Source organism: Ruegeria sp. CK3 (assembly GCF_056536565.1).
This window is the reverse complement of record NZ_JBQFPV010000001.1, coordinates 1-54,255: the sequence shown is the minus strand read 5'-3', so window position 1 is coordinate 54,255 and position 54,255 is coordinate 1. Positions and strand designations below refer to the sequence as shown.

Sequence of the window (54,255 nt, the reverse complement as noted above, 5' to 3'; positions counted from 1 at the left end):
CATGTCCAACTTGCCCGGCCCCTGTTTCTGGTTGCCATGGTCCTGATCGGAGCGGCCTTCACCATGCGTCATGTGCGCTTTGGTGGAACCGGTGTAGCGGTGCTGACGGCTGTTCTGTTGGGCTTTGCGATCTATTTCGTGCGCAACTTCGCGCAGATTCTTGGCGAAAACGGTCAGCTTCCGATCTACGTCGCCGCCTGGGCACCACCCTTTGCAGCGATCCTACTCTCGCTTGGCCTGTTGCTGCACGCGGAGGACGGCTGATGCGGCGTATTCTACCGTTTGCAGCGACCAGCCTGCTGGCCCTGACCCTGCCCCATGGCCTGGCCGCGCAGAATCTGTCCGATCCGACCGTCACCCAAAGTCCGGCCCAAGAGGAAGAACCGGCGCTGCTTGTGGCCGACAAGATCTTTATCACGCCCGAACGCAAACTTGTGGCCGAAGGCAATGTCGAGGCGTTTCAGGGCAACGTCAAACTCAGCGCTAATCGCATCGTCTATGACCGCGAAACCGGAGAGCTAACGCTGGATGGCCCCGTCCGCATTGATCAGGGTGGGCAAACGACCGTACTGGCGGAGTCGGCGCAGCTGGACAACGGGCTTCAGAATGGCCTGCTGGTAGGCGCGCGGATGGTGTTCGAGCAGCAGGTACAAATTGCATCCGTTCAGGCCCGCCGCGCCGGAGGGCGCTACACGCAATTCAGCAAGATCGCCGCAACCTCGTGCCATGTCTGCACCGATGGGCGTCCGCCTCTGTGGCAGATCCGGGCGCGTAAGGTTACGCATGACTCGGTAGAGCGGCAGCTTTACTTTGAAGGAGCGCAGCTGCGGGTGCTGGACGTTCCCGTTTTCTACTTCCCCTATCTGCGCCTGCCCGACCCGACGCTGGAGCGTGCGACCGGTTTTCTGGTGCCGTCCATTCGCACCACCTCGCAGCTCGGAACCGGGGTGCAGGTGCCTTATTTCTTTAAAATTGGCGACCACAAGGACCTGACCCTGACGCCTTATCTATCGTCCAAAACCACGACGCTTGGCTATCGCTATCGACAGGCTTTCGTGAATGGTCGGATCGAGATCAACGGCGCGCAGACCCGGGACGACATACAACCGGATCAGGATCGCGGTTATCTGTTCGCCGAAGGCTGGTTCGACTTTAAAAACGACTATCGCTTTACTTTCGATCTGCAGACGACCTCGGATGATTCCTATCTGGCCGACTACGGCTTGCCCGATTTGGACCGCCTCCGCAGCGAAGTCGCGCTGGAACGGATCAAGCGCGACACGGCGTTCCGGACCAGCTTCATCCACTACAAGACCCTGCGTGACAGCGAAGATCAGGATGAAATCCCCTCGCGCATTTTCGATCTGAACTTCCAAAAGCGCTATTTCCCAACCTCCGTCGGCGGAGAGGTTCGGATAAACGTCATCGCCCACGCGCATGAGCGCACCAGCGATGAGGACGTGGTCGGACGCGACGTGGCGCGCACAACATTTGATGCCGAATGGCTTCGAAGTTGGACCTTTGCCACCGGATTGCGGGCTGATGCGTTGTTCGGTGCCTCCATTGACGCGTTCAACATCCGCCACGACAGCAATTTCCCCACGCAGGCCACCCGGACAACCCCTCGCGCGGCTCTGACTTTGCGCTATCCGATGACACGCCGCGAAAAATCCGGGGCGACGCAGTTTCTGGAACCCATCGTTCAGTTCGGCTGGACCAATGTTTCCGACAATGACGTGCCGATCGACGAAAGCACGTTTCAGGAATTCGACGAGGGCAACCTACTGTCTCTGTCGCGCTTTCCGGCAGAGGATCGCCGCGAGGATGGCGCAACCGCCGCTGTCGGCGTCAACTGGGCGCGCTATGGTCGCGGAGGCTGGCAGGCGCTTGCCACGGTGGGCCAAGTCTTTCGTACGGATGCCGATCCGGATTTCACTCTGACTTCGGGACTGCAGGGCACATCGTCCGATATCCTGCTGGCCGGTCAGCTCAAAACCGCCAATGGCTGGTCTTTGGCCGGGCGCGGAATTCTCAACGGTGACCTGAGCTTTGCCAAGGCCGAGCTGCGTGGAGAGTGGGCGAAAGAAGGTTCAGCCTTCACCGGCAGCTATATCTGGCTGGAACCCGACCCGGCTGAAAACATCGAAGAGGAGGTCTCTGAGATCTGGCTGCGCGGGCGCTATCAGGTCGACCAGAACTGGCTGACACGGGCCGAGGCCCGCTACGACCTGAACGAATCCGAACCCATTCGCCTAGGCCTCGGTGTGACCTACCAGAATGAATGCGTTCGGGTTAACATGTCCGTAAGGCGGCGCTTTACTTCAACATCAACTATTGAGCCTTCGACCGAATTCGGCTTTACCGTATCGTTGACAGGATACGCCCTCGAAGGCGCTGGTAACACTTACAAGAGAACATGCAGTTGATATCAACTTTCTCACGGTTTCTTCGTTCCGCTTCGATCCGGCTGGTGCTACCGGCCCTGGCCGCTACGATTCTGACCTTCACCGCGCCCCATACGTTTGCGCAAAGCCTGTTTTCGCCGGCGATCCGGGTCAATCAGGACGTGGTCACTTGGTATGAGTTGGAGCAACGTCAGCAATTCATCAACGCACTGGGTATCTCTGGCGGATCCGAGGCCGAAGTCCGGCAAGCACTGATTGATGACCGCTTGCGCAAACAAGCCGTGCGCGAAGCCGGGATCGAGGTCCCGCCCGAGGCGATTCAGGCCGGCGTCGATGAATTTGCGGCCCGAGGGCGCCTCAGCACCGAACAGTTCCTGCAACTGCTGGCCAACGAAGGCGTCGATCCGGAAACAGTCCGCGATTTCGTCGCCGATCAGCTAACATGGCGCAATTATATCAGCGCGCGTTTTCTGTCTCAGGCCAACCCCTCCGAGGAAGAGATCAACCGCGCTCTGGGTCAGGGCGGCGGTGGCGGACTTCAGGTCTTGTTGTCTGAAATCATCATTCCTGTAAACCAGCAGACCCTCGCCCAGACCGAGCTTCTCGCTGAAGAAATCGCCAATCTCGAAGGCTTTGACGCGTTTTCGGCTGCGGCTGCGCAATACTCGGCTGCAGAAACCCGCAGCAATGGCGGCCGGCTCGACTGGCTGAACCTGGCCGGTCTACCCCCAGCACTGCAGCCCGTGGTTCTTGGCTTGAAGAATGGTGAGATCACTAGTCCGATCGCCCTACCCAACGCCATCGCTCTGTTCCAGATGCGCGGCCTGCGTGAGGTTGCAACCGGCACGCCCTCTTACTCCAAAATCGACTACGCCATCTATTACATGGCCGGCGGCCGTAGCGCCGAAACACTGGCCGCCGCCGCGAAACTTCGCGAAGAGATCGACACCTGTGATGACCTATACGGCATCGCGCAGGAGCAACCGGCCGAAGTGCTGGAGCGTGTCGACGCCGCTCCCTCAGAGATCCCGCGCGACATTGCGGTCGAGCTGGCCAAGCTGGACCCGAACGACGTCTCGACCACGCTGACACGCAACAACGGCCAAACGCTGATGTTCCTGATGCTGTGCAACCGCACCCGCAATCTGGGCGAAAATACCTCTCGCGCGGATGTCGCGAATGCGCTGACGCAACAGCGCCTTCAAGCCTTTGCGGACAGCCTGCTGGAACAATTGCGCGCCGACGCCAGCATCATCGAGCAATGAGCGCGCCCATCGCGCTCAGCTGCGGCGATCCGGCGGGAATAGGACCCGAGATCGCCGCCAAAGCATGGGTGGAATTGCACGACACCTGCCCCTTTTTCTACATCGGCGACGTCGCGCACCTGCCATCAGACACACAGGCCCAGCTGATCAGCGATCCGGTCGAGGCCATCTCGGTTTCCCAAACCGCGCTACCGGTTTTGCAGCTGAACTTCCCAGCCCCCAACACGCCCGGCCAACCCGACCCGGCCAATGCGCCATCGGTCATTGATGCCATCGAACAGGGCGTTTCCCTTGTGCAATCCGGCGCGGCGTCGGCCCTGTGTACGGCCCCGATCCACAAAAAGGCGCTCATCGACGGAGCAGGTTTTTCTTACCCCGGCCATACCGAATTTCTGGCAGCGCTAGCGGGCCGTGAACGGGTGGTGATGATGCTGGCCAGCGATCAACTGCGCGTCGTGCCCGCGACCATTCACATCCCCCTCTCCCGTGTCCCGCAAGAGCTGACCCCGGCCCTGCTGCACGACACGATCGAGATCACCGCCACCGGCCTGCACTCTCAGTTCGGCATTGAGGTCCCGCGCATCGCCGTGGCTGGCCTGAACCCTCATGCCGGCGAAGGCGGCAAAATGGGAACCGAGGAACTGGACTGGATCGCCCCGATGCTGGCAAACCTGCAGCCCGAGGGCTACAGCGTCACCGGCCCGCATCCCGCCGACACCATGTTCCACGCCGCCGCGCGCAGCCGCTATGATGCGGCCATCGCGATGTATCACGATCAAGCCCTGATCCCGATCAAAACGCTGGATTTCGACCGGGGCGTGAATGTCACCCTCGGCCTGCCCTTCATCCGCACCTCGCCAGATCACGGCACCGCGCTGGATATCGCAGGGCAAGGCATCGCCAACCCAACCAGCCTGATCGAAGCGCTGAAACTCGCGCAGAAGATGACACAAAGCGCTTGATCCTTCACCTGGCTGGAAATATCCCCGCCGGAGGCAAAAAATCTCTGGCGCTAACCACCCCAAACGCGTCACGGTAACCGGATCATGAGCGCTATCGACACCCTCCCTCCGCTGCGCGAAGTCATCGCGACCCACCAGCTGTCCGCCCGCAAATCGCTGGGCCAGAACTTTCTGCTGGACCTGAACCTGACCGCCAAGATCGCGCGTCAGGCCGGAGACCTCAGCGCCTGTGACGTTCTGGAAATCGGCCCCGGCCCCGGAGGGCTGACCCGTGGGCTGCTATCTGAGGGCGCGCGCAAGGTCGTGGCGGTGGAAAAAGACACCCGCTGCATCGCCGCTTTGAACGACATCGCTGCCGCCTATCCGGGCCAGTTGGAGGTCATCAACGGCGACGCGCTTGAGATCAACCCGCTGGAACACCTGACCCCGCCCATCCGCGTCGCTGCCAACCTGCCCTACAACGTCGGCACCGAGCTATTGGTGCGTTGGCTGACCCCGCCGGAATGGCCACCCTTCTGGCAAAGCCTGACGCTCATGTTCCAGCGCGAGGTGGCCGAACGCATCGTCGCCCAACCAGGAAGCAAAGCCTATGGTCGCCTTGCGATTCTGGCTCAATGGCGGGCCGAAGCGCGCATCGCCATGTCCCTGCCCCCCGGTGCGTTCACCCCACCACCGAAAGTCTCCAGCGCAGTGGTTCACCTGACCGCCCTGCCCGAGCCGCGCTATCCAGCCGACGCCAGCAACCTATCCCGCGTCGTCGCCGCCGCCTTCAATCAACGCCGCAAAATGCTGCGTGCCTCATTGAAAGGCGTTGCGCCTGATATCGAAGATCGCCTAATCGCAGCCGGCATCAAGCCCACCGAGCGGGCCGAGCAGGTCCCGCTTGAGGCCTTCTGCGCCCTCGCGCGCGAAGTCAACAAAACCTAGGCGCAACAAAAAAGCCCCGGATCAATCCGGGGCTTTCTTTATATTGGCGTTGGACTTACTCGGCCGCTTCGGGCGCGTCCCCATCGGTTTTTGGTGCTTCCTCAGTCGCAGGTGCAGCTTTGGGCTTGCGCGGCGCACGCGGTTTACGCGGCGGCTTTTCCTTTTTCTCAGGGGCCTGAGCAGCTTTTTCTTTGCTCTCAGGGGTCTCGACCAACCCGCTTTCCGGCGCAGGTTCAGGCGCGCTGAAATCCATCACATCGGGCTGCGGCGCCTCGGCCGGATCGGCCTGACGGGCGGCTTCGCGTTCCTGACGCTCGGCGCGTTCACGGTCGCGTTCGGCCTGGCGTTCTCGGTTCTGGCGCTCCTGCTCTTCGCGGCGCGCTTCGATCTCGCGCTGTGCCTCGCTCAGCATCCGCAGATAGTGCTCAGCATGCTGCTGAAAGTTTTCAGCCGCCACACGGTCGTTGGACAGCTGTGCGTCGCGCGCAAGCTGGTTGTATTTGTCAATGATCTGCTGCGGCGTGCCACGCACCTTGCCCTCGGGGCCCGAGCTGTCAAAAACCCGGTTTACGACGTTGCCGCCGGAAGGACGATTTCGGTTGTTCTTGGCCCGCGAGCGGGATTTGGAAGATCTCATCTTACTTTACGTCAGCCTTATCAATTCGCTGCCGATCAACCCGTACCTTACGCTGCTCAGAGGCCTGTCCCGTAACGTGTCATCGGCTTTTTTGGGCTTGGCGTCAGGGGCGCGCTGAAGCAGCGTCAACCTCTCCGACTTTTCCTGAGTAAACATGTCCTGCCGCCTCAGACAAGAGGTTTCTGGGATATTTCGCAGCTTTTTTACAAAGAGCGGCGCTTTTCGGCCTCTAACGCTGCGTTCAACCCGGGATTCTGCCCAAAACAACACGGTCGCGCCCATCCAGATCAGGGATGACCCGGATATCCGACAAGCCAGCGGCGTCGAACAAGGCCGACACGTCCTTGGCCTGTGTCGGCCCGATTTCAACCAGCAAGCGCCCGCCCGCCATCAGGAAATCAGGTGCACCCGCCGCGATCCTGCGATAGGCGTCCAGCCCGTCCCCTTCATCGGTCAAAGCCATGCGCGGTTCATGCTCGCGCACTTCGGGCGACAGATCCTGCATCTCGGAAAGCGCGATATAGGGCGGGTTCGAGACGATGAGGTCAAACTGCCCCTCAATCCGCTCGAACCAATCCGAGCGCACAATCTCGGCCCGGTCTTGTACATTGTGCTGAACCGCGTTGGCGCTGGCCTGTAAACAGGCCGCTTCGCTCAGATCTGCACCCAGGCCCGTGGCACTGGCGCGTTCGGCCAGCAGCGTCACCAGGATGCAGCCTGAGCCGACCCCGAGATCGAGAACATGGTCAAATGGCTCGCTCAACGCGGCTTCGATCAGCGTTTCGGTTTCCGGGCGCGGGTCCAGTACATCGCGGCTGACGCGGAAGTTGCGACCGTAGAACTCACGTTCTCCTAGAAGATGCGACACAGGCACCCGGATCGCGCGCAGGGACACTAGTTGTTCATAGCGTTCGGCGATGTCGGGCGACAGCTCCTCGGGTGCGATCAGAGTGACGCGGCTGGCCTCGATTCGGGCCGCATGGGCCAGCAAAACCCGCGCGTCGCGGGCCGGGTCATTGACACCGGCAGCGCGCAGGCGGGCTGTTGCGGCAGCCATTGCCTTGGCGGCGGTCAGGGCCGCGATCATTGTGCCATCTCGGCCAGCAGCCGGGCCTGATCATCCGCGGTCAGAGCGTCGATCACCTCATCCAGATCGCCCTGCATGACATGATCCAGCTTGTAGAGCGTCAGGTTAATGCGGTGATCCGTCATCCGGCCTTGCGGGAAGTTATAAGTCCGGATTCGCTCGGACCGATCGCCCGAGCCGACCTGACTGGCCCGATCCGCCGAGCGTTCGCTGTCGATCCGCTGACGCTCCAGATCATAGAGGCGTGTTTTCAGCACCTGCATCGCGATCTCGCGGTTGCGGTGCTGCGATTTCTCGGAGCTGGTCACCACGAGACCGGTCGGCAAGTGGGTAATCCGCACGGCCGAGTCGGTGGTGTTCACGTGCTGCCCCCCGGCGCCGGAGGACCGCATCGTATCAATGCGGATGTCATTGGCGTCGATCTGGATGTCCACATCCTCAGCCTCGGGCAGAACCGCGACCGTCGCCGCCGAGGTATGAATTCGCCCGCCGCTTTCGGTTTCGGGCACGCGTTGCACCCGATGCACGCCGGATTCGTACTTCATCCGCGCAAAGACGTTGTCGCCCTTGATATGGGCAACGACCTCCTTGATGCCGCCAAGGTCCGAGGCCTGTTCTTCGATGATCTCGAACCGCCATCCCCGCGCCTCGGCATAGCGCTGGTACATGCGCAGCAGGTCCCCGGCGAACAACGCTGCCTCATCCCCGCCGGTGCCAGGACGGATTTCAAGCATGGCCGGGCGCGCATCCGCTGCGTCCTTGGGCAGCAGCGCCAGTTGTAACGCATGTTCGGCCTCGGGGATACGGGACTGAAGCTGGGGGATTTCCTCCTCCGCCAGTTCCTTCATATCCGGGTCGGCCAGCATCGCCTCGGCCTCAGCCAGATCCGAGACCAACTGACGCCAGGACAGGATCTGATCGACCACCGGTTTGAGGTCGGAGTACTCTTTGGCCAGGGTCGCAATATCCCCGCCCGAGGCGCCATCAGCCATGGCGGCTTCGAGGTATTGGAATCGCTGGGTTATCTGCTCAAGGCGTTCTTCGGGGATCATCCGGCGGGTGTCTCTTAATCTGGGGCTTTGGTCAAGGGCCAGCCTTGTGCTAAGGTTCCCGGCATGAAGGGGTTGGTTTTCATTTTATCGCTGTTCGCACTACCTGCCATGGCCGACTATGTTGGGCCGGATGGCAAGGTTCGCGATTGCTACTGCACCGACAAGTCAGGCTCGCGGATCGAGTTGGGGCAAATGATCTGCCTGCAGGTTGATGGCCGGATTTTCACCGCGCAATGCCAGATGTCATTAAATGTGCCGATGTGGCGCGAGGTGCAGGAAGGATGCCTGTCCTCGGATTTGGATTGGCCCGATCTGGATCAGACCCTCAAGACATCCGCGTCCTAAACGCCTACATCTGCGCCAGCCAGTCATCAACGCGGGCCTTGTTCACCCCGAAATCTTTGCGACCAAAGCGCAAGCGGCCATGGATTCGCAACACGTCTCCGTCCTGCTGGACTGTGGTGTAGTCGGGAAAGCCGATAATCTTGGTGCGGGTGATATAGGTGATCCGCCCTTCACCCACCGACCCAGCAAGAACTGTTGTACGCGGCGCGTTGCGGGCAATGGCATCCAGCGCCGCAAGCCCCTCTGGCCCGGTTTCGACCACGCGCAGCACGCCGCCTTGCAGATCCTGGTTGGTCCTAGCCTGAGGGTCAGTGTGCCAGTCCGCCGGATCGGAGGGCGCAAGTCGGATATAGGCCCCTAGGGCGATCACCAGACCAACAACACCCAAAATCAGCATGCGTTTCATTCCGTCCCTGTCCTTTTGCTGAACCCTATGCGGAACAGATGCAGTTTCAAGGCGAACCCGGCCAGCTACCGTGACGTCACACCGGGCAGGATGCACAGAAGCTCGAACAGAAGGTTGGCCGCCGTCAGCGCCGTATTCCCCGACGGGTCGTAGGGCGGGGACACCTCCACCAGATCGCAGCCCACCACGTTCACCCCTTGCAGCGCGTGGATCAGCTGCAGGGCTTGCGGGGTTGTCAGCCCTCCGATCTCGGGCGTGCCGGTGCCGGGGGCGTAGGCCGGATCCAGACTGTCGATGTCATAGGTGAAATAGACCGGGTGATCGCCGACCGTCTTGCGGATTTGCGAGCCGATCTGTGTGAGGTTCTGCTGCCACAACTCCCACGCGGGGAATTGCTGGAAGCCCCAGCCCTGCGCCTCGGTAAAGTCGGTGGAGGCATAGCCCGAGCCGCGAATGCCGATTTGAAAGGTCTTGTCGGGGACAATCAGCTTTTCCTCATAGGCGCGGCGGAAGACGGTGCCATGGGTCTCACGCTCGCCGAACATCTCGTCGTTTACGTCCGCATGGGCATCCACATGCACAAGGGCGACCGGCCCGTGTTTGGCGGCAATCGCGCGCAGGATCGGCAGGGTGATGGAGTGATCTCCGCCCATCGCCACAGGGATCACATTCTGCGCAAGGATACCGTCATAGCTGTCTTTGATGATCTTGAGGCTTTCCGACAGCGAGAACGTATTGATCGCCAGATCGCCGATATCCGCAATCTGCAACGTATCGAACGGGGCCGCGGATGTGGCCATATTATAGGGCCGGATCATCGCGCTTTCACTGCGGATTTGCTTGGGTCCGAACCGCGTGCCCGACCGCCACGACGTGCCGATATCCATCGGTATCCCCAACAGCGCCACATCCAGCCCAGTCAGCGAGGTCGCCTGCGGCAGCCGCATGAACGTGTTCGGCCCGGAGAACCGCGCCAGATCATTGCCGCTGATTGGTTGATTATACTCAGTCATTTGGTTCCTCGAACTGCCCAAGCGCTTTGCTTACGACCCTTTAAGAAGGTCCTTCAGATTTTCTGAAACATCATCATTTATTGGATAAGAAAAGCTTAACGACATCTGTGCGTCTTCATCAAAATCCCACCTTGCATAGACCACAGCACGGCGTCCTTTGTCACCTCGGGGGTGGCTCTGCCAAACCATAAATGCCGGCCATGCCTCTAAAACACCTTCTGGGTCGCGGGCCAGATGTGGAAACTCTCTCTCGACAAAATCGGAGGCTCGCTCATCCATCTCCTTTGCAGACCGTGGATCTAACGCGCGTAGCGAATCCGATACCATACATTCTCGTCGAGTATAGTGTAGCAACATCACAGATTGAGGATCGGCCCAAGCATAGCCGCCTACCGGTTTCAACAAAACAAGTGCTTCTTCTGGCGCAATGAAACGCCCCTCTGCGAATGGCACACAGTACGTTTCAAAGAGATCAAACGCTGACTGAACACGATCGATGGGTTGGTGAAAATAACCACGTCCGAAATAGCCTATAGGCGCGCCAATCATGACTATACAGCACCAGGTAAGTGCCTTTTGGAGCTTCATACCAACCGGTTCCACCCCAGCAGACAGATGATCTGCGTGGCCACATGAGCGCCTGCAATCGCCGTCGCCCCTGAAGTGTCATAGGGCGGAGAGACCTCGACCACATCTCCGCCCTTGATGTTGATCCCGGCGATGTCGCGCAGAATGATCTGCGCCTGAATCGAGGATAACCCGCCCCAAACGGGCGTGCCGGTCCCCGGCGCAAAGGCCGGGTCCAACCCGTCGATATCGAAACTCAGATAGACGGGGCGGTCGCCGAGAATGGATTTGATCTTCTGCGCCACAGCAGCGGGGCCGGATTCGTAGACCTCGCGCGCGTCGATGATGTTGACGCCCAACGTGTCCTCGTTGCTGGTGCGAATACCCACCTGAACCGAGCGCTTCGGGTCCACGATCCCCGATTTCACCGCTTTGTAGAACATGGTCCCGTGATCGACGCGGGACATATCATCGTCCGCCCAGGTATCCGTATGCGCATCGAACTGCAGCAAGGACATCGGGCCGTATTTCTCCGCATAGGCTTTCAGGATCGGAAAGCTGATATAGTGATCGCCGCCCAAGGTGACCGAGGCCACATCAGCCGCCAGAATCGTGCGGATATGATCGGTCAGCGTGTCGGGAAAGGCCGGAATATTGGCGTAGTCATATGCCATATCGCCATAGTCGACGATGGCCAGCTCACTCAGCGCGTCGAAGGGCCAGCCATAGGGGGCGTCGGGCGATTGCAGCGCACTCGCCTCGCGGATTGCGCGGGGGCCCAGCCTTGTGCCGGGGCGGTTCGTTACCGCTTGGTCAAAGGGCACGCCGGTGACGGCAATATCCACGCCCTTCAGATCCTTTGTATAGAGTCGCCGCAGAAACGAGGTCGCGCCGCCAAAGGTGTTCTCATAGGACAGGCCCTTGAGGTCGGGGTTGGTAAAGGCCTCATCAACCTGATGTTTTGCGTCTTCCAGTGCCATGTCTTGCCCCCTCAGCCCAGCGGCTGCGCCTTTTCCACGATCCGGGCAAAGAACGAGGCCCCGACCGGTGCGATATCATCGTTGAAGTTGTATTTCGGGTGGTGCAGCCCGGCGCCCTCACCCTGACCCAGAAACAGATAGGCCCCTGGACGCGCCTGTAGCATGTATGAGAAATCCTCGGCCCCCATATCGCGGCCCATATTGTCGACAACGCGGTCGTCCCCCGAAACCTCGCGCGCCACATCCGCGGCAAAGGCCGTTTTCTCGGCGTCATTGATCGTCGCCGGATAGCCGATCTGATAGTCCAACTTCGCCTCAACCCCGTATGAGGCCGCCTGCCCCGCCACGATCTGCTCCATCCGCTCGATCACCATCTTCTGAACAGTTGGATCAAACGTGCGCACGGTGCCGTTCAGGTAAGCCGTGTCCGGGATAACATTGTTCACCGTTCCGGCGTGAATCTGCGTGACGGAAATCACCAGATCCTGCACCGCATAATGGTTCCGGCTGACAATCGTCTGGATCGCCTGCGCTATCCCGCAGGCCGCCATCACTGGATCCTTTGTCTGGTGCGGCAACGCTCCGTGGCCGCCCTGCCCTTGCACGTGAATCTCGAACGTATCCACAGCCGCCATCAGAGGCCCGGCGGTCGTGTAGAAGGCGCCCTCGGTGTTTCCCGGATCGTTGTGAATGCCATAGACCTGAGAGATATCGAACCGGTCCATGATGCCTTCCTGCACCATCACATCCGCGCCACCGCCTTCTTCTTCGGCCGGTTGAAAGATCAGCGCCACGCGGCCCGCGAAATTCCGCGTCTCGGCCAGATAGCGCGCAGCCCCTAAAAGCATCGTGGTGTGCCCGTCATGCCCGCAGGCATGCATCTTGCCGGGGTTCTTCGAGGCGTATTCAACGCCCGTCTCCTCGGGGATCGGCAGCGCGTCCATATCGGCCCGCAACCCGATGGTCGGGCCGTCGCCCTCTCCGTTGATGATCGCCACCATCCCGGTCTTGGCGATCCCTTCGTGCAGCTCATCCACCCCGAACTCGCGCAGACGCTCGGCCACGAAAGCGGCAGTCTCGTAGCATTCGAACTCCAGTTCAGGGATCGTGTGCAAGTGCTGGCGCCACTTGGCCATATCGGCGGCAAAATCGGCAATTCGGTTGACGACGGGCATCTGGGGTGGACTCCTGATCGGGACTGCGGAATGGATGCATCTGACACCGGAACGAAAGGGTTCGCAATGGCTGAAAATCCTCTGATCCATGACAGCGATGCGGGTATCGAGCGCCTGCTGGAAATCATGCGCCGCCTGCGCGACCCGCAAAGCGGTTGTCCGTGGGACATCGAACAGGATTTTGCCACCATCGCCCCCTACACGATCGAGGAAGCCTATGAGGTCGCCGACGCCATCGAACGGCAGGCCTATGATGAGCTGAAGGGAGAACTTGGCGACCTTCTCTTCCAATCCGTATTCCACGCGCAAATGGCTGAGGAAGCCGGGCATTTCACCTTTCAGGACGTGGTCCGCACCATGTCAGACAAGATGGTCAGCCGGCACCCGCATGTGTTCGGTGACGAATCGCGTGAAAAGTCCGCCGACCAGCAAACCAAGGATTGGGAGACCATCAAGGCTGCTGAACGCGCGGGCAAGGAACAGAAAGGCGCGTTGGACGGTGTGGCCACCAACCTGCCCGCACTGCTGCGCGCACATAAGCTGCAGAAACGGGCCGCGCGTGTGGGATTCGACTGGCCCGATGCCAGTCACGTCCTCGCCAAGATCACCGAAGAAGCCGCTGAGTTGGAGGAAGCGCGTAACGCCAAGGACGCCGACGCGCTCGAAGATGAATTCGGCGATCTGCTGTTCGTGATGGTCAACCTCGGACGGCATCTGGGGATCGAACCCGAGGCTGCCCTTCGCCGCACCAACGCCAAGTTCACCCGCCGCTTTGAACAGGTCGAGGCTCGTCTGGCCGCGCGTGGCAAAACCCCTGCACAAAGCGATCTGGCCGAGATGGACGCGCTATGGGATGAGGTGAAGACCGAGGAACATCGCGCCAATGGCAAACTCCCGCCAGTTGGGACCTGAATCAGGTGGACAAGTCGCGTGACACTTGCGACTGTCCGACCTTCACGCCCCCCGGAGACTCCAATGCCCCGCAAGATCATCATCGACACCGACCCCGGTCAGGACGACGCCGTCGCCATTCTTCTAGCGCTCGCCAGCCCCGAAGAGATCGAGGTGCTGGGCATCACTGCCGTCGCCGGAAATGTGCCGCTTGAACTGACCGCCAAGAACGCGCGTATCGTCTGTGAACTGGCCGGTCATACCGAGGTGCCGGTCTATGCCGGATGCGACCGTCCGCTGAACCGCCCTCTTATCACGGCTGAACATGTGCACGGCAAAACCGGGCTGGACGGTCCCGTTCTGCCGGATCCACAGATGCCTTTGACCGAGGGCCACGCAGTCGATTTCATCATCGAAACCCTGCGCACGCAGGACCCGGGAACGGTCACGCTCTGCCCGCTGGGGCCGCTGACGAACATCGCGACGGCCTTCCGGAAGGCACCCGATATCGTCGACCGGGTGCTGGAAATTGTGCTGATGGGCGGTGCCTATTTCGAGGTCGGGAACATCACGCCAGCCGCAGAGTTCAACATCTATGTCGACCCTGAAGCTGCTGATATCGTGTTTAAATCTGGCGCTCATATTGTCGTCATGCCTCTTGATGTGACCCATGACGCTTTGGTTACACCGCATCGCAATGACGCATTCAGATCGCTGGATAGTAAGGTCGGTCATGCCGTCGCTGAAATGACCGATTTCTTCGAGCGCTTTGACAAGGAAAAGTACGGCTCGGAAGGCGCACCATTGCACGATCCCTGCGTTACCGCCTATTTGATTCAGCCGGAACTCTTCTCGGGTCGCCACATTAATGTTGAGATCGAAACCAAGTCAGAATTGACGCTGGGTATGACAGTCGCTGACTGGTGGCGTGTAACAGACCGAAAACCGAATGCTATGTTCATGGGCGGCGTGGACGCCCAAGGATTCTTCACCCTCCTCACGGAAAGGCTAGCCCGCCTATGACCGCCGTTTTAAGACTGGCTCGCCCCGAAGATCTTGACCGCCTGATGGGGCTTGTCTCTGCGTTCCACGCCGAACAAGGGATCGCACAGGACCCCGACCAACGGCGCGAGGCGCTTATGCCTTTGCTTGAGGGCATCCCCCATGGCTGCATCTACCTGATTGGCCCGGGTCGCGCGCCTTTGGGCTATATCATCCTGACCTTCGGTTGGTCGGTAGAGTTCGGTGGCATGGATGGGTTCGTGGACGAAATCTACATCCGCCCCGCCGTTCGTGGACGGGGCATCGCGACCGAGGTCCTGCTGGAACTGCCCAAGGCCCTGGCCGAAGCCGGGCTGACCGCCCTGCACCTTGAAGTCGACCGCACGCATGAGGCGACGCAGAAACTATATCTGCGCACCGGCTTCAAACCACGCGAGCGCTACATGCTGATGAGCAAAGCGCTCTAACGCGACTCGCCCCGGAAAACCACATTCGGGTTATAGTACATCTCCTGTACTGGATCGTCGGAGGAGACCTTTTGCCCTGTGATCGGATAGGTCCCGGGCCCTGCACAGGCCGCCAGAAATACAGTGCTGAGAACTGTCGCTACGAGAAGGAATTTCGAACCAGTCATGGTGTGCTCCTTTCTGTAATGACTTCAGTATAGAACACGAAACCGTGAGCGCTGTGTGATTAAGTTCACACATAACATCCGTTAACCCGCTAAATACCTGCAAATAAGGCGAATTCTCCTAGCCAGAAGAATTCAAAGTCGCAATCGTCTTTTTGCTATCAAAAAGGCCCTCTTTCCGGGGAAAGAGGGCCTCTAACAGAGTTCAGAACCGGGTTTCAGATCACCGTTTCAGGATCGACGCTCCGGCATACTCCGCAACTTCACCCAGCGATTCCTCGATACGGATCAGTTGGTTATACTTGGCCAACCGGTCCGAACGCGCCAGCGATCCGGTCTTGATCTGACCGCAATTGGTCGCCACGGCCAGGTCGGCGATGGTGGCATCCTCGGTCTCGCCCGAGCGGTGCGACATCACGTTGGTATAGCGCGCGCGGTGGGCCATATCGACGGCGCGTAGGGTCTCGGTCAGCGATCCGATCTGGTTCACCTTGACCAGCATCGAGTTGGCGCAACCACGCTCGATCCCTTCGGCCAGACGTTCCGGGTTGGTCACGAATAGGTCGTCGCCGACCAGTTGCACCTTGTCACCGATCGCGTTGGTCAGCGCTTTCCAGCCATCCCAGTCGTCTTCGGACATACCGTCTTCAATCGAGATGATCGGATAGTCATTGACCAAGGTCGCCAGATACTCGGCGTTTTCCTCTGAGGTCAGCGAGATATTCTCACCCGCCAGCACATATTTGCCGTCCTTGAAGTATTCGGTCGCGGCGCAATCCAGCGCGAGGTGAATTTCCTCACCCGGCTTGTAGCCCGCTTTTTCGACCGCCTGCAGGATGAAATCCAATGCCTCACGGGTCGACGCGATGTTGGGGGCAAAGCCACCTTCGTCGCCCACTCCGGTGGCCAGACCGGCAGCCGACAGCTCACGCTTGAGTGTGTGGAACACCTCGGAGCCCATGCGGACCGCCTCGCGGATATTCGCGGCCGAGGTCGGCATGATCATGAATTCCTGAATGTCGATCGGGTTGTCGGCGTGCTCGCCCCCGTTGATGATGTTCATCATCGGAACCGGCAGGACGCGGGCCGAGGTACCACCGACATAGCGATACAAGGGTTGCGTGGTGAAATCCGCCGCCGCCTTGGCCGTCGCAAGCGAAACACCCAGAATAGCGTTTGCGCCCAAACGACCCTTGTTCTCGGTCCCGTCCAACTCGATCATCGCCTGGTCGATGGCGACCTGTTCGGTCGCGTCAAAGCCTACCAGCTCCTCGGCGATCTCGCCGTTGACGGCGGCAACGGCCTCGAGCACGCCTTTGCCCATGTAACGCGCCTTGTCACCGTCGCGTTTTTCAACCGCCTCATAGGCGCCGGTGGAGGCACCCGAGGGCACAGCCGCGCGGCCCATTGTGCCGTCTTCCAGAATCACGTCGACCTCGACCGTCGGGTTGCCCCGGCTGTCCAGGATTTCGCGTGCGTGAATGTCGATGATGGTACTCATGAGGGCGGTCCCTGTGGCTGCATTCCGTTGCACGCGTCATAGCAGCACGGAACCAAAAGTAAACCATTTCCGTTATCGCTAACACTTATATTCTCGGCCCTTTAGGGCTAACAGCGTCATGTTTGCGCCAACAGGGTTACGCCGCGGCCAAGGCCATTTCGCGCGCCAATTTGCGTTCGCGTAGAAAGGTATACAGGCCCGAGCCGATGATAAGGGACGCCCCGGCCAGTGTCATCAGGTCCGGACGTTCGCCAAAGACCAGGACACCCGCAAGGATCGAAAACAGAAGCCGTGTATAGCGAAACGGCGTGACAGCCGAGGCTTCGCCGACGCGCATTGCAATCACGATCGCATAGTAGCCCAGAACACCGAACAAGGCCGCTCCGGCGAAAGGCCAGATCTCAGCGCTTTGCATGGCTTCCAGTGGATGGCCGCTCATGATCATTAAGGCGGCGCCGCCGACAGCCAAAGCCAGATAGGCCTGCAAGGACACCACCGCCGACGAGACCTTGCTGTCCAACCGCCGTGTTATCAGATCGCGCGCCGCCACGCCGATGACCGCAGCCACGACATAGAGGGATTCCGGGCGGAACCCTTCAAGCCCGGGACGGATGATCATTAGTACCCCGACAAAGCCAACGCCAATCGCGCTCCAGCGTCGCCAACCGACCTGTTCACCCAGAAACAGCGCTGCCCCCATGGTGACCGCTAGAGGCATTGCCTGAAACACGGCCGCCACGGTCGAAAGGTCCACAAGGGCCAGCGCCGTCACAAAGGCTACCGCAGCGACGGCTTCGGACATAGCGCGGATCATTGGTAAAAGCTGCCACGCCTCGGGTACAAAAATCCGTTTGCGGGTCGCGATGGCCATGACCAGAAATACTAAAGAACAGACCAGCCCCAGCATGACCAGAATCTGGCCCGGCGAGATGGAAGACGTCAGCTGCTTGATGAACACATCTTCAAGCGTGAATGCCGCCATAGACGCAATGACCAGCAAAATGCCGTTGACGTTGTTCATGGGTCTGTCCGTAAAGAAATGGGCGGCACCAATTGCCACCTTCTCGCTTCAGCAAAACCGTATGTATTGCGCTAAATCAAGACCTATCACATCGCGAGCGATGAATTGTCTTGTTGCCACCCATCGCGTTTGGTGATGGATCACTCAGGCTTGATGGGAACGCCATACAGCTCCAACCGGTGCCCCTTCAGGCGATAGCCCAATTTTTCCGCGATCTTTTCCTGCAGAGCTTCGATCTCGGGGTCGACGAATTCGATCACTTCACCCGATTGCATGTCGATCAGGTGATCATGGTGATCCCTCTCGGCATCTTCATAACGGGCGCGGCCATCGCCGAATTCCAGACGCTCCAGAATCCCGGCCTCTTCGAACAGTTTCACCGTGCGGTAGACCGTTGCGATCGAGATACCCGAATCCAAAGCGGACGCGCGGGCATAGAGTTCTTCGACATCCGGGTGATCCGCGCTCTCCTCGAGAACCTGCGCAATAGTGCGCCGTTGGCCGGTCATGCGAAGGCCTTTGGCCTCACAGCGCGAAATGATCGTATCCGGCATGATGCCCCTCAGAAACTACTCGGGTATCTGTCTTAGTATGTCCGCACGCGACGCGCCACAAGAATTCGACATGCCTGCGCAGATCATCCGTCACGGCGCAGATCGGCCCAGATCGGCAGATGGTCCGAGGCGATATGGGCCGGGCGATCCTCATGCACCCCATGCGCATGCACCTCGACCCCCTGCCCAAGGGCGATCCGGTCCAATGCGCCCAAGGGCTGGGCGGCGGGAAAGCTGGGGATTGGAGGCAAAAACCGCATTTCAGGCACAAGGTTATCGAGTACAGGTGAGCGCGACCATTCGTTGAAATCCCCGGCCCAGACCGTGGGCATATCCTCCAGATCCGCACCGAACTGGCGTATATGGGTGATCTGCCGTCGACGCGAGGCGGACAGCAACCCAAGATGCATGCCCATCACCCTAAGCGGCCCAATGGGGGTATCGAACTCAACCCGTACCGCGCCGCGCGGCTCGAACCCCGGCAATTCGTGATGGCCGGTTTGACGGACCGAGATCGCATCACCGCGCCAGATCACCGCATTTCCATGCCATCCCAAACTGCCAGCCCCGCCCAGATCGACGATCTGCCATCCGGCCTCATCCAACATGAACTGAGGCAGCGCGGCAGGCCGTGGCGGCAACCGTTTGTCAGCCTCCTGCAACACGACGATATCGGCGCGCATCCCTTCGAGAACCTGAAGGATGCGCTGTGGCTGACGCCGGAGATCAAGGCCGACACATTTCTGGATATTGTAGCTGCCAAGCCGCAGAACTGAGGGTATTTTCATATCGCTTTTCAGGGTCAACGGCACCGATTTGGAACCTTTGGAATGGGCGCGGTGTTGCAATTCTCAGCGCGTTCCCTCAAAGGTTTATGAGCATTACATTAAATAAGTTTACACGAAATCAAGCGGGGTTAAACTGCCGCAAAAAGGAAACTCGCCCTTGGACGTTGAATCCACATTCGCCACGATGATCATTGCCGATATCGTGGGCAGTACGCCGCTCTACAAGGCGGTGGGCGATGACGAAGCCCAGCGCCTGATCCAACTTGAGATTGACCGGTTGCGTTCCGTCCTGCAGGAGTTCGGCGGCATTCCGGTCGGACAAAAGGGCGACGATGTTCTCAGCTATTTCGAGAACCCAAGCTCGGCCTACAATGCAGCCCTGAAGCTGATCGAGCCTTCAACCCATACGCCGCTATCCGTCCACGTCGGCGTACATTGCGGCCCCATCGTGATCGGCAAGCGCGGCATCTATGGCGAGGCCGTCAACGTGACCGCCCGTTTTGCAACCGCAGCCAATCCGGGCGAGGCTTGTTTCAGCCAAGGGATCGCTGTCTTGCTGCCCGCCGAACTACGAACCACGCTTACACCGCTGGGCCAGCTTAGCCTCAAGGGGCTTACCGAGGCTCAGACAGCCTATTCGCTAATCCACCCCGAGTCTGACTCGATCATGCAGACTAGGCTGCCGCAGAATTTCGGCCGCACCGAGGAGAACTGGCAGCCCCGCGAAGGCCTGACCCTGATCCTGCGCCACGAGGACCGCGTCTGGCGCTGTCTCGGAAACGGAGAGTTCAAGATTGGCCGCGCGCCTGACTGCGATGTGGTGCTACCGCAGCCCTGGATCTCGCGCCTGCATGCGGTCCTTGCCATGAAAGCGGGTAAGCTGATCCTGACAGACCGCAGCACCTCGGGGACCTACGTGAAGTCAGAATCCGGACGCGAAATCCAACTGAAACGGGAATCGGTCATGCTGGCCGATAGTGGCCTGATCTCACCGACCCTGCCCATCGACATGTCCGAGACCTGCCTGCAATTCGAGCTGCTGGGCCGCAATCAGGTTCCGCAAAACGTGGCGTGAACTACCTCATTTGCACTGGGGGGCCGTGTTAGGTCGGGATTCTCGGGCTGATCCACAAAGGGGCGTGACAACACATCGTTCAAACGATGGAACGGGGCATAGTCCCCCGTCACCGCAGCTTCGATCATCTGCTCAACACGGTGGTTGCGCGGGATGAAGGCCGGGTTTGTCGCTGACATCACCCCGTGCGGGTCCGCCTCGCGTGACATGCGGGCCTGCCAACCCTCAGCCCAGCTATCAAACGCCTCAGGGTTCGTGAATTGGTCCCGCGCGCGCTCACCGCCCAGCGCCCTGAACGTATTGGTGAAATCCGCATGCTCCTCCGCCATACGCTTCAACAGGTCGGTGATCAGCCCAAGATCGCCCTCCTCCTCGCGCGTCAAACCCAGTTTGGCACGGAAGCGGCTCAACCACTCCTGCTGGAGCAAATCGGGCGTGGCGTGTACGATCTCTGTCGCTTCTTCGACACCGTCCCGAGGATCATCGTATTGCTGGATCAAGGCCGTCGCCAGTTGCGCCAGATTCCACACTGCGATTTCGGGCTGGTTGGAAAAGGCATAACGCCCCATCCGGTCGATCGAGCTGTAGACAGTATTCGGATGGTAGCTGTCCATGAAGGCGCAAGGACCATAGTCGATGGTCTCCCCCGCGATCGAGGAATTGTCCGTATTCATCACACCGTGGATGAACCCAACGCTCATCCACGCCGCGATCAGCTTTGCCTGCGCATCGCGAACGGCCCGCAACAGACCCATTGGCCCCTCGGCCTTTGGGTAGTGGCGCTGGATGGCATAGTCGGTCAGTTGTTTCAAACTTTCGACCTGCCTGCGCCCAGCAAAGACCTGAAATGTGCCTACGCGCAGATGGCTCTGCGCCACACGGGTCAGAACCGCCCCGGGCATCGGCCCTTCGCGGTAAACCGCTTCACCCGTTTCTACAGCGGCCAAAGCCCGCGTGGTCGGAATGCCCAGCGCATGCATCGCTTCTGAAACAACGTATTCCCGCAACACCGGCCCCAGCCATGCCCGCCCATCGCCTTGCCGCGAATAAGGCGTCCGGCCCGAGCCCTTTAGCTGAATGTCACGGCGAATCCCGTCTTCGCCCACAGTCTCACCCAGCAAAACCGCGCGCCCATCACCGAGCTGAGGATTATAGGTCCCGAACTGGTGACCCGAATAAAGTTGTGCCAAAGGCTCTGCCCCATCGGGTACCGTATTCCCTGCAAAAGCCTGCGCCATCTCCGTGACATCTCCGGGTGAGATGCGCAAAATCCTCGCCAACCCCTCGTTGAACGCAATCAACTGAGGCTCTTTCACAGGGACCGGAGACTGCCGCGTGTAAAAGGCATCCGGCAAACGGGCGTAGGAGTTATCAAAGGGGATCGTAAGGGGCATTGTGCAAACATATGACCTTAGGCGATGATTGCCATAGCGGATCGTGTGAACCCATGCATAATCGCGCAAACCCAAAGGGCCAAACATGACCGCGCAAGAGATCATCGACCACCTGAACCTGCAAAAACACCCCGAAGGCGGCTGGTACCGCGAGACATGGCGCGCGCAAAACGAAGGCCGTGCCACGGGCACTTGCATCTATTTCCTGCTAGAGGCCAAGGAATCCAGCCACTGGCACCGCGTCGATGCCACCGAGATCTGGCTCTACCACGCAGGCGCCCCTTTGATCTTGTCGATCAGCGAAACCGACCAAGGCCCCGCCACCGACCACCTTCTCAGCCCAGACCTGTCCAAAGGCGCGCCGCAACTGATTGTTCCTGAAGACCACTGGCAAGCGGCCCGAACGACCGGAGGCTATACTCTGGTCAGTTGCACCGTCTCTCCCGGCTTCGAATTCGAAGGCTTCGACCTCGCCGTCCCCGGTTTCGACATCCCTCGCAACCGATAGCAATTGTGGATCCAAACTTCATCTGGCTAAGAATACCTCGGGGGGAGTCGCGCAAAGCGCGGCGGGGGCAGAGCCCCCAACCCCGCACCCACCTATTTCTCGGCCCGGTTCTTCAAAAGCGCTGTCAACAAGGGCACCAGCAACGCTGGTAAAGATCCCAGCGGATTTGCCCCGATACTCTTGACCGCCTGAACCACCTCGCGCGCCTCAGTGGCCATCTCTTCCATCTCGTCTTCAACGTCTGCAATCGCCATGTCGCGAACTTCTACCGCCGGGGCGATTTCATCCTCGACACTGGTCCGCCGCGCAAACAGAACCAGTAGCGCTGCTAAAACCAGGTTTCCTGCCGCCAGCACCGCTGCTGCGCCGGCGGAAGACATCAACGTTTCCAGCGCGAAAAAGATGGCAACATTCAGGGCAACCAGACCGGCCAGTGCAGCGATACCCGCCAGCACCATCAGGATCGTCTGTTGCTGCATGACCGCAAGACGACGACGCGCGATCAGGCGTTCCGTGCGATAGATCGTTACAAGATTTCTGCTAAGTCTGCTCATCTCACCCTCTCTATCTGCTGGCTCGGCCGACCACATACCCAAGCGAGAATGCAATCAGCAGAACTGTAATCGGATAGTCCTTCTGCAAACGGCCAAACTCGGCAACGACATCCTCACCCATGGCCTCGGCCCCGGATAGATCAACGCCATGCTCTTTCAGCAATCGCCGAATCTCATCGCTGGTCTTGGTCGAGGCCTTTTCTTCGGCGCCCACCTCCGCGCTCTCCTCCAACTTCGCGTTGCGAGCCCGCAGCGCCTCAAGTTCGGCTTCCAGTTCCGCTTTTGTCGCCATGAAACAAGACCTTTGTTGAAACAAGTTTACACAAGCGTTGCATATTTATGCCCGCTTTTGAACCACTTGGTCCGAGTTTCCAGCTTAGCTGGCCTGATCCACCGAGACACGGCTGACAATGCCTCCGCCCACCAGGGCCTGCACCCCCGTCGTTCCAGGGCATGAGGTCGGCAAGCCCCGCGCCACGCGGACCGCTAGATAGGCGAAGGCCTGCGCTTCTAGCATATCGCCATCCAGACCCACGGCCTCGACCGGCTCAACCGGGCAATCCAAGGAGACACGCAGCATCTCCATCAGAACGGGGTTATGCCGCCCGCCGCCGGTCACTAGCACGCGCGCCGGAGGTTTCGGGCAATGCTGCATCCCCTGCGCCACACCCGCCGCACACATCGCGGTCAGGGTCGCAACGGCGTCCGCATCGCTCAACTCCCGCACCAGTCGTACCATCTCGGCAAAGTCGTTTCGGTCCAGGGACTTGGGTGGCATGCGCGCAAAGAACGGCTCAGCCAGAAACAGCTCAAGCGCACCGGTTTCCACGGTGCCGCCTCGGGCCACTGCACCGTCGCGGTCCATTGGCTGGCCCAGACGGGCCTGCATCAGATCATCCACAGGCGCATTTGCCGGACCGGTGTCAAAAGCCAGCAACGCCCCCGGTGCCTCAGGGCCATCAAAGGACGGGTCTACATAGGTCAAGTTGCCGACACCGCCGAGGTTCAGGAAACACAGCGGCTCCTGCGCATCGATCCATTTGGCACAGGCGAAATGAAAAAACGGGGCCAGAGGCGCGCCTTCGCCCCCCAAAGCCACATCGTCACTGCGGAAATCCCAGACAACCGGCAAACCCAGCGCCTGCGCCAGACCGACGCCATCGCCCACTTGCAAGGTGCCGCGCCGACGCGGCTCATGCGCAAGGGTCTGGCCGTGAAAGCCGATCAAATCCACCTCTTCGAATTCCGACAGGGCCTCAGCGTGGGCCACTGTAACCAACTCGCCCGCGACCTCAACATCCGCGCCTTGCCATTGTCCCAAGGCGGCCCGAATCACCGCGCGTTCGGCCTCGGAATAGGCGCGATAGCCGGTTTCACCAAAGCTGAAGATCCGATGACCATCGGTTTCGACCACGGCGGCATCCACGCCATCCATCGACGTTCCGGACATCGCCCCAAGCGCACGGATCGGCCCTTGTATCTTGTTGGACTGCCGCACGGCTGCCTCCTGCCTGTATCAGACGTTGCACCTGCCTTCTGAACAATCAGAGCGTGCAACGGCGCCAACCTGCCCCGCCTATGGCAGACAAGGCAAGCGCCTTGCGCCCAAGCCGCAAAGAATTCTGCCCCAAGCGCCATGTATGCGACGCTGACCCAGGGTGTTTTTTCAGCGCAAAAGGCACCTTCCCCTTCCCCACGCCGCCGCCTATACAGTGCCCCGCAACAGTAACCCCGAGGGCACGATATGACCTACCACCCCAAATCGGATTTCATCGCCACGATGATCGAGCGCGGCTTTCTCGCCGACTGCACCGATTATCAAGGCCTTGACGACGCGCTGATCGACGGGGTTCAGACGGCTTATATCGGCTATGACGCCACTGCGCAGTCATTGCATGTGGGGCACCTGATGAACATCATGGTGTTGCGTTGGTTGCAAAAGACCGGCCACAAGCCGATTACCCTGATGGGCGGCGGCACCACCAAGGTAGGCGACCCCTCGTTCCGCTCGGACGAGCGCCCCCTGCTTGGGCCCGAACAGATCGACGCCAACATCGCCGGGATGCAGAAGGTCTTCGCCAAGTACCTGTCCTATGACGACAGCAACACCGGCGCGTTGATGCTGAACAATGCGGAATGGCTCGACAGCCTGAACTACCTCGATTTCCTGCGCGATATCGGGCGGCATTTCTCGGTCAACCGAATGCTGTCCTTCGAGTCCGTGAAATCCCGGCTGGACCGCGAACAATCGCTGAGCTTCCTGGAATTCAACTACATGATCCTGCAGGCCTATGACTTCCTTGAGCTAAACCGCCGCTATGGCTGCGTTCTGCAAATGGGCGGGTCGGACCAGTGGGGCAATATCGTCAACGGTATCGACCTGACCCGCCGCGTATTGGATCAGGAAATCTATGGCCTGACGACGCCTTTGTTGACCACCAGCGACGGCCGCAAGATGGGCAAATCGCAAGGCGGCGCGATCTGGCTGAACGGCGATATGCTGTCGCCTTATGAGTTCTGGCAGTTCTGGCGCAACACAACCGACGCTGACGTAGGTCGTTTCCTGAAGATTTTCACCGAGCTTCCGGTCGATGAGTGCGACCGCATGGGCGCGTTGCAGGGTTCCGAGATCAACGAAGCCAAAATCCGCCTCGCCAATGAGGTCACGACCCTTCTGCATGGTGCCGAAGCCGCTGCCACAGCCGAGGCCACCGCGCGCGAGGTGTTCGAAAAAGGCGGAGTTGGCGGAGACCTTCCGACCCTCACGCTCAGCGCGGATGAGCTGGGCGATGGCATGTCGATCGTGCAGTTGATCGTGAAATCCGGTCTCGCCAAGTCCGGCAAAGAAGCCAAGCGCCTGATCTCGGAAAACGGCGCCAAGCTGGACGACGCGCCGCTGACGGACGCAGGCCTGATGATTGACGCAGGCGCGCTTTCCTCTCCGATCAAACTGAGCGCGGGAAAGAAGCGCCACGCGCTGGTTCAGCTGGGCTGATCTTTCTCGTTTCCGGGCGCAAACACCTGCGCCCGGAGCGCCTTATTTCGTCGAAGCCCAAATCTATGCTAAACTGCTGACTATTGAAGCGTTTTAGTATGATTTGAACATGGTAGTTGCGAACAAATTCACATCTTCCCGCCGCGCGGACGTTGTCTTTGAAGGCGAAAAATTCTCAACTGGCGCGGATGAGGTCACCTGCATCCTGACAACCGACAGCTTGAAGCAAAAGGGAAGCTCTCCGGCTACTGGCCGTTGCGCGATTGTCGAGCGGTTCAACTCGCGCTGGGATGTAAAAGACCTGATTGATCTGGCCGCGGTGCAAAAGGCCCTGTCCAGCAAGTCGACCCTACAAAAGCTTGCAAAGGCAAATTCGGTCGACAAAATTTTGGAGCTTCTGGCGCTGACAGAAATTCAGATGCTGTCCGACTACTCGGAACTGCAGGCACAGACATGCATCAAAGGTCACATCCTGAGCGAAAAACTTGGCGGGCCCGGCACCAATGTTAATCTGACGCCCATGTCGGCCAGCTCGAACTCGACCTACTACAGTGCCTTTGAATCCATGCTGATCAAGAGCTTGCAGGACTTCAAAAAAGAAGAGAAAGCCTCGGGTTATCGGGTCCGCGTCCGGTTTCATGCAAATTGCAGCGGCGGCATGAAACCCTGGTGGAGCAGTGCGTCAAAGGAAACCTCGCGCATGTTGAGCAAACTGCCGAGAACCCTGAAAGCAAGCTGGCGGGTCGACAGTTTTTTCAAAGACGGCAAACCAGGCGAGCGGATCGCAAAGTCGAAATTACCGGCATCGGCAGCAAAGAAGATGCCTAAAGCGACTGGCGCTAAACCGGTGACCTACGCGCTGGCGCTGTAAATCTGCCGAGATGGCGCTTGTTGCAACCGGAGTTGAGTATGCTTGTGTAGGTCGCCGGATTTGGCGACCCACCCAAAGTTTAGGGACTACGTCGCGACGGGCTACTTCTTGCCCTTGCCGCCACCCTTACCGTCGCCGCCCTTGCCGCCACTTCCTTTACCATCGCCACCTTTGCCGCCACCGCCTTTGCCGTCGCCGCCCTTGCTGCCTCCGCTGCTTCCGCCATTTCCGGAGCCACCACCACCGTTTCCGGAGCCGCCGCCCTGTCCATTGTTGCCGCCACCGTTACCGGTGCCCGGCCCTGAACCTCCGTTGTTGCCGCCACCGTTTCCGGGGTTTCCGCCATTTCCATTGCCGTTGCCGGGACCGCCGTTGTTGCCGCCATTGCCTCCGTTTCCAGGGCCGTCACCGCCACCACCATTGCCGGGGCCATCGCCACCGTTACCCGGACCATCGCCCCCATCACCGGGGCCGTCATTGCCGCCTGCGCCACCGTCACCCGCCGGACCGCTTCCGCCGCCGTTGATTGGACCGTCAGACGATCTGTCCTCGCCTTGGTTCGAAGCGGCCTGCACGCTCGCCGTGGGCAAATCGGTCAGTAAAGTGGCCAATCCCGGGCATTGCGCACCTGTAACGCTTAGAGTGGTTTCGAAATCGGCCCGCCTCTGCAGACGCTCCAGAAAGCTGGGCGTAACCTGCGCGCAATCGCACAAACCTGCGTAGTCTCCGGCATTGGCGAGATCACGCGCTATTTTCCAGTTGCAGGTTTCCGGCGCGGCTGCTGCGCTTCCGACCATGAACACCCCGACAAACGGCGCAATCGCAAGCGCGCCAAGTTTTTGCTTTGTACTCTTTAACATTTCAGCACCTCCTGACGAAAAAACACCCGACCGCGTCAGGTTGTTCATTCACGAGTTGGCGATCTTCCGTGAAGCCGATCTGAAAGGTTTCTGAGGATTTCTTCAGAACCCAACGCGGGGTCCAAAGCCAAACCTATAGACAGGACGCGGCTAAACTGTTTATTGAACATATGTTCATTAACCCGCGAGGAGGCCCATCATGAACCTGTCCGACACCGCAGCCATCATCACCGGCGGCGCGTCCGGTTTGGGCGAAGCCACCGCCCGGTACTTTGCCGCACAAGGCGCTCAGGTCACGCTGCTGGATCGCGATGCCGACCGAGGCGCGAAGGTCGCCGCCGAGATCGGAGGGCATTTCAATGAGACCGATGTAACCCAAGAAGCCTCGGTCGCAGCAGCGGTCGGGCTGGCCACGGATAAAATGGGCAAGATCACCGCTGCCGTGAATTGCGCCGGTATTGCGGACGGTATCAAGACCGTCGGGCGCGACGGCCCGCACCCTTTGGACGCGTTCCAGCGCACCATCGACATCAATCTGGTGGGCAGTTTCAATGTCGCCCGTTTGGCTGCGGCTCAAATGGCCTTGAATGAACCCGATGCAGACGGGGCCCGTGGAGTCATCATCAACACCGCATCTATCGCGGCGTTCGACGGGCAAAAGGGTCAGGCGGCCTATGCGGCCTCAAAAGGCGGCGTTGTCGGCATGACCCTACCCATGGCGCGCGACCTAGCCTCAACCGGTATCCGCGTGATGACCATCGCGCCCGGCATTTTCATGACGCCGATGCTGGCCGGTCTGCCGGAAGAGGTGCAAGCCCAATTGGCCGCCGACGTCCCGAACCCACCCCGCTTGGGGGACCCGAAGGAATACGGACGCCTCGCCGCCTTCATCGTCGAGATGGGATATCTGAACGGAGAGGTCATCCGCATCGACGGCGCTCTAAGGATGCGCTAACCCTAAAAACATGAGCGAGCGACAGAAAATGGCGGCAGGTGCGTGGTACACCTGCCTCGATCCGGAACTGGAAGACTTACGCCAGGCCGCCCGTCGCGCCGTTTACGCCCACAACACATGCCAACCCGATGATCGCGGCCCCATCGCGCCCGAGCTGCGTACGCTTTTCGCCGAAACCGGGCATATGTGTTTCATCGAAGCCCCGTTTCATTGCGCCTATGGATTCAACCTCTCTCTGGGCGATCGTGTCTATTTTAATGCGGGCTGCACCGTATTGGATACCGCGCTGGTAAAGATCGGTAACGACACCATGCTGGGCCCTAACGTCCAGATTTACTGCGCCGAACACGCCAAGGACCCCGCCCTACGCGCAGACGGTCTTGAAATCGCGCATCCCGTCATGATCGGCGAGAATGTTTGGATTGGCGGTGGCGCTATAATCCTGCCTGGTGTCTCAATCGGTGACCGGGCCATTGTCGGCGCGGGCAGTGTCGTGACCAAATCTGTCGCACCCGATGAAACGGTCGTTGGCAAGCCCGCACGCCCGATCCGGGGAAGCGCATAAGACGACGCTCAAAGTCTGAGGAAAACGGGCTTCGGTTCGTTTGCTACCCGCCTTCGGCCTTCTCCGCAAGCATCAACCACTCTTCCTCGGAGGCCGACAGTTTCTCCTGCCGTTCGACCAGTGCCTCGGTGGCTTTCTGGAACTTGACCGGCTCACGCGTGAACAGATCGGGGTCTGCCATCAGCTCTTCCAGCTTGGAAATCTCGGCCTCCAGCCGCGCGATCTCGGCCGGGAGCTTCTCTAGCCGGTGTTTTTCCGAGAAGGACAGGCCCGATTTCGGCTTGCTCTCCTGCTTCACCTTTGGCTTAGAAGCTTTTGTTTTCTCTTCTTTCTTGGGGGCAAGATCACCCCGCTGAGCGATATAATCCGACCACCCGCCCGCATAAACGGTCGCTCGGCCATCGCCCTCCATCGCGATGGTTGTGGTGGCAACTCGGTCCAGAAAGTCCCGGTCGTGGCTGACCAGCAGAACCGTGCCGTCATAGTCGTCCAACAGCTCTTGCAGCAGGTCCAGAGTTTCCACATCCAGATCGTTGGTCGGTTCGTCCAACACCAGCAGGTTCGACGGTTTCGCCATCAGCTTCGCCAGCAGCAAACGCGCTTTTTCCCCGCCGGAAAGGGACTTAACAGCCGCTCTTGCCTGGCGTTCATCGAACAGGAACTCTTTGAGGTAACCCACAACATGCTTGGGCTGCCCGCCAACCATGACCTGATCGGCCTTGCCCGACACGCGCATCTCTGGGTCGCCGGTCAGGCTGTCCCAGAGGCTCATTTCAGGGTCCAACTGCGCGCGGGTCTGGTCAAACACCGCGATTTCCAGATTGGTGCCCAGGGTCACAGAGCCCTCATCCGGAGCCTCTTGCCCCAGCAGCATCTTCAACAGAGTGGTTTTGCCCACCCCGTTCGGCCCAACAAAGGCAACCCGATCGCCGCGCTGCGCCAACAGATCAAAGCCGCGCACGATCTGCTTGTCGCCATAGGCTTTGGACAAGGCTTTGGCCTCGATCACCTTGCGCCCAGACTTTGGCCCCGCCTCAAGCGACATTGCCGCCGAGCCCTGGCGCTTGATCTGCGCCGCCTTCTCGGCCCTCAGGGCTTGCAATGCCCGCACCCGCCCTTGGTTGCGCTTACGTCGCGCACTGATCCCTTCGACCGCCCATTTCGCCTCTGACTTGATCAGGCGGTTCAATTTGTGACGCTGCTGATCCTCCTCTTCCCAGACCTTGTCGCGCCAAGTCTCGAACACCTCGAAGCCCTGCTCCTGCCGCCGCACCATGCCGCGATCAATCCACAGGGTCGCGCGGGTCAACGCCCGCAGGAACGCGCGATCGTGCGAGATCAGCACATAGGCAGCCCGCGTCGCGCCCAATTCGCGCTCCAGCCAAGCGATGGCTTCGATGTCCAGATGGTTGGTTGGCTCGTCCAGCAACATCAGGTCCGGCGCTTCGGCCATCAGTTTGGCCAAGGCCGCGCGCCGCCGTTCCCCGCCCGAAGCAGTCTCAACGGGGCGCGATGGGTCGAATTTCAACCCCTCACCGGCCCGTTCGACCTTGTAGAGCTCGCCCGGTTCCAACCCGCTTGAGGCATAGTCGCCCAGCGTCGCGAACTCCTCCATCCCCGGGTCCTGCTCCATGTACCCAACGGATTTGCCGGGAGGCACAACGATCTCACCCTGATCCGCCTCAACCAGCCCCGCCATCACCTTCATCAAGGTGGACTTACCCGAGCCGTTGCGCCCTACAAGCGCAACGCGATCACCCGGCTGGACCACCAGATCCAAACCGGAAAACACCGGATCACCCCCGAAGGTCAGGGAAATGCCGGACATCTGCAACAAAGGAATTCTCGCCATGCCCGCCAGCTAAACCGGCAGCGCTGGCGCGTCAACGCCCACACCTTCTTGTCGTCGAAAATACGGAATTACCGAGCCACCGCCCGCAGCAACCGTTTGCGGGCTGGAGGTATCGCACCGATCTCTAACCCGGTGAACACGTGTAACGTGTTCATATGCCGATCCACCACCGCGTGATCGCTGACCCAACCGCCCATCATCAGATAGGTACGCAGCAACGGCGGCATCCGCAGCATCGCTTTTTTGGCGTCCGGCCTGCGCCGCAGCTTGGACGCAAACCGAAACACATCCGGAGCCTTCACCCGCGGCAGCCAGCGTTTCGGGGCCAAATGACGGTCCTTGAGCATCGCGAACGCGTCCAGATACTCGGCCGTCTCGGTGCCTGCGAATGAGGAACACCCAAACAGCATCTCGATCCCGTTCTGGTCCACATAGGCCGTCATCGCGCCCCACGCGGCACGTAGGATATCCGGGTCTGTCCGGTCGGGGTGGATACAAAACCGCCCCATCTCAACCATACGGCCCGAGAACCCCTCGAGGCTGGACAGATCGTAAAACTGCGCCGAGTAGCTGCGTCCGATCTCAGCGCCGCTCTCCATGGTCAACATACGGAAACAACAGACCAGAGCGCCCTCGTCCTGCAGGTCTTCGACCAGAACATGGGCGCAAACCAGATCGAACGCGTCAGCATCCAATGCGCCGGTGCCAAACGCCCACGTCCGCAGCGCCTGCGCCGCCGCCAGATCTTCGTCACTCTGCGCCAGACGCGCCCGAAAGCGCCCTTTGCTCAACAACACAGCCATGACCGCATCCTCCGCCCTTGCCGACCGGATTTCAACCTTATGGCTCTGCTATCACGGCAGATGTGACCGCCTTGTGAAGACGACACGACAGTCCTGTGACTTAGTTGGTCGCGCCCGGAATGTTAGCTGGGTTGAAGTTGCCGATATTGCCCAGCAGCTGACGCAGGAAGCCGTTGTTCTGGATACTGGATTCGGTCACGCGCCGTTCAAGGGTCACGACGACTCCGTCCTCCAGACCGAACCTCTCGATATTGCGGACGACGCCGCGCTGGTCAAAGCTGATGGCAACCAACTCGCGCGAGACAACCTCGGGCCTTTTGGGGCCGTAAAAGCGCACGCGAGAGGCAACGTAGTAATAGCCCGAATCTTGCACAACGCCGGAAATACCGGGCGCGCCGATGGCTTCGGCCACGGTGTCGCGGGTATCGACGCCCACTTTGATCTCGGCCAGATCTTCGGCCGGCGGAATATAGCCGTGATTCTTGAAGGTTGGCGTACAGGCCGCAATCGCAGCCAGACAGGTAATAAAGACGAGCGATTTCGCTGCTCGTTTCACCTTGTTCACACCCATCACCATATACACCCTCTTGCCTTGATCCGTAACGGCCCCTATCCGCTTACAGAAACCGATGCCCCGGTTCAACACAGGAAAGGGTCACGAATGAGCAACACGACATCTCTGCGGGTGGCCGACCTGCCCCAAAACACGCCAACATCCTTCGAATTGCGCCCAAACGCGACGGAATTGGACGACATCAAAGCTGAGCTTGACCTGCTGGGTCTGCGCAAGCTCAGCTTTGTCGGCAAAGTTGAGGCCGAAGGAAAGAAGGATTGGGTTCTGACCGCCAAACTGGGCGCAACGGTCGTACAACCCTGCGTCGTGACGCTGGAACCGGTGACCACGCGCATCGACGTCCCTGTCACCCGCACCTTTCTGGCCGAATGGGCGGACCCCGAGGATGAAGAGTTCGAAATCCCCGAAGGCGACGAAACCGAGGCTCTGGGCGCCGAAATTGACCCCACCCAGGTGATGATCGAGGCGCTGTCGCTAGCCCTCCCCCTCTATCCACGCAAAGAGGGAGCGGAACTGGAGCAGGCCGACTATACCGAGCCGGGCAAACAGGCCATGACGGACGAAGATGCCAAACCCTTCGCCGGACTGGCGGGTTTGCGCGATACGCTGAAAAAAGACGAGTGACAGGGCAGAGATTTCCTGTCATAGCAGGCGGTCAGAAAAATCGCTTGAACATGTCGAGAATCGCAGTATTTTCGCGCGCTCATCGGATTTAGGGTTGGACAACGTGGGGCATGTACCCTAAACGCGCGTCAAACCACGATAAACGAAATATGAAACCCGGTCGGCGGCGATTCTGCTGACCCTCAGTAGACAAAGGTTGAGACCATGGCCGTCCAACAGAACAAAGTTTCCAAGTCGCGTCGCAACAACCGCCGCGCACACGACGCTCTGGTTGCTGCAAACCCGAACGAATGCCCGAACTGCGGCGAGCTTAAGCGCCCGCACCACGTTTGCGCATCCTGCGGCCACTATGACGACCGTGAAGTCGTCGCTCAGGCCGACGAAATCGACCTGGACGAAGACGCAGCCTAAGCCTGATCGAGCGCAAGCCTTCGCATGACGGAACAACCCACGCACGCCGGACGGATCATCATTTCCGTTGATGCTATGGGGGGGGACGATGGTCCCGTAGCTGTTGTAGCAGGTTTGGCGCAATCGGCGAAGAAGAACCCCGATATTGGGTTTCTGCTGCACGGTCCGGAAGACAAGCTGCGCAAGCTCGTAGCGAAACGGCGCGTCCTTGATGGGCGCGTCGATTTTCGTGATTGTCCAGACGTCGTCACGATGGAGGACAAGCCCAGCCAGGTTGTACGCAACGGCAAGCAAACCTCGATGTGGTCCGCGCTTGAGGCCGTACGTCAGGGTGATGCCCATGGCGCGGTATCCTGTGGCAACACCGGCGCGCTGATGGCGTTGTCGATGATGCGTCTGCGCAAACTGCCCGGTGTCAGCCGCCCGGCGATTGCGATTCTGTGGCCCTCACGCAACCCTCAGGGGTTCAACGTGATGCTGGATGTCGGTGCCGATGTACGCGCCGACGCTAAGGATCTGCTGCAATATGCGCTGATGGGCGCCTCTTACGCGCGCAACGGTATGGCGCTGCAGCGCCCTCGTATCGGGCTTTTGAATGTCGGCACCGAGGAACATAAAGGTCGGGCAGAGCTGAAAGAAGCGCATGCCATGATCACCGACTTCGCCGATTCCGCGAATTTCGATTTCGTGGGCTTTGTCGAAGGCAGCGATATTCCTGGCGACAAGGCAGATGTCATTGTGACCGATGGGTTTACCGGCAATGTCGCGATCAAGACCGGCGAAGGCACGGCCAGCCTGATCGGCGATCTTCTGCGCGAAGCATTCAAATACACACCCCTCTCGCGGCTTGCGTCGGTGTTGGCGATCACCTCGCTGAATCGCCTGAAAAAACGCATCGATCCGCGTCGGGTGAACGGAGGCGTTTTCCTGGGGCTGAACGGAACTGTGGTGAAATCCCACGGCGGCGCGGACGCGACCGGAGTGTCAGCCGCAGTCAAGCTGGCCTTCACGCTGGCCCAATCAGGTTTTGCCGAAAAATTGGCAGCACGGGTTGCATCAACGGCCCAGCTTGCACAAGATGCCGCGCATGCCGCGCCGCAGGCGGAAAAATAACAAAGAAGGCAGTACCTCAAACATGGCAGGCCGTTCAGTCGTTGTAGGTGTCGGACATTATTTGCCCGAACGTGTTGTCCCGAATTCCGAGTTTGAACAGACTTTGGATACGACGGATGAATGGATCCGAACCCGGTCGGGGATCGAACGCCGCCACTTTGCTGCCGAAGGCGAAACCACCTCGGATCTGGCGACCAATGCCGCAAAAGCCGCCCTTGCAGACGCAGGGCTGGAGGCAGACGACATCGACGCCATCGTTCTTGCGACCTCGACCGCTGATCTGACCTTTCCTTCTGCAGCAACGATGGTTCAGGCCCGCCTTGGCATGACCCGCGGCTTTGCCTTCGATGTTCAGGCCGTCTGCGCCGGATTCGTCTTCGCGCTGAGCAACGCAAACGCGCTGATCCTCTCCGGCCAAGCCAAACGTGTATTGGTCATCGGGGCCGAGACGTTCTCCCGAATCATGGACTGGACCGACCGCTCGACCTGCGTGTTGTTCGGCGACGGCGCAGGTGCCCTGATCCTTGAGGAACAAGACAGCGCAGGCACTGCAGCCGACCGAGGCGTTCTGGCAACCGATCTGAACTCGGACGGGCGGTATCAGGACCTGCTTTACGTGGATGGGGGCGTGTCAACGCAATCGACCGGTCATTTGCGCATGCAGGGCAATCAGGTCTTCCGCCATGCCGTTGAAAAACTTGCCAAAACTGCCAATACCGCGCTGGATCGCGCCGGGCTGGCGGCCTCGGACGTGGATTGGATTGTGCCGCATCAAGCCAATATCCGCATCATTCAGGGCACGGCCAAGAAGATGGGCTTGCCGATGGAGAATGTCGTGGTCACCGTACAGGATCACGGCAACACCTCGGCCGCGTCGATCCCTCTGGCCCTGTCGGTTGGCAAACAGCGTGGGCAAATCAAGCAAGGCGATCTGATCGTAACCGAAGCCATTGGCGGCGGGCTGGCTTGGGGCGCGGTTGTTCTGCGCTGGTAACCGGCGCAATTCAGCTTACGCCCCCACCTGCAATTCATTGATATTGACAGTGAATTTGCCCCCGCCCTATGCTTTGACATCAACAGGGGAAAAGGTATGAGCGACAAAACACTGACCCGAATGGATCTAAGCGAAGCCGTCTTTCGTGAAGTTGGCCTATCACGCAACGAAAGCGCGCAGCTGGTGGAAAGCGTTCTGAACCACATGTCCGACGCGCTGGTGCGCGGTGAGCAGGTGAAGATTTCGTCATTCGGCACGTTCAGCGTTCGGGATAAAACCGCTCGTATCGGTCGCAACCCCAAAACCGGCGAAGAGGTTCCCATTCAACCCCGCCGCGTGCTGACTTTCCGTCCGTCGCACCTGATGAAGGATCGCGTCGCCGCCGGGAATCGCAAGTAATCCTAGGACCTCGCGGACATGAGCAAATCTCCCGACGCATTTCGCACCATAAGTGAAGTTGCGGATTGGCTCGGAGTACAGGCCCATGTCCTGCGCTTTTGGGAAAGCCGGTTTACCCAGGTCAAACCCGTGAAGCGGGCCGGAGGCCGCCGGTACTATCGCCCTAATGATATGCGTCTTCTGGGCGGCATCAAAAAGCTGCTGCACGAGGATGGGATCACCATCAAAGGCGTACAGCGGATACTGCGCGAACAGGGCGTTGCCCATGTCGCCGCGCTCTCTCCGTCTCTGGATGATCCCACGGCCGAGAATACGGACAGCACCGTTGTTCCCTTTTCCGCCAAACCTGCCCCGCAGACCGAACAAATCCCAATGGACCTCGACGCACCTCAAGAGGCTGAGGCATCAGAGGAAAGCGCCGAACCAGCCGAGTTGGATGCCGCGCCTTTGGTTGGAGGCATCGCTTCACTGGCATGGAATCGGTCCGAATTCGACGATGAACTACTCAGCCGTATCGCGCCCCTGGCAAAGGATTTGCGCGCATGGTTGAACCGGGTGGAAACACGGGCGGCAGGATAGAAAAAAGGCAATGTTTTCCTCTTGCCCCTGCCGGGAAAACCGTTATGAACACTCCAACGTCGGGCTATGGCGCAGCCTGGTAGCGCGTCCGTCTGGGGGACGGAAGGTCGCAGGTTCGAGTCCTGCTAGCCCGACCAAATCACACCGACGTTTATGGCAGACAGGCCAGATCCCGCTCTGGCATCAGGGGGGATCGAAATGACAGGTGTATGCCCAAACCAGCAGATCGAAGCGATGATCACACGCGGTGAGATCAGTGCCAGCCCGGATGTGATCCCGGCACAGGTGCAACCCGCCAGCCTTGATCTTCGTTTGGGAACAGTGGCTTACCGCGTCCGCGCTTCATTTCTTGCGGGCGAAGGGCGATCGGTCGCCGACCGTTTGGCCGAGTTTGAGATGCACCGGATCGATATCACCGACGGAGCCGTGCTCGAGAAAGGCTGCGTCTATCTCGTGCCGTTGATGGAATCGCTCGCCCTGCCCGCTGAGACCAGCGCGGTGGCGAATGCCAAAAGCTCAACCGGGCGGCTGGACCTGCTGACGCGAACAATCACCGATGGCGGCACCGAGTTCGACCGGGTGCCCGCAGGCTACACCGGCCCGCTTTACGCTGAGATCTGCCCGCGCTCCTTCTCGGTACTTGTGCGCCCCGGCATGCGGCTCAACCAGATTCGTTTCCGTCAGGGTCAGGCCGTTCTGACCGACGCGGAATTGACCGCCCTGCACACCGAATCCCCGCTGGTCGACGGGCCTGCCGTCATTCAGGACGGTCTGGGCTTTTCGGTTGACCTGCAATTGCCCGACACCGATCTGGTCGGCTACCGCGCAAAGCCGCATACCGGCGTGATTGATCTGGACCGGATCGGCGCATACGACCCGCAGGATTATTGGGAAGAGGTGCGCACGAGCGATGGCTGCATCATCCTCGATCCCGGCGCGTTCTATATCCTCGTCAGCCGGGAGGCGGTGCATATCCCACCCATGTACGCGGCAGAAATGGCCCCCTATCTGGCCATGGTCGGTGAGTTCCGTGTTCACTATGCGGGCTTTTTTGACCCCGGCTTTGGCCACGCGGCCGCAGGTGGTGCCGGATCGCGCGGTGTGCTTGAGGTTCGCTGCCACGAAGCCCCGTTCGTGCTAGAACACGGTCAGGTCGTAGGGCGCTTGGTCTATGAGAAGATGTCCGAAATGCCCACGCAGCTATATGGCGCGGGCATTGCCTCGAACTATCAAGGACAGGGACTGAAACTGTCCAAACACTTCAAGGCGGCTACCTAAAACCGCATGAACCGCCGCATCTGACGGGTCATCTGCTTGGCCTGTTTGATACTCTGCGACTGGGCCGGCCCCGGTTTCCCTTTTGGTTGGCTACTGTCCGCATCCGACGAACCGCCCATACGGCTGGCCATATCAAATCCCTTGTCGATCCCCTTGTTGACAAGACGGCGCGTGACCTGGCGGAAGATCATGTCGATGATCCGATTTGCATTCATTGCTCAACTCCGTTTCCTGCGCCTAGAGATAGGGTATCTATACGGCGGCAAAAGGGCTGTCTGATCACTCTTCCTCGAAGAGTTCGGTCTGATCTTCGTCAACTTCGTCTTCGCGCCCCTCGCCCAGTGGGATAGCACCCGGCGGCGGGCGATTTTCCAACAAGCCGGCGGCGCGCAATTCCTTGAGGCCCGGTAGGTCGCGAGCGTTTTCCAACCCGAAATGATCCAGAAACTCGGGTGTGACGACAAAGGTCACCGGGCGGCCCGGCGTCATGCGGCGGCGGCCCAGCCGGATCCACTCCATCTCGAGCAATTGGTCGATGGTCCCGCGTGAGACGGAGACACCGCGTATCTCCTCGATCTCGGCCCGCGTGCAGGGCTGGTGATAGGCCACGATGGCCAGCGTTTCGATCGCCGCACGGCTCAGCTTGCGGGTCTCGACCGTTTCTTTCTGCATCAGAAAGCCAAGGTCAGGGGCGGTTCGGATCGCCCAAGCCTCACCCACCTTAACCACGCGCACACCGCGTCCCTCATAGCGTTTCTGAAGCAATTCAACGGCTTGCGCGGCATTGCTACCATGCGGCATCCGCGCCTCAAGATCGGCATTTGTCACCGGCGTGGCGCTGGCAAACAACACCGCCTCGACCATCCGCTCCTGCTCGGCCAGAGGGGGCGCTTCGAACAGGGTGCCGGTTTCTTCGGGGGCGTCAGTCACGGGTCTCGGTCCTCTTGCGCAGATGGATCGGGGCAAAGGTATCGCTTTGCTTGATCTCCATATGTCCTTCTTTCACCAGCTCCAGTGAGGCCGCGAAAGTCGCCGCCGTAGCCGAGCGTCGCCGCACCGGATCACCGTCCCATCCGTCGGGCAAATAGGTCTCCATATCGGTCCAGGCACCGGCAAACCCGATCAGAGGGCGCATACGTTCCAGCGCCTGCTCCATCGTGAACACCGAGTCTCGGTCCATCACAAAGGGGCGGAATTCATCGCGGGTGCGGATACGCGCATAGCCCTGCATCAGGTCCAGCAGCGTGGCGGAATAGGTCACGGTGCGAATGCGGGTGACATCCTCGGCCTGCCCGCGCTTGAAGAAATCACGCCCTAGCTGGTCGCGTGCCATCAGCCGGGCAGCGGCATCACGCATGGCCTGCAGGCGTTCGAGCTGAAACGCCAGGTGGGCTGCAAGTTCCTCACCCGAGGGGCCCTCGTCATCCGGGTCAGGTGGCAGCAGGAGGCGGGATTTGAGAAAGGCCAGCCAAGCGGCCATCACCAGATAGTCGGCAGCCAGTTCGATCCGCAGCGCACGCGCCTTTTCGACAAAAGCCAGATATTGCTGCGCCAGTGCCAGAACCGAGATCTTGCGCAGGTCGACCTTTTGCGTCCGCGACAGGGTCAGGAGCACGTCCAACGGGCCCTCGAACCCGTCGACGTCAACGATCAGCGCTTCGGCTGCCAGCCGGTCGGCGACCGAAACCGGATCTTCGCTGAAAAGATTATCGTTCATATACCTGCCCGCCCATTAGGGCAGATAGTTCAGCCTCAGTGGCCTCGATGTCAAGTTCGGCGGGCTTTTTGCGCATGGCCAAGGCCCGATCTGCGCGGGCCTGCGCCGCCTCCGTCATCTGGCCTGCGGCCTGAAGCACATCACGACGCTCAGCGAAGCTGCCGTTGCAGTGCAATACGACATCACAGCCTGCCTGCAAGGCCTGTGCCGCGCGCTCGGACGCCAACCCGCTGAGCGCCTTCATGGTGATGTCATCGGTCATGACCAGCCCGTCAAAGCCGATCACCTCGCGTATGACCTTCATCATCGGAGCCGAGATCGTGGCCGGAGTCGGGTCGATTTGTTCGAACACCAAATGAGCGGTCATCGCCATTGGCAAGTCGTTCAGAGCCTTGAACGGGGCAAAATCGGTCTGCGTCAGCTCTTCGAGCGTCAGGTCGACGCGCGGCAGATCGAAATGTGTGTCCAGCGTGGCCCGACCGTGACCGGGCATGTGCTTGACGACAGGCAATACCCCGCCATCCAAATGCCCCTGCGCAACCGCGCGCCCCAGTTGAGCGATGCTTTCTGCATCGCTGCCGTAGCAGCGGTTACGTAGAAAGGCGTGGGTTTCCGGGCGCGCGACATCCACCATCGGCGCGCAGTTGCTGTCGATCCCCAGCTCAAAGAGCTCATGCGCAATCAGGCGATAGCGCAGGTACATGGCGCGTTCCGCATGCTCTCCGGCCCGTTCAGCATGATCGAGCGGCGGCATCCATTCGCGCGCCAGAGGGGCGCGCAGACGTTGAACACGGCCTCCCTCCTGATCAATCGTTATGGGACAATTCCGCCCTACTGCCTCGCGAAAGTCATCGCACAGGGCCCGGACCTGATCGGCACTTTCGATATTGCGGGCGAACAGGATGAACCCAAACGGGTTCATCTCTCGGAACAGGGCCCTTTCGTCATCGGTCAGCCGCAGCGCTTCTGCGTCAGAAATCGCGGCGCCGAACGTCACCTGACGGCCACCGGGATACAGTCGGCCCCTTGCGCCACCAGTGCCGCACAGAATTGGCGCGAGTCGCTCAGGTTATCAAAGCCAAGCACGCGCAATCGGTAAAAGGTTCGACCGCCGCTTGAAGTTTTCTGGATAACGCGCTGTTTTCCATCCATATACTCACCGAACTGACCGTTCAGGCGCGCCCATTCGGACCTGGCGACATCCGCGCTTTCAAAAGCGCCAAGCTGCGCCAGACGAGTGCCTTTGCTCAGCGTGTCAGGGTCCACATCCAGCCCAACGGCGGATTTGACGGCCGCGTTGATCGCTGCCTCAGACGTCTCGGTGACCACCGCACGGCGAGCCGGACGGGTCTGGGGGCGCAATGAGCGGCGCACGCCCGGAAGCTCTGCAATGGCCGGGTCTGGCAGGGCTGCTGCGAAATCCGCAGGGTCAATCGCCGGCTCTTCCTCGGGTGTCACCAGAGAGGCCAGCTGCACGCCATCCTCGGTTTGTTCATCGTTAGAACGCGCCGCCTCGCCCGCGAGTTCGGCAACCAGAGCGTCCACTGCGTTCTGCCGCAGCGCCGCGGCTTCTTCGTTCGAGATCGGCTCTTCAACGACATGAACAGCTTTGGTCGGTTTCAATTCACCGGCGGGCAGGTCCTCATCGGTCAGCGAGACTGGACGCGGGGCGAGGATCAGGCGATCCGCAGGGGCCGCTGCCGAGCCTTCGGCAGCAACCGCATTCACGGCCAGACCCTGATGATCTGCGGGGCGTCCGCCCGGATTTTCGGGCTGAATGCGCATCGGACCTTCGGCAGCTCGGACAACAGGCACGCCGCTGACATCGCGCATCACAAGCTTGTAACTCCAGATTCCGATCCCGGCGACCAGCGCCAGGGAGGCGACCGCCCCTAACACATTCATCGCCTTGCCAACGCCAAAACCGCTGCGCGGCGCGGCATGGTCGGCCATTTCGTCAGGGTAATCATACCCATCATCGGCATAGGATTGATTCGGGTAATGCATCTGCCCGGGGCTTTGATGCCCCGAGTAATCGTAACTCGTCATGTCCGCCTCACCGCCCGATTGCGCCTGAAATTAAAGCGCGCGGGTCATTTCTTGTCTGCCTCAGACCGGCGGTTCGGGCGGTATTGGTTACCGCATCTCCTGCGCCGGAGTAACGCCAAGAATACCCAAGCCTGCTGAAATCACAACAGAAACGGCACGGGCCAATGCGATTTTCGACTGGCTTGTGGCAACATCGCCATCCTGGATGAAGCGCAGCTGAGTTTCTTCATTGCCCTTGTTCCACAGAGCATGAAAATCCCCTGCCAATTCATACAGATAGAACGCAACGCGGTGCGGTTCGTTAGTGCGCGCGGCAATTTCCACAAGTCGTGGCCATTCAGCCAGTTTCTTGGCCACAGCCATCTCTGAGGCATGGTCGATCTTGCCCAGATCCGCGCCCACAAGGGTCGCATCATCGGCGGCAATTTCGGCCTCAGCGGCGCGGCGCAGCACGCTCATGACGCGGGCATGGGCATATTGCACGTAGAACACGGGGTTCTCACGGCTCTGCTCCAGCACCTTGTCGAAATCAAAATCCAGAGGCGCGTCGTTCTTGCGCGTCAGCATTACGAAACGGGTCACATCCGGGCCCACCTGATCGACCACATCGCGCAGGGTGACAAAGTTTCCGGCCCGCTTGGACATCTTGAACGGCTCACCATTTTTCCACAGCTTCACCAGTTGGGTCAGCTTGATATCCAGTGGCACCTTGCCGTCAGAAAGCGCCGAAACAGCGGCCTTCATCCGTTTGACATAGCCACCATGATCCGCGCCAAACACGTCGATTAGCGCGTCAAAACCACGGCTGACTTTGTCATAGTGATAGGCGATATCCGGGGCGAAATAGGTCCAGGCACCATCCGATTTCTTTACCGGACGGTCGACGTCATCGCCATGTTCGGTCGATTTGAACAGGGTCTGCTCGCGCGGCTCCCAATCCTCGGGCTTTTTGCCTTTGGGCGGCTCCAGCACGCCTTCGTAGATCAGTCCCTTGTTGGTCAGCGACTGCAGCGCAGCCTCAATCCGGCCCGTGCCATAGAGGGATTTCTCCGAGAAGAACACATCCATTTCAACGCCCAGCGCCTTCAGGTCGGCGCGGATGAGATCCATCATCGCGTCGGTGGCGAAGTTGCGCAGATCTTCCAGCCATTCGCTCTCGGGCTTGTCGATCAGGCTGTCGCCGTATTTCTCTTTCAGCGCCTCGCCGATCGGGATTAGGTAGTCACCGGGATATAGACCCTCGGCAATCTCGGGGCTGAGGCCATTGGCCTCGCGATATCGTTCGTAGGCCGAGCGCGCCAACACATCCACCTGCGCGCCACCGTCGTTGATGTAGTACTCACGCGTCACGTCATGACCTGAATAGGCCAGCAAGCTCGCCAGCGCGTCTCCGAAAACCGCACCGCGCGTATGACCCACATGCAGAGGGCCGGTCGGGTTGGCTGAGACATATTCCACGTTGACCTTCTGCCCCTGCCCCATGGTCGAGCGGCCATAGTCAGTGCCCATCTCCAACACGCGCGCCATAACACCCTGCCAGACCGTCGCGGCCAGACGCAGGTTCAGGAACCCCGGCCCCGCAACCTCAGCGCTGGTGATCCGATCATCGGCGGCCAGTTTGACCGCCAAAGCATCCGCAATGTCGCGCGGCTTCATCTTTGCGGGCTTTGCCAGCACCATCGCCGCATTGGTCGCCATATCACCATGCGCGACATCGCGCGGCGGCTCGACCGCCACGTTGTCAAAGCTCAACCCTTCTGGCAGAGCGCCTTCGGACTGCATCTGCGCCAACGCGTCCAGTACAAGGCCGCGGATCTCGGAAAACAGGTTCATTTCGGATGTCCTTTTGCTTGCCGGGCGGTTTACCACGCAAAGCGTCAAGGTCAATGGAAGGCATCGGTTTGGGCTTGGATTGTCTACGAACACCGCTAATTTGGGCAGGATTGCAAAACCGGAGACGACCCATGCGCCTAGTCCTGCCCCTTGTCCTTGCCCTAGCGACGCCCGTATGGGCCGAGATGCCCACGCCCAAGGGGCACGTTCTGCTGACATTGGGCGGCGCCGTCTCTGAGACCAACCTGCCAGCGCGCGGCGAGAATGACGGCGGTCTGCTTGGGTATCTGGAGGTCACTCACAATGGAGCCGCCGGTTTCGACACCGCGATGCTGGATGCGCTTGATCAGACCGAAATCACGATCCCCTACGGCCCCGAAGGCAACAAACGCGAGATCACTTTCTCTGGCCCTCTTCTTTCGGCGGTGATGACTATGGCCGGAGCCGAAGGGAAAACCGCCAAACCCATGGCGCTGGACGGCTATCAGGCGGAAATTCCTTGGAGCAGTATCGTGGCCCACAGCCCCATTGTCGCGACTCATGCGGATGGAAGCCCGATGGGCATCGGCGGCTACGGTCCCACCATGATCGTGTTCCCTCCAACCGACGACACTGATCTGGCGCAGGAACAGGCCGGTCAGCAGGTCTGGGCGCTGGCCTATGTCGGGATCGAATAGTTACTGGCCTGTCAGGCGCTTGTGATCCTGCAGCGCAAACCGATCGGTCATACCCGCAATGTAGTCTGAAACGATCCGCGCCAACGCGGTCTCATCTTGCGCCGCTTCGATATCGTCATGCCAGCGGGTCGGCATCTGCTTGGGATCATTCAGGTAGATCGGGAACAGATCTTCGACGACGCGAGCCACTTTTCCCCGCACTTCCATTACACTGGGCGCGCGATACATCCGCGCAAACAGAAAAGCGCGTATCTCCTTGAGTTGCACCCAAAGCCCGGCAGAAAACTGAATGACCGGAGCGCCATAGTGCCTGATATCCTCAACCGACTGCGCCCCCGATCCGGCAATAAGCTCTCGCGATGTATCAATCACATCCGAGACCATGACACCAAAAACCCGTCGCAACGCCTCATGCCGGCGGCGATACGGATCAAGCCCAGGATAGGCCCGGTCAACTGCCGCATAGCACTCTGCTACAATCGGGAGTTGCTGGATCTCATCGTCAGAGAACAGACTGGCCCTAAGCCCATCCAGCAGATCGTGGTTGTTGTAGGCAATATCGTCCGACAGGGCCGCCACCTGCGCCTCGGCGCTGGCGTGGGTGTGCAGTTCCAGATCAAATCCACCGTTGCATTCGGCCAGAGCCCAAGGCAGCTCTCCGGTCACCGGTCCGTTGTGCTTTGCGATCCCTTCCAGACATTCCCAAGTCAGATTGCAGCCGTCGAACTCGGCATAGTGGCGCTCCAGCTTGGTGACGATGCGGATGGCCTGCGCATTGTGGTCAAAACCGCCATAGGGCGCCATCAACGCGTGCAGCGCGTCCTCACCCGTATGACCAAAAGGCGTGTGACCCAAATCATGCGCAAGCGCGATGGCCTCCGTCAGTTCTGGGTTCAGGTCCAAAGCCCCCGCAATAGTCCGCGCAACCTGAGCCACCTCGATCGAGTGTGTCAGGCGGGTGCGGTAGCTATCGCCTTCATGTTCAACAAAAACCTGCGTCTTGTGCTTAAGCCGCCGGAACGCGCTGGCATGAATGATGCGATCCCGATCACGCTGAAAGCATGACCGGAAACTGCTTTCCTCCTCAGGCACCAACCGCCCCCGTGCGCGGCCTGGATCCGAGGCAAAACCCGCTCTGTCCAAAAGTCTGGTCCTTGTCGCCTGTCGATAGGTTTCATATATTGTACGTTGGTTGGGAATTAAACCTTTGGAGTCCGGCATGAATCTGCCTCCGACAGTCACAGAACGAGCGTTTGAGCGCCTTGCTGAAATCGGTGCTGCCAATCAGGGTCAGGCCTTGCGTGTCGCCGTTGAAGGCGGCGGATGTTCCGGTTTTCAATACGAAATCGCGTTGGACGAACCAAAAGAGGACGACCTTGTGCTGGAAGGCAAAGGCCAAAAGGTGATTGTCGACTCGATCTCCCTGCCCTTTCTGGAAAATGCGGTCATTGATTTTACCCAGGAACTGATCGGCGCGCGGTTCGTGATCGAAAACCCCAACGCGACGTCCTCCTGCGGATGCGGCACGTCGTTTTCCATGTAAACCACGTGAGGACTTTGCCCCCACACCCCCAAGGTATTTTCAGCCAGATGAAGCAGGGATCCACTCTCCGACCTGAACGCCGGAGAACTTCACCTGGCGCGGTCATCGGCGCCTCCGCCAGTACCGCATCTCATTGCTACAACCAAATTGGTTAAGGATCCGTTTCTTCATCTGGCCAAAAATACCTCGGAGCGCGAGGCAGAGCCTCGCAACCCCACCCACCACCTTGCCGCTGGGATCATTCTGGGCGATAGGTTGCCAACAGCTTCGGAGGATCGCGCATGAAAATCGCCACGTTCAACATCAATGGCATAAAGGCGCGGGCCGAAGCCTTGCCACGTTGGTTGGATGATGCCCAGCCAGACGTGGTTCTTTTGCAGGAAATCAAATCCGTCGACGAGAACTTCCCCCGCGAACTCTTCGAAGACCGCGGATACAATGTCGAGACACATGGTCAGAAAAGCTTTAACGGTGTGGCAATCCTCTCGAAGCTACCTTTGGAGGATGTAACGCGCGGCTTGCCCGGTGACGATGAAGATGAACAAGCGCGTTGGATCGAAGCAACGGTTGTTGGAAAGCAGGCGCTGCGGGTCTGTGGCCTTTATCTACCGAACGGAAACCCAACGCCCGGGCCAAAATACGACTACAAACTGGCGTGGATGGAGCGTCTGTATTATCGCGCCCGTGCCCTGTTGGCCAGCGAAGAGCCTGCGTTGATGGCGGGCGACTACAACATCATTCCCCAAGCAGAAGATGCAAAGCGCCCCGATGCATGGCGCGAGGACGCATTGTTCCGGCCCGAAAGCCGGGCCGCGTTCCGCAAGATCCTGAACCTTGGCTTCACCGAGGCGCTCCGTGCCCGTGTGCAAGGTGCAGGCCACTATTCTTTCTGGGACTATCAGGCCGGAGCCTGGAACAAGGATGACGGCATTCGCATCGACCATTTTCTGCTGACCCCGCAGGCCGCAGACCTGATGCGGGACTGTCAGATCGACAAAGAGGTGCGTGGGCACGAAAAACCCTCGGACCACGTGCCGGTTTGGGTCGATTTGGACATCTGAGATCAGACGGTCGGGTCGTAGCTGTAGATCCAGTCGTATTTACGCGACAACCTCGGTCCAATTGCCATTAGCGCAACTTGTGCCGCAAGTCGCATGGGCCCACTCAGGTGAAAGTTCCGAGCATTTGCCCCTGCTGCCGCAACCACACGCTGAGCCCTTGGACGACGACGAGTCTCATAAGCTTCAAGCGCGTTCGCCACGCCTGACTGTTCGTCAAAACAACGCGCTAGAACCCAAGCGTCTTCGAGAGCAAGGCAGGCTCCCTGCGCCATAAACGGCAGTGTGGGATGGGCCGCATCCCCTAACAATACTATACGCCCATTTTGCCAGCGCTCCGCAACAGGTCGCATGAACAAAGCCCAGATGTTTGGCTCATGAACCTGTTCGAGGATTTCCCCCACAAGCCCACCAAAATCTGAAAACCGAGCCCGCAATTCCACTGGGTCGCCGCGCTGTCGCCAGCCCTCTTCCTTCCAGTCCGATCGCTCTTCAATCGCGACGATGTTCATCATTGTGTGGTTGCGCAGTGGGTAGGTTACAACATGCCTCCCTGGCCCCATAGTCAAGACGGCGCATGATTTTTGATCACGACGCGCCCACGGTATCATTGCCCGCCAAGCCACTTGATGTGTGAATTCTGGCGCTTTGGGACCATTCAGACTGGAGCGGATTTCACTTCGACCCCCATCAGCGGAAATTGCGCAATCGACACGTAATCTTGCTCCATCCTCCAGAACCAATTCGGCCTCCGAGGGGTACTTGTGCACCTGCGTGACACGCTTGCCCAACTGGAGCTTCACCCCTTCACGAATGGCTGTTTTGTGCAGCAAGCCCAGTAGGTCGGCACGATGGTAGTAATAGGTCGGCCCGGCGGCAGGCGCCGGTATTTCACTGACAGAGCGCCCTGCCCGATAGTCGCGCAGCACTGTTCCGAAGGATCGCACTCCCGCCTCCGGCGTTTTTCCTACGACTTTCAGGGCACGCAGAACGCACATCCCGTTGGCGCTGATCTGAAGGCCTGCTCCGACCTCGGTCAGCGCTGGGGCCTGCTCTAGCACCGTCACCTGCGCCCCGCGCTGGCGCAGAGCCAACGCCGCCGCAAGGCCGCCAATGCCGCCGCCAACCACGCAAAACTTCAAACCGTTGATCTTCATGGCCTTGCCTTAACGCAAAAACGCCGGAGCGACAGGCCCCGGCGTTTGAATTATTCACTTTATCAGGACGATCAATCGTCGCGATGGACCTTTTCGCGACGTTCATGCCGTTCCTGGGCCTCGAGCGTCATGGTCGCGATCGGGCGCGCATCCAAACGCTTCAGCGAGATTGGGTCGCCTGTTTTTTCGCAATACCCGTATTCGCCTTCGTCGATCCGGCGCAGGGCCGAGTCGATCTTCGCCACCAGTTTGCGCTGACGATCCCGTGTGCGCAGTTCGAGCGCGCGGTCGGTTTCCTCACTGGCGCGGTCGGCGACGTCCGGAATGTTGCGGGTGTTGTCCTGCAGCCCTTCGATCGTGTCGCGGCTGCCTGCGAGTAGTTCTGTCTTCCAATCCAGCAGCTTGCGGCGAAAATACTCAAGCTGCAGATCATTCATGAAAGGCTCATCTTCGGCCGGACGGTAGTCCTCCGGCAGAAAAACTTCCTGCTTCATATTTGCTCCCTCGGTATGGCCTGTAACGTCGGTCACGGTTGCTTCACCAGACATTTGGCTCTCCCTTCTGCGCAGCGTTTAGCCGACGGGCACTGGAATGTCACTACACAAACGTAGAACCGACGCCCCGTCGCAAGCCTTCATCTAAATATGAGACTTAAAACAACAAATCCTTGTTTTTCTGTGAAAATCGACAGGCAATTTCAGGGCACTACTCAACCCTCGGGAAAGGCACCTGCCTGCGAATCATACAAAAGCGGTTGGACTCGCTGGTAAATTTGATTCACCGACGCAGCGGCCCGGCTTGTCAAATTCCCCATCGCTCTGTAACCCGGACACCACAGTTTCGCCGGAAACAGCAAGAGGACCCGATGACCGCACGTTTTCAAGGCACAGCCGAATATGTCGCCACCGATGATTTGACCATCGCCGTGAACGCCGCCGTCACGCTGGAGCGCCCCTTGCTGGTCAAAGGGGAGCCCGGCACTGGCAAGACCGAATTGGCAAAACAGGTCGCCGGCGCGTTGAGTCTGCGCATGATCGAGTGGAATGTAAAATCCACCACGCGCGCGCAGCAGGGCCTCTACGAATACGACGCCGTAAGCCGGTTGCGGGACAGCCAGCTGGGCGAAGAGCGTGTGCATGACGTCTCGAACTACATCCGCAAGGGCAAGCTCTGGCAGGCGTTTGAGGCCGACGAAAAGGTCGTGCTGCTGATTGATGAAATCGACAAGGCCGATATCGAGTTTCCCAATGATCTGCTGCAGGAACTCGACAAGATGGAGTTCCATGTCTACGAGACAGGCGAGACGATCAAGGCCAAGAACCGCCCGATCGTGATCATCACTTCGAACAACGAAAAAGAGCTGCCCGACGCTTTCCTGCGCCGCTGCTTCTTTCACTATATCCGCTTCCCGGATGAGGCCACGATGCGCCGCATTGTCGAAGTCCATCATCCTGGTATCAAGGACGCGCTGCTGACCACCGCGCTCACGCAGTTCTACGAAATTCGCGACACCCAGGGCCTCAAGAAGAAACCCTCAACCTCCGAGGTTCTGGACTGGCTGAAACTGCTACTGGCCGAGGATCTGAGCGCCGAAGACCTCAAACGCGACGGGGCCAATGCGCTGCCCAAACTGCACGGCGCGCTGCTGAAAAATGAACAGGACGTGCATTTGTTTGAGCGATTGGCCTTCATGGCACGCAGTCGACGTTGAACAGGGTGTGAGCGCGGCTTGCTTCTTGGCGGTCCGGGTGTCAGCATCCCAGAAACCAAATAAGCAGGACGCATCGCTTGGCCAAAGACCTCAAAATCCGCCCACTGACCGCCGAGGACAAGACCCAATGGGCCGAGATGTGGCGTGATTATCTTGCGTTCTATGAAACCACCCTGCCCGACACGATCTATGAGACGACATTCGAACGTCTGCTGGGCGATGACCCGCAGGATTTCTCGGGCTTTGTTGCCGAACAGGACGGCAAGCTGGTCGGATTGACGCATTTCCTGTTTCACCGTCACGGCTGGAAGGTGGAAAATGTCTGCTATCTGCAGGACCTGTTCGCCCGCCCCGAGGCGCGTGGAACCGGCGTAGGGCGCGCCTTGATACAGGCGGTCTATGATGAGGCCGATCGCCAAGGTGCTCCGTCAGTCTACTGGCTGACGGAGGAGTTCAACCACACCGCACGCCAGCTCTATGATCGGATTGGCACCGTGACGCCGTTCATAAAGTACAATCGCGCATGAAGCGGTTTGTCGCATTCATCGCAGTGCTGGCGCTGTCGGCCTGTACCACGGTCGAACGGATCGAACTGCCGGACAACGCCAAGGTCGTTGAGCAATCCCTGCCCCCCACCAAGTCGTTCTCGGCGTCGCGGCCAACGCCCCCTGCGCGGTCCAATACGAACATAGCTGCCGACTTCCTTGACCTGCATTTTGCGCTGGAAAGCGGCGTGGAACTGCCGGTTTTCACGAGGTTCGAAACACCCATCACCGTGCGCCTGACCGGCACGCCCACGGCCAGTATGCAGCGCGACCTGAACAGCCTGTTGAACCGCATTCGGCGCGAGGCCAGGATCGACATCCGGCAAATTCCCGAAGGTCAGGCCAACATCACCATTGAGGCCGTCACCCAGCGCGACATCCAACGCATCCTGCCCAATGCTGCCTGCTTCGTGGTCCCCAATTCATCGAGCCTCGAGGAATACCGCCGCGACCGCCGCAAGCCCAAAAGCAGCTGGACCGAGCTTCAACGGCGCGAGCGTCTGGGCATTTTCATCCCCGCAGATGTCAGCCCACAGGAAATCCGCGATTGCTTGCATGAGGAACTGGCGCAGGCGCTGGGGCCGCTCAACGACCTCTATCATCTGCCTGATTCCGTGTTTAACGACGACAATATTCACACCGTTTTGACAGGGTTCGACATGCTGATCCTGCGGGCGGCCTACTCTCCTGAACTGCGCTCGGGCATGACCCGTGAACAGGTCGAGGCCGTGATCCCCGGCCTGCTCAGCCGCCTCAACCCGCGCGGCGACCGGCTGCCGGTGCAACCGTTGACCGAAACCCCGCGCGAATGGGTCGACGCGATCAATAAAGCCCTCGGCCCCGGTCCCGGATCCCCCAGACAGCTGCGCGCAGCAAAACGCGCGGCCGAGATCGGACGGCGACAGGGCTGGACCGACCACCGCCGCGCCTATCCACACTACCTGATGGGCCGCATGATCCAGTTTCGCGATCCCGCCGCCGCCTTGCAGAACTATCAGATCGCGCTGCAATTCCTGAACGCCACCCCCGGAACCGAGGTTCACCGCGCGCATGTCACGGCCCAAACAGCCTCTTTTGCGCTGGCGCAGGACAGAGGGCCCGAAATCCTGCCCGATCTGAACTCCGCAATTGACGTGATAACAAGGGCAGAGAACGCCTCACTTCTGGCGACGTTGCTGCTGTTGAAATCCGAGGCTCTGAAACAAGCCGGACAGGAGCAGCAGGCACGTGCCGTCAGGCTGGACAGTATCGGATGGGCGCGATACGGGTTTGGCTCGGATCTGGTGGCCCGGTCTCTGGCAGAGGGCAACGCTGGAACGTCGAGAAACAATACAGGCGGATGACAGACGAATGCTCGTAGTAGTGGGAATGGCTGTTTTGGGTGCGATCCTAGGCGTAATGGCCGCGCGCAAGCGCAACGGCAACCGGGCCGACATGGCGCAATACGCCGCCGGTTACGGCATCGCCTTTGCGCTTTTGGGCCTGATCCTGTCTCTGATCCTTGTGCGGTTCTTGGTGTAGCCCATGTTCCTGCCCTTTTTCGAAAACCTCAGAAAAGCAGGCATCCCGGTCTCACTGCGGGAATATCTGACCTTTCTGGAGGGGATGAAAAAGGGCTTGGCCACGTATGATGTCGAGGCGTTCTACTACCTCGCCCGCGTCTCGATGGTGAAGGATGAACGCAATATCGACAAGTTCGACCGCGCTTTTGCCGCCAGTTTTGAGGGGCTGGGCGAGATCAGTTTCGATCAGGTGCTGGAGGCGGTCGACATCCCCGCGGACTGGCTGGCCAAGATGGCCGAAAAACACCTATCAGACGAGGAAAAGGCCGAGATCGAAGCCCTTGGCGGCTTTGACAAGCTGATGGACACTTTGCGCGAACGCCTGAAAGAGCAGCAAGGCCGTCACCAGGGGGGGAACAAGTGGATCGGCACGGCGGGGACCTCTCCGTTCGGGGCCTATGGCTACAACCCCGAAGGCGTGCGGATCGGCCAGAAGGAAAGCCGCCACCAGCGTGCGGTGAAAGTCTGGGACAAGCGCGAATTCAAGAACTTAGACGACACTGTTGAACTAGGAACGCGCAACATCAAGGTCGCCTTGAAGCGTCTGCGCCGCTGGGCCCGCGAGGGCGCGGCAGAGGAGCTGGACCTGGACGGCACCATCCGCGCCACTGCCGAACACGGCTATCTCGACGTCAAAACCCGGCCAGAGCGGCATAACGCGGTAAAGGTCCTGCTCTTTCTCGACGTCGGCGGATCCATGGACCCGCATATCAAGGTGGTTGAAGAGCTGTTCTCGGCCGCACGGACCGAGTTCAAGCATCTGGAATACTACTACTTCCACAATTGCCTCTATGAAGGCGTCTGGCGCGACAATCGCCGCCGTTGGGACCAACAGATCCCAACCCACGAGGTGCTGCGCACCTATGGCGGCGACTACAAATGCATCTTCGTCGGAGACGCATCAATGAGTCCCTACGAGATCGCCTACCCCGGCGGCGCCAACGAGCACTGGAACCAAGAAGCAGGCCAAGTCTGGCTACAGCGCGCACGCGAGCAGTGGACCTCAAACCTTTGGATCAACCCGGTGCCCGAGAAATACTGGGGCTACACCCACTCCATCGGCATGATCCAAGAGATTTTCGAGGACCGCATGGTGCCAATGACGCTGGCTGGGTTGGAACAAGGCATGCGAGAGTTGACTCGCTAGACGTCATTGCGCGCCGAAGTAGATCAACGCTGCCAAAAACAAGACAAAGTCATAGATTTTGCCCTCGAAATAGCTTCAGAGGAAACAATCGAAGCAATATTCCCCGCATTTTTGAGATTCGTGGTATAAACCAAACGGATCGATGCTGGGGGGCTGAGATGACCAAATCTAAACTTCGCAATTACCTGACATCTTTTTTGACCATTTCTGCATTGGTGCTGGCGTCCGGTGCCGTTGCGACTTTTGCCTTTGCGCCGGATGCGGCTTACGCAAAAAACGATAAAGGCAACGGCAAAGGCAGGGGGAACGGAAGGGGCAACGGAGGTGGCAAGGGGAATTCCGGTAAGGGAGGAAAAGACGGGGGCAAAAGCGGCGAAAAGGGAAAATCTGGCAAAAGCAACGGTGCAAAAAATGCCGGTAAGGATCACGGAAAAGCCAAATCCAAAACCCTGAGTTCTCGCAACCTATTCGGAAGTAGCAACAAGCAGAAAGCGAAGTCCAAAACCCAACGCTCTGGCAACCTTTTTGGAAATGGCAACAAGCAAAAAGCCAAGTCCACAACTCAACGCTCTCGCAATATATTCGGAACTGGCAACAAGCGGAAAGCGAAGTCCCAAAAACCTTCCAACAACAAGTCGCGAAGCGGCAAGGTTCAGAAAACAACACTTGCGAACGTTGGGCGAGAATTCAAACGCGATGTGGAAGAACTGTTCGGCAAACGCTCACGCGTGCAACCCAGGGCCAGCGGAAAACGCGTAAACAAGGCCTACCGCAAAGCGTCCATTGCTCCGGTCGAATACTCCCCGCGACCGGTTGCCCGCTCCGACTATCGCACCAAGCGATACGACGAACAAAACCCGGACAAGCTTAGATACCGCGATCCGCTTGTGGCTGCGATCACCGACCCGTATGGCTCGGACAAGCTGCGCAACCTGAACGCATCGAAAGCAGCGGCTCCGGCGTTTCGCAACGCGTCTCCCAACAGCAATGTCGGCAAGATCGCGACCTATCAGGCCGCCGCGGAAGCCTACTATGACCTGCGCGGGGATCTCTATGACGCCCGGCGCGAGTTGCGGGATCTGAACGAAAGCTACGACGGCCGTAGCAGCGACGACATTGCCGACGACATTGCCGCGCTTGATCCCTCAGACCCCAACTACCAAGACGACCTGAACGCGCTTGAGGATGAACTGCGTGACGCCGAAACCTATGAAGAGGCACGTGACGACCTGCGCGCAGATGTACGGGATTTGCGCCACGAAACCCGCGACGCCCTGCAGGACGCAGAGACCGCCTTCTTCGACGCGTCCAAAGGCCGGACGGTGACCAAAGGCACTTTGTCTCAGTTCCACGGCTACCTGGATCTGCCGCAGCCGCGGCATCGCTACAAGGATGGAGTAACAATCCAGCCCGTGCCCTACGATCCTGATCGTTACAGATACACCAAAGACGATGCGACTTACGATCAGTGGGATGATAAGCGGGATGTATATGACACCTATTCGCATCAAAAGAAGGATCGGTATCGCTACTACCGCGATCCGCTTGTGGCTGCGATCACCGACCCGTATGGCTCGGACAAGCTGCGCAACCTGAACGCATCGAAAGCAGCGGCTCCGGCGTTTCGCAACGCGTCTCCCAAC

Annotated in this window: 62 protein-coding genes and 1 tRNA gene (1 of these 63 only partly in view); 32 read left to right on the top strand and 31 right to left on the bottom strand. The window is 59.6% G+C overall.

Going from position 1 to position 54,255, the window contains the following annotated elements; translation table 11 throughout:
- The 5 genes from lptG to rsmA all read left to right on the top strand — a co-directional run.
- On the top strand, positions 1 to 264 hold the final stretch of the coding sequence (gene lptG / locus ACR0C3_RS00315; protein ID WP_480756585.1) for an LPS export ABC transporter permease LptG. Its footprint begins 837 nt before the window's first position; only the last 264 of its 1,101 coding nucleotides appear in the window; its start codon lies off the left edge, out of view; the stop codon is at positions 262 to 264.
- Positions 264 to 2,426, top strand: coding sequence for an LPS-assembly protein LptD (locus ACR0C3_RS00310; RefSeq protein ID WP_480756584.1), 2,163 nt, complete (start codon positions 264 to 266; stop codon positions 2,424 to 2,426). Before lptG ends, ACR0C3_RS00310 begins: the two co-directional genes overlap by 1 nt.
- The gene (locus tag ACR0C3_RS00305; RefSeq protein ID WP_480756583.1) at positions 2,417 to 3,670 is read left to right on the top strand and encodes a peptidylprolyl isomerase; all 1,254 of its coding nucleotides are present in this window, start codon (positions 2,417 to 2,419) and stop codon (positions 3,668 to 3,670) included. Before ACR0C3_RS00310 ends, ACR0C3_RS00305 begins: the two co-directional genes overlap by 10 nt.
- On the top strand, positions 3,667 to 4,632 hold the full coding sequence (gene pdxA, locus ACR0C3_RS00300) for a 4-hydroxythreonine-4-phosphate dehydrogenase PdxA (RefSeq protein WP_480756582.1): 966 nt from the start codon (positions 3,667 to 3,669) through the stop codon (positions 4,630 to 4,632). The genes ACR0C3_RS00305 and pdxA overlap by 4 nt, the downstream gene beginning before the upstream one ends.
- An 84-nt stretch (positions 4,633 to 4,716) precedes the next feature.
- Positions 4,717 to 5,559 (top strand): 16S rRNA (adenine(1518)-N(6)/adenine(1519)-N(6))-dimethyltransferase RsmA, encoded by an 843-nt coding sequence (rsmA, locus tag ACR0C3_RS00295; protein ID WP_480756581.1) that lies wholly within the window; start codon positions 4,717 to 4,719, stop codon positions 5,557 to 5,559.
- A gap of 55 nt (positions 5,560 to 5,614) precedes the next feature.
- Here the strand turns inward: rsmA and ACR0C3_RS00290 are convergent, their stop codons facing one another.
- From ACR0C3_RS00290 to prfA, 3 genes are all read right to left on the bottom strand, one after another.
- On the bottom strand, positions 5,615 to 6,196 hold the full coding sequence (locus ACR0C3_RS00290) for a DUF4167 domain-containing protein (RefSeq protein ID WP_170638536.1): 582 nt from the start codon (positions 6,194 to 6,196) through the stop codon (positions 5,615 to 5,617).
- Between the two features lie 241 nt (positions 6,197 to 6,437).
- Entirely contained in the window at positions 6,438 to 7,283 is an 846-nt protein-coding gene (gene prmC, locus ACR0C3_RS00285) for a peptide chain release factor N(5)-glutamine methyltransferase (RefSeq protein ID WP_170676218.1), read from the bottom strand.
- Complete coding sequence (gene prfA, locus ACR0C3_RS00280) at positions 7,280 to 8,335, bottom strand: peptide chain release factor 1 (RefSeq protein ID WP_170705263.1); 1,056 nt, start codon at positions 8,333 to 8,335, stop codon at positions 7,280 to 7,282. Before prfA ends, prmC begins: the two co-directional genes overlap by 4 nt.
- 63 nt (positions 8,336 to 8,398) lie before the next feature.
- On the opposite strand from prfA, the gene ACR0C3_RS00275 reads away from it, so the two are divergent.
- Positions 8,399 to 8,680 (top strand): hypothetical protein, encoded by a 282-nt coding sequence (locus ACR0C3_RS00275; RefSeq protein WP_170373917.1) that lies wholly within the window; start codon positions 8,399 to 8,401, stop codon positions 8,678 to 8,680.
- A gap of 4 nt (positions 8,681 to 8,684) precedes the next feature.
- On the opposite strand, the gene ACR0C3_RS00270 is transcribed toward ACR0C3_RS00275, so the two are convergent.
- From ACR0C3_RS00270 to ACR0C3_RS00250, 5 genes are all read right to left on the bottom strand, one after another.
- Positions 8,685 to 9,086, bottom strand: a complete 402-nt coding sequence (locus ACR0C3_RS00270) for a DUF1499 domain-containing protein (RefSeq protein WP_480756579.1) — start codon at positions 9,084 to 9,086, stop codon at positions 8,685 to 8,687.
- Between the two features lie 65 nt (positions 9,087 to 9,151).
- The gene (gene speB, locus ACR0C3_RS00265; RefSeq protein WP_480756578.1) at positions 9,152 to 10,099 is read right to left on the bottom strand and encodes an agmatinase; all 948 of its coding nucleotides are present in this window, start codon (positions 10,097 to 10,099) and stop codon (positions 9,152 to 9,154) included.
- 30 nt (positions 10,100 to 10,129) lie between these two features.
- Positions 10,130 to 10,687 carry a hypothetical protein gene (locus ACR0C3_RS00260; RefSeq protein ID WP_480756577.1) on the bottom strand — a complete coding sequence of 186 codons (558 nt, stop codon included), beginning with the start codon at positions 10,685 to 10,687 and terminating at the stop codon, positions 10,130 to 10,132.
- A complete protein-coding gene (speB, locus tag ACR0C3_RS00255) occupies positions 10,684 to 11,646 on the bottom strand; it encodes an agmatinase (protein ID WP_480756576.1) in 963 nt (320 codons plus the stop codon). The genes ACR0C3_RS00260 and speB (ACR0C3_RS00255) overlap by 4 nt, the downstream gene beginning before the upstream one ends.
- A gap of 11 nt (positions 11,647 to 11,657) precedes the next feature.
- Positions 11,658 to 12,821: a M20 aminoacylase family protein gene (locus ACR0C3_RS00250; RefSeq protein ID WP_480756575.1), complete on the bottom strand. Its 1,164-nt coding sequence runs from the start codon at positions 12,819 to 12,821 to the stop codon at positions 11,658 to 11,660.
- A 66-nt stretch (positions 12,822 to 12,887) separates the two neighbouring features.
- Here ACR0C3_RS00250 and mazG point away from each other — a divergent pair, with 66 nt between their 5' ends.
- From mazG to ACR0C3_RS00235, 3 genes are all read left to right on the top strand, one after another.
- Positions 12,888 to 13,733 (top strand): nucleoside triphosphate pyrophosphohydrolase, encoded by an 846-nt coding sequence (mazG, locus tag ACR0C3_RS00245; protein WP_480756574.1) that lies wholly within the window; start codon positions 12,888 to 12,890, stop codon positions 13,731 to 13,733.
- Positions 13,734 to 13,796: 63 nt separating this feature from the next.
- Positions 13,797 to 14,735 carry a nucleoside hydrolase gene (locus ACR0C3_RS00240; RefSeq protein ID WP_480756572.1) on the top strand — a complete coding sequence of 313 codons (939 nt, stop codon included), beginning with the start codon at positions 13,797 to 13,799 and terminating at the stop codon, positions 14,733 to 14,735.
- Positions 14,732 to 15,181, top strand: coding sequence for an N-acetyltransferase family protein (locus tag ACR0C3_RS00235; RefSeq protein ID WP_480756571.1), 450 nt, complete (start codon positions 14,732 to 14,734; stop codon positions 15,179 to 15,181). Before ACR0C3_RS00240 ends, ACR0C3_RS00235 begins: the two co-directional genes overlap by 4 nt.
- On the opposite strand, the gene ACR0C3_RS00230 is transcribed toward ACR0C3_RS00235, so the two are convergent.
- From ACR0C3_RS00230 to ACR0C3_RS00210, 5 genes are all read right to left on the bottom strand, one after another.
- Complete coding sequence (locus ACR0C3_RS00230) at positions 15,178 to 15,348, bottom strand: hypothetical protein (protein WP_170466505.1); 171 nt, start codon at positions 15,346 to 15,348, stop codon at positions 15,178 to 15,180. The genes ACR0C3_RS00235 and ACR0C3_RS00230 overlap by 4 nt on opposite strands.
- Positions 15,349 to 15,568: 220 nt before the next feature.
- Positions 15,569 to 16,846, bottom strand: coding sequence for a phosphopyruvate hydratase (eno, locus tag ACR0C3_RS00225; protein ID WP_480756569.1), 1,278 nt, complete (start codon positions 16,844 to 16,846; stop codon positions 15,569 to 15,571).
- 136 nt (positions 16,847 to 16,982) lie between these two features.
- Positions 16,983 to 17,867 carry a DMT family transporter gene (locus tag ACR0C3_RS00220; RefSeq protein WP_480756568.1) on the bottom strand — a complete coding sequence of 295 codons (885 nt, stop codon included), beginning with the start codon at positions 17,865 to 17,867 and terminating at the stop codon, positions 16,983 to 16,985.
- A 140-nt stretch (positions 17,868 to 18,007) separates the two neighbouring features.
- Positions 18,008 to 18,421, bottom strand: a complete 414-nt coding sequence (locus ACR0C3_RS00215) for a Fur family transcriptional regulator (RefSeq protein ID WP_170373928.1) — start codon at positions 18,419 to 18,421, stop codon at positions 18,008 to 18,010.
- An 83-nt stretch (positions 18,422 to 18,504) separates the two neighbouring features.
- On the bottom strand, positions 18,505 to 19,209 hold the full coding sequence (locus ACR0C3_RS00210; RefSeq protein ID WP_480756566.1) for an endonuclease/exonuclease/phosphatase family protein: 705 nt from the start codon (positions 19,207 to 19,209) through the stop codon (positions 18,505 to 18,507).
- A 157-nt stretch (positions 19,210 to 19,366) separates the two neighbouring features.
- Between ACR0C3_RS00210 and ACR0C3_RS00205 the strand changes: the two genes are divergently transcribed.
- Positions 19,367 to 20,284: an adenylate/guanylate cyclase domain-containing protein gene (locus ACR0C3_RS00205; protein WP_170373929.1), complete on the top strand. Its 918-nt coding sequence runs from the start codon at positions 19,367 to 19,369 to the stop codon at positions 20,282 to 20,284.
- Here the strand turns inward: ACR0C3_RS00205 and ACR0C3_RS00200 are convergent.
- Complete coding sequence (locus ACR0C3_RS00200; protein WP_480756564.1) at positions 20,260 to 21,678, bottom strand: protein adenylyltransferase SelO; 1,419 nt, start codon at positions 21,676 to 21,678, stop codon at positions 20,260 to 20,262. The two genes, ACR0C3_RS00205 and ACR0C3_RS00200, sit on opposite strands and share 25 nt — an antisense overlap.
- Positions 21,679 to 21,763: 85 nt before the next feature.
- Here ACR0C3_RS00200 and ACR0C3_RS00195 point away from each other — a divergent pair, with 85 nt between their 5' ends.
- On the top strand, positions 21,764 to 22,186 hold the full coding sequence (locus ACR0C3_RS00195) for a cupin domain-containing protein (protein WP_480756562.1): 423 nt from the start codon (positions 21,764 to 21,766) through the stop codon (positions 22,184 to 22,186).
- Positions 22,187 to 22,278: 92 nt separating this feature from the next.
- Here ACR0C3_RS00195 and ACR0C3_RS00190 read toward each other — a convergent pair whose 3' ends face one another.
- The 3 genes from ACR0C3_RS00190 to ACR0C3_RS00180 all read right to left on the bottom strand — a co-directional run bounded on the left by ACR0C3_RS00190 (position 22,279) and on the right by ACR0C3_RS00180 (position 24,238).
- Positions 22,279 to 22,740: a hypothetical protein gene (locus ACR0C3_RS00190; RefSeq protein WP_480756561.1), complete on the bottom strand. Its 462-nt coding sequence runs from the start codon at positions 22,738 to 22,740 to the stop codon at positions 22,279 to 22,281.
- A gap of 10 nt (positions 22,741 to 22,750) precedes the next feature.
- Complete coding sequence (locus ACR0C3_RS00185) at positions 22,751 to 23,032, bottom strand: hypothetical protein (RefSeq protein WP_170664972.1); 282 nt, start codon at positions 23,030 to 23,032, stop codon at positions 22,751 to 22,753.
- A gap of 84 nt (positions 23,033 to 23,116) precedes the next feature.
- On the bottom strand, positions 23,117 to 24,238 hold the full coding sequence (locus tag ACR0C3_RS00180) for an anhydro-N-acetylmuramic acid kinase (protein ID WP_480756559.1): 1,122 nt from the start codon (positions 24,236 to 24,238) through the stop codon (positions 23,117 to 23,119).
- 246 nt (positions 24,239 to 24,484) lie between these two features.
- Between ACR0C3_RS00180 and tyrS the strand changes: the two genes are divergently transcribed.
- Entirely contained in the window at positions 24,485 to 25,735 is a 1,251-nt protein-coding gene (gene tyrS / locus ACR0C3_RS00175) for a tyrosine--tRNA ligase (RefSeq protein WP_170659746.1), read from the top strand.
- A 109-nt stretch (positions 25,736 to 25,844) separates the two neighbouring features.
- Positions 25,845 to 26,606: a DNA/RNA non-specific endonuclease gene (locus ACR0C3_RS00170; RefSeq protein WP_480756557.1), complete on the top strand. Its 762-nt coding sequence runs from the start codon at positions 25,845 to 25,847 to the stop codon at positions 26,604 to 26,606.
- Positions 26,607 to 26,707: 101 nt separating this feature from the next.
- On the opposite strand, the gene ACR0C3_RS00165 is transcribed toward ACR0C3_RS00170, so the two are convergent.
- Positions 26,708 to 27,466 carry a hypothetical protein gene (locus ACR0C3_RS00165; protein ID WP_480756555.1) on the bottom strand — a complete coding sequence of 253 codons (759 nt, stop codon included), beginning with the start codon at positions 27,464 to 27,466 and terminating at the stop codon, positions 26,708 to 26,710.
- Between the two features lie 199 nt (positions 27,467 to 27,665).
- Here ACR0C3_RS00165 and ACR0C3_RS00160 point away from each other — a divergent pair, with 199 nt between their 5' ends.
- Together ACR0C3_RS00160 and ACR0C3_RS00155 are read left to right on the top strand one after the other, a co-directional pair.
- Complete coding sequence (locus ACR0C3_RS00160) at positions 27,666 to 28,421, top strand: 3-hydroxyacyl-CoA dehydrogenase (RefSeq protein ID WP_170638478.1); 756 nt, start codon at positions 27,666 to 27,668, stop codon at positions 28,419 to 28,421.
- A 10-nt stretch (positions 28,422 to 28,431) separates the two neighbouring features.
- Complete coding sequence (locus tag ACR0C3_RS00155) at positions 28,432 to 28,986, top strand: sugar O-acetyltransferase (protein ID WP_480756553.1); 555 nt, start codon at positions 28,432 to 28,434, stop codon at positions 28,984 to 28,986.
- A gap of 43 nt (positions 28,987 to 29,029) precedes the next feature.
- Here ACR0C3_RS00155 and ACR0C3_RS00150 read toward each other — a convergent pair whose 3' ends face one another.
- The 3 genes from ACR0C3_RS00150 to ACR0C3_RS00140 form a co-directional block, all read right to left on the bottom strand.
- Positions 29,030 to 30,838: an ABC-F family ATP-binding cassette domain-containing protein gene (locus tag ACR0C3_RS00150; RefSeq protein ID WP_480756551.1), complete on the bottom strand. Its 1,809-nt coding sequence runs from the start codon at positions 30,836 to 30,838 to the stop codon at positions 29,030 to 29,032.
- 68 nt (positions 30,839 to 30,906) lie between these two features.
- Complete coding sequence (locus tag ACR0C3_RS00145; protein ID WP_480756549.1) at positions 30,907 to 31,641, bottom strand: GNAT family N-acetyltransferase; 735 nt, start codon at positions 31,639 to 31,641, stop codon at positions 30,907 to 30,909.
- A 100-nt stretch (positions 31,642 to 31,741) separates the two neighbouring features.
- A complete protein-coding gene (locus tag ACR0C3_RS00140) occupies positions 31,742 to 32,218 on the bottom strand; it encodes an outer membrane protein assembly factor BamE domain-containing protein (RefSeq protein ID WP_170374345.1) in 477 nt (158 codons plus the stop codon).
- Positions 32,219 to 32,302: 84 nt separating this feature from the next.
- On the opposite strand from ACR0C3_RS00140, the gene ACR0C3_RS00135 reads away from it, so the two are divergent.
- From ACR0C3_RS00135 to ACR0C3_RS00100, 8 genes are all read left to right on the top strand, one after another.
- Positions 32,303 to 32,839 (top strand): YceD family protein, encoded by a 537-nt coding sequence (locus ACR0C3_RS00135; RefSeq protein ID WP_480756547.1) that lies wholly within the window; start codon positions 32,303 to 32,305, stop codon positions 32,837 to 32,839.
- Positions 32,840 to 33,043: 204 nt separating this feature from the next.
- On the top strand, positions 33,044 to 33,250 hold the full coding sequence (gene rpmF, locus ACR0C3_RS00130; protein WP_008756996.1) for a 50S ribosomal protein L32: 207 nt from the start codon (positions 33,044 to 33,046) through the stop codon (positions 33,248 to 33,250).
- 24 nt (positions 33,251 to 33,274) lie between these two features.
- Positions 33,275 to 34,363 carry a phosphate acyltransferase PlsX gene (gene plsX, locus ACR0C3_RS00125; RefSeq protein ID WP_480756546.1) on the top strand — a complete coding sequence of 363 codons (1,089 nt, stop codon included), beginning with the start codon at positions 33,275 to 33,277 and terminating at the stop codon, positions 34,361 to 34,363.
- 22 nt (positions 34,364 to 34,385) lie between these two features.
- On the top strand, positions 34,386 to 35,357 hold the full coding sequence (locus ACR0C3_RS00120; RefSeq protein ID WP_480756544.1) for a beta-ketoacyl-ACP synthase III: 972 nt from the start codon (positions 34,386 to 34,388) through the stop codon (positions 35,355 to 35,357).
- A 96-nt stretch (positions 35,358 to 35,453) separates the two neighbouring features.
- On the top strand, positions 35,454 to 35,756 hold the full coding sequence (gene ihfA / locus ACR0C3_RS00115) for an integration host factor subunit alpha (protein WP_037316145.1): 303 nt from the start codon (positions 35,454 to 35,456) through the stop codon (positions 35,754 to 35,756).
- 18 nt (positions 35,757 to 35,774) lie between these two features.
- Positions 35,775 to 36,335, top strand: a complete 561-nt coding sequence (locus tag ACR0C3_RS00110) for a MerR family transcriptional regulator (protein WP_480756542.1) — start codon at positions 35,775 to 35,777, stop codon at positions 36,333 to 36,335.
- A 60-nt stretch (positions 36,336 to 36,395) separates the two neighbouring features.
- Positions 36,396 to 36,472, top strand: a tRNA-Pro gene (locus ACR0C3_RS00105).
- A gap of 61 nt (positions 36,473 to 36,533) precedes the next feature.
- A complete protein-coding gene (locus ACR0C3_RS00100) occupies positions 36,534 to 37,613 on the top strand; it encodes a 2'-deoxycytidine 5'-triphosphate deaminase (protein WP_209253856.1) in 1,080 nt (359 codons plus the stop codon).
- Here the strand turns inward: ACR0C3_RS00100 and ACR0C3_RS00095 are convergent.
- From ACR0C3_RS00095 to argS, 6 genes are all read right to left on the bottom strand, one after another.
- Complete coding sequence (locus ACR0C3_RS00095; protein WP_480756540.1) at positions 37,610 to 37,828, bottom strand: hypothetical protein; 219 nt, start codon at positions 37,826 to 37,828, stop codon at positions 37,610 to 37,612. The genes ACR0C3_RS00100 and ACR0C3_RS00095 overlap by 4 nt on opposite strands.
- Before the next feature lie 64 nt (positions 37,829 to 37,892).
- The gene (gene scpB / locus ACR0C3_RS00090; RefSeq protein WP_170466408.1) at positions 37,893 to 38,543 is read right to left on the bottom strand and encodes an SMC-Scp complex subunit ScpB; all 651 of its coding nucleotides are present in this window, start codon (positions 38,541 to 38,543) and stop codon (positions 37,893 to 37,895) included.
- Positions 38,536 to 39,330 carry a segregation and condensation protein A gene (locus ACR0C3_RS00085; protein WP_170483405.1) on the bottom strand — a complete coding sequence of 265 codons (795 nt, stop codon included), beginning with the start codon at positions 39,328 to 39,330 and terminating at the stop codon, positions 38,536 to 38,538. Before ACR0C3_RS00085 ends, scpB begins: the two co-directional genes overlap by 8 nt.
- A complete protein-coding gene (gene nagZ / locus ACR0C3_RS00080; RefSeq protein WP_480756538.1) occupies positions 39,320 to 40,327 on the bottom strand; it encodes a beta-N-acetylhexosaminidase in 1,008 nt (335 codons plus the stop codon). Before nagZ ends, ACR0C3_RS00085 begins: the two co-directional genes overlap by 11 nt.
- Positions 40,324 to 41,379: an SPOR domain-containing protein gene (locus ACR0C3_RS00075; RefSeq protein ID WP_480756537.1), complete on the bottom strand. Its 1,056-nt coding sequence runs from the start codon at positions 41,377 to 41,379 to the stop codon at positions 40,324 to 40,326. Before ACR0C3_RS00075 ends, nagZ begins: the two co-directional genes overlap by 4 nt.
- Positions 41,380 to 41,466: 87 nt before the next feature.
- Complete coding sequence (gene argS, locus ACR0C3_RS00070; protein ID WP_480756536.1) at positions 41,467 to 43,212, bottom strand: arginine--tRNA ligase; 1,746 nt, start codon at positions 43,210 to 43,212, stop codon at positions 41,467 to 41,469.
- Positions 43,213 to 43,343: 131 nt separating this feature from the next.
- Between argS and ACR0C3_RS00065 the strand changes: the two genes are divergently transcribed.
- Positions 43,344 to 43,889 (top strand): putative pterin-binding protein, encoded by a 546-nt coding sequence (locus tag ACR0C3_RS00065; RefSeq protein ID WP_480756534.1) that lies wholly within the window; start codon positions 43,344 to 43,346, stop codon positions 43,887 to 43,889.
- Here the strand turns inward: ACR0C3_RS00065 and ACR0C3_RS00060 are convergent, their stop codons facing one another.
- A complete protein-coding gene (locus ACR0C3_RS00060) occupies positions 43,890 to 45,032 on the bottom strand; it encodes a deoxyguanosinetriphosphate triphosphohydrolase (protein ID WP_480756533.1) in 1,143 nt (380 codons plus the stop codon).
- A gap of 76 nt (positions 45,033 to 45,108) precedes the next feature.
- On the opposite strand from ACR0C3_RS00060, the gene ACR0C3_RS00055 reads away from it, so the two are divergent.
- Both ACR0C3_RS00055 and xth read left to right on the top strand, forming a co-directional pair.
- Entirely contained in the window at positions 45,109 to 45,432 is a 324-nt protein-coding gene (locus ACR0C3_RS00055; RefSeq protein ID WP_170373953.1) for a HesB/IscA family protein, read from the top strand.
- Between the two features lie 281 nt (positions 45,433 to 45,713).
- Complete coding sequence (xth, locus tag ACR0C3_RS00050) at positions 45,714 to 46,493, top strand: exodeoxyribonuclease III (RefSeq protein WP_480756531.1); 780 nt, start codon at positions 45,714 to 45,716, stop codon at positions 46,491 to 46,493.
- Positions 46,494 to 46,495: 2 nt separating this feature from the next.
- On the opposite strand, the gene ACR0C3_RS00045 is transcribed toward xth, so the two are convergent.
- On the bottom strand, positions 46,496 to 47,647 hold the full coding sequence (locus ACR0C3_RS00045; protein WP_480756530.1) for an FAD-dependent oxidoreductase: 1,152 nt from the start codon (positions 47,645 to 47,647) through the stop codon (positions 46,496 to 46,498).
- A 71-nt stretch (positions 47,648 to 47,718) separates the two neighbouring features.
- Positions 47,719 to 48,141, bottom strand: a complete 423-nt coding sequence (dksA, locus tag ACR0C3_RS00040) for an RNA polymerase-binding protein DksA (protein WP_170374347.1) — start codon at positions 48,139 to 48,141, stop codon at positions 47,719 to 47,721.
- A 371-nt stretch (positions 48,142 to 48,512) separates the two neighbouring features.
- On the opposite strand from dksA, the gene ACR0C3_RS00035 reads away from it, so the two are divergent.
- From ACR0C3_RS00035 to ACR0C3_RS00015, 5 genes are all read left to right on the top strand, one after another.
- Positions 48,513 to 49,358 (top strand): AAA family ATPase, encoded by an 846-nt coding sequence (locus tag ACR0C3_RS00035; RefSeq protein ID WP_480756528.1) that lies wholly within the window; start codon positions 48,513 to 48,515, stop codon positions 49,356 to 49,358.
- A 77-nt stretch (positions 49,359 to 49,435) separates the two neighbouring features.
- Positions 49,436 to 49,885 carry an N-acetyltransferase family protein gene (locus tag ACR0C3_RS00030; RefSeq protein WP_480756526.1) on the top strand — a complete coding sequence of 150 codons (450 nt, stop codon included), beginning with the start codon at positions 49,436 to 49,438 and terminating at the stop codon, positions 49,883 to 49,885.
- Positions 49,882 to 51,246, top strand: coding sequence for a DUF2927 domain-containing protein (locus tag ACR0C3_RS00025; protein ID WP_480756524.1), 1,365 nt, complete (start codon positions 49,882 to 49,884; stop codon positions 51,244 to 51,246). The genes ACR0C3_RS00030 and ACR0C3_RS00025 overlap by 4 nt, the downstream gene beginning before the upstream one ends.
- 7 nt (positions 51,247 to 51,253) lie before the next feature.
- A complete protein-coding gene (locus ACR0C3_RS00020; RefSeq protein ID WP_170373958.1) occupies positions 51,254 to 51,424 on the top strand; it encodes a hypothetical protein in 171 nt (56 codons plus the stop codon).
- A 3-nt stretch (positions 51,425 to 51,427) separates the two neighbouring features.
- On the top strand, positions 51,428 to 52,612 hold the full coding sequence (locus ACR0C3_RS00015; RefSeq protein WP_170373959.1) for a vWA domain-containing protein: 1,185 nt from the start codon (positions 51,428 to 51,430) through the stop codon (positions 52,610 to 52,612).
- Between the two features lie 23 nt (positions 52,613 to 52,635).
- On the opposite strand, the gene ACR0C3_RS00010 is transcribed toward ACR0C3_RS00015, so the two are convergent.
- A complete protein-coding gene (locus ACR0C3_RS00010) occupies positions 52,636 to 53,040 on the bottom strand; it encodes a hypothetical protein (protein ID WP_480756522.1) in 405 nt (134 codons plus the stop codon).
- Between the two features lie 270 nt (positions 53,041 to 53,310).
- On the opposite strand from ACR0C3_RS00010, the gene ACR0C3_RS00005 reads away from it, so the two are divergent.
- Positions 53,311 to 54,255 (top strand): hypothetical protein (locus ACR0C3_RS00005; RefSeq protein ID WP_480756521.1); only part of this gene is annotated, 945 nt, incomplete at its 3' end.

Excerpts from the sequence above, each read along its gene's own strand:
- ACR0C3_RS00310 (WP_480756584.1), top strand. The coding sequence starts at position 264 with ATGCGGCGTATTCTACCGTTTGCAGCGACCAGCCTGCTGGCCCTGACC.
- ACR0C3_RS00305 (WP_480756583.1), top strand. The coding sequence starts at position 2,417 with ATGCAGTTGATATCAACTTTCTCACGGTTTCTTCGTTCCGCTTCGATC.
- pdxA (WP_480756582.1), top strand. The coding sequence starts at position 3,667 with ATGAGCGCGCCCATCGCGCTCAGCTGCGGCGATCCGGCGGGAATAGGA.
- rsmA (WP_480756581.1), top strand. The coding sequence starts at position 4,717 with ATGAGCGCTATCGACACCCTCCCTCCGCTGCGCGAAGTCATCGCGACC.
- ACR0C3_RS00290 (WP_170638536.1), bottom strand. The coding sequence starts at position 6,196 with ATGAGATCTTCCAAATCCCGCTCGCGGGCCAAGAACAACCGAAATCGT.
- prmC (WP_170676218.1), bottom strand. The coding sequence starts at position 7,283 with ATGATCGCGGCCCTGACCGCCGCCAAGGCAATGGCTGCCGCAACAGCC.
- prfA (WP_170705263.1), bottom strand. The coding sequence starts at position 8,335 with ATGATCCCCGAAGAACGCCTTGAGCAGATAACCCAGCGATTCCAATAC.
- ACR0C3_RS00275 (WP_170373917.1), top strand. The coding sequence starts at position 8,399 with ATGAAGGGGTTGGTTTTCATTTTATCGCTGTTCGCACTACCTGCCATG.
- ACR0C3_RS00270 (WP_480756579.1), bottom strand. The coding sequence starts at position 9,086 with ATGAAACGCATGCTGATTTTGGGTGTTGTTGGTCTGGTGATCGCCCTA.
- speB (WP_480756578.1), bottom strand. The coding sequence starts at position 10,099 with ATGACTGAGTATAATCAACCAATCAGCGGCAATGATCTGGCGCGGTTC.
- ACR0C3_RS00260 (WP_480756577.1), bottom strand. The coding sequence starts at position 10,687 with ATGAAGCTCCAAAAGGCACTTACCTGGTGCTGTATAGTCATGATTGGC.
- speB (WP_480756576.1), bottom strand. The coding sequence starts at position 11,646 with ATGGCACTGGAAGACGCAAAACATCAGGTTGATGAGGCCTTTACCAAC.
- ACR0C3_RS00250 (WP_480756575.1), bottom strand. The coding sequence starts at position 12,821 with ATGCCCGTCGTCAACCGAATTGCCGATTTTGCCGCCGATATGGCCAAG.
- mazG (WP_480756574.1), top strand. The coding sequence starts at position 12,888 with ATGGCTGAAAATCCTCTGATCCATGACAGCGATGCGGGTATCGAGCGC.
- ACR0C3_RS00240 (WP_480756572.1), top strand. The coding sequence starts at position 13,797 with ATGCCCCGCAAGATCATCATCGACACCGACCCCGGTCAGGACGACGCC.
- ACR0C3_RS00235 (WP_480756571.1), top strand. The coding sequence starts at position 14,732 with ATGACCGCCGTTTTAAGACTGGCTCGCCCCGAAGATCTTGACCGCCTG.
- ACR0C3_RS00230 (WP_170466505.1), bottom strand. The coding sequence starts at position 15,348 with ATGACTGGTTCGAAATTCCTTCTCGTAGCGACAGTTCTCAGCACTGTA.
- eno (WP_480756569.1), bottom strand. The coding sequence starts at position 16,846 with ATGAGTACCATCATCGACATTCACGCACGCGAAATCCTGGACAGCCGG.
- ACR0C3_RS00220 (WP_480756568.1), bottom strand. The coding sequence starts at position 17,867 with ATGAACAACGTCAACGGCATTTTGCTGGTCATTGCGTCTATGGCGGCA.
- ACR0C3_RS00215 (WP_170373928.1), bottom strand. The coding sequence starts at position 18,421 with ATGCCGGATACGATCATTTCGCGCTGTGAGGCCAAAGGCCTTCGCATG.
- ACR0C3_RS00210 (WP_480756566.1), bottom strand. The coding sequence starts at position 19,209 with ATGAAAATACCCTCAGTTCTGCGGCTTGGCAGCTACAATATCCAGAAA.
- ACR0C3_RS00200 (WP_480756564.1), bottom strand. The coding sequence starts at position 21,678 with ATGCCCCTTACGATCCCCTTTGATAACTCCTACGCCCGTTTGCCGGAT.
- ACR0C3_RS00195 (WP_480756562.1), top strand. The coding sequence starts at position 21,764 with ATGACCGCGCAAGAGATCATCGACCACCTGAACCTGCAAAAACACCCC.
- ACR0C3_RS00190 (WP_480756561.1), bottom strand. The coding sequence starts at position 22,740 with ATGAGCAGACTTAGCAGAAATCTTGTAACGATCTATCGCACGGAACGC.
- ACR0C3_RS00185 (WP_170664972.1), bottom strand. The coding sequence starts at position 23,032 with ATGGCGACAAAAGCGGAACTGGAAGCCGAACTTGAGGCGCTGCGGGCT.
- tyrS (WP_170659746.1), top strand. The coding sequence starts at position 24,485 with ATGACCTACCACCCCAAATCGGATTTCATCGCCACGATGATCGAGCGC.
- ACR0C3_RS00170 (WP_480756557.1), top strand. The coding sequence starts at position 25,845 with ATGGTAGTTGCGAACAAATTCACATCTTCCCGCCGCGCGGACGTTGTC.
- ACR0C3_RS00165 (WP_480756555.1), bottom strand. The coding sequence starts at position 27,466 with ATGTTAAAGAGTACAAAGCAAAAACTTGGCGCGCTTGCGATTGCGCCG.
- ACR0C3_RS00160 (WP_170638478.1), top strand. The coding sequence starts at position 27,666 with ATGAACCTGTCCGACACCGCAGCCATCATCACCGGCGGCGCGTCCGGT.
- ACR0C3_RS00155 (WP_480756553.1), top strand. The coding sequence starts at position 28,432 with ATGAGCGAGCGACAGAAAATGGCGGCAGGTGCGTGGTACACCTGCCTC.
- ACR0C3_RS00150 (WP_480756551.1), bottom strand. The coding sequence starts at position 30,838 with ATGGCGAGAATTCCTTTGTTGCAGATGTCCGGCATTTCCCTGACCTTC.
- ACR0C3_RS00145 (WP_480756549.1), bottom strand. The coding sequence starts at position 31,641 with ATGGCTGTGTTGTTGAGCAAAGGGCGCTTTCGGGCGCGTCTGGCGCAG.
- ACR0C3_RS00140 (WP_170374345.1), bottom strand. The coding sequence starts at position 32,218 with ATGGTGATGGGTGTGAACAAGGTGAAACGAGCAGCGAAATCGCTCGTC.
- ACR0C3_RS00135 (WP_480756547.1), top strand. The coding sequence starts at position 32,303 with ATGAGCAACACGACATCTCTGCGGGTGGCCGACCTGCCCCAAAACACG.
- rpmF (WP_008756996.1), top strand. The coding sequence starts at position 33,044 with ATGGCCGTCCAACAGAACAAAGTTTCCAAGTCGCGTCGCAACAACCGC.
- plsX (WP_480756546.1), top strand. The coding sequence starts at position 33,275 with ATGACGGAACAACCCACGCACGCCGGACGGATCATCATTTCCGTTGAT.
- ACR0C3_RS00120 (WP_480756544.1), top strand. The coding sequence starts at position 34,386 with ATGGCAGGCCGTTCAGTCGTTGTAGGTGTCGGACATTATTTGCCCGAA.
- ihfA (WP_037316145.1), top strand. The coding sequence starts at position 35,454 with ATGAGCGACAAAACACTGACCCGAATGGATCTAAGCGAAGCCGTCTTT.
- ACR0C3_RS00110 (WP_480756542.1), top strand. The coding sequence starts at position 35,775 with ATGAGCAAATCTCCCGACGCATTTCGCACCATAAGTGAAGTTGCGGAT.
- ACR0C3_RS00100 (WP_209253856.1), top strand. The coding sequence starts at position 36,534 with ATGACAGGTGTATGCCCAAACCAGCAGATCGAAGCGATGATCACACGC.
- ACR0C3_RS00095 (WP_480756540.1), bottom strand. The coding sequence starts at position 37,828 with ATGAATGCAAATCGGATCATCGACATGATCTTCCGCCAGGTCACGCGC.
- ACR0C3_RS00085 (WP_170483405.1), bottom strand. The coding sequence starts at position 39,330 with ATGAACGATAATCTTTTCAGCGAAGATCCGGTTTCGGTCGCCGACCGG.
- ACR0C3_RS00075 (WP_480756537.1), bottom strand. The coding sequence starts at position 41,379 with ATGACGAGTTACGATTACTCGGGGCATCAAAGCCCCGGGCAGATGCAT.
- argS (WP_480756536.1), bottom strand. The coding sequence starts at position 43,212 with ATGAACCTGTTTTCCGAGATCCGCGGCCTTGTACTGGACGCGTTGGCG.
- ACR0C3_RS00065 (WP_480756534.1), top strand. The coding sequence starts at position 43,344 with ATGCGCCTAGTCCTGCCCCTTGTCCTTGCCCTAGCGACGCCCGTATGG.
- ACR0C3_RS00055 (WP_170373953.1), top strand. The coding sequence starts at position 45,109 with ATGAATCTGCCTCCGACAGTCACAGAACGAGCGTTTGAGCGCCTTGCT.
- xth (WP_480756531.1), top strand. The coding sequence starts at position 45,714 with ATGAAAATCGCCACGTTCAACATCAATGGCATAAAGGCGCGGGCCGAA.
- ACR0C3_RS00045 (WP_480756530.1), bottom strand. The coding sequence starts at position 47,647 with ATGAAGATCAACGGTTTGAAGTTTTGCGTGGTTGGCGGCGGCATTGGC.
- dksA (WP_170374347.1), bottom strand. The coding sequence starts at position 48,141 with ATGAAGCAGGAAGTTTTTCTGCCGGAGGACTACCGTCCGGCCGAAGAT.
- ACR0C3_RS00035 (WP_480756528.1), top strand. The coding sequence starts at position 48,513 with ATGACCGCACGTTTTCAAGGCACAGCCGAATATGTCGCCACCGATGAT.
- ACR0C3_RS00025 (WP_480756524.1), top strand. The coding sequence starts at position 49,882 with ATGAAGCGGTTTGTCGCATTCATCGCAGTGCTGGCGCTGTCGGCCTGT.
- ACR0C3_RS00020 (WP_170373958.1), top strand. The coding sequence starts at position 51,254 with ATGCTCGTAGTAGTGGGAATGGCTGTTTTGGGTGCGATCCTAGGCGTA.
- ACR0C3_RS00015 (WP_170373959.1), top strand. The coding sequence starts at position 51,428 with ATGTTCCTGCCCTTTTTCGAAAACCTCAGAAAAGCAGGCATCCCGGTC.